Source organism: Enterobacillus tribolii, from assembly GCF_003363015.1.
Classification (GTDB): Bacteria; Pseudomonadota; Gammaproteobacteria; order Enterobacterales; family Enterobacteriaceae; genus Enterobacillus; species Enterobacillus tribolii.
Map to the genome: position 1 here is coordinate 173,015 of NZ_QRAP01000008.1, position 57,671 is coordinate 230,685.

Genomic DNA, 57,671 nt, shown 5'->3' on the forward strand with positions numbered 1-57,671 from the left:
CGCATTCGGCGTTGCCTGAGGCTTGGCTGCCGGCGCTGCGGCAGGCGCGCTGTTGCCGTTAGCCGGCGCGGCAGGAACGTCGCCGGTGGTGCGCATGGCGTTGGCGATCTTCTCTGCAGCGAAGCCGACGATGATCTGCACGCTGGTTTTGCTCAGGCGGATAACCCCTGAAGCGCCCAGACGCTTGGCCAGCGACTCGTTCACCAGCGAAGAGTCTTTTACAGTCAGACGCAGACGGGTGATACAGGCGTCGATACCGGTCAGGTTGGCGGAACCGCCGACCGCGCCGATGTATTGACGCGCCATCAGAGCCGCATCGATGTCTTTACCGTTGCTGGTTGCAACGTTGACGTCCTGACCATCACCTTCTTCACCTGCGCCGCTCAGCTCACGGCCCGGCGTCATCAGGTTGAATTTAGTGATGGTGAAACGGAACACCGTATAGTAGATAACGAAGAACACCAGACCCTGCGGGATCAGCATGTACCAGCTGACCGCCAGCGGGTTGCGTGAGGACAGCACCATATCCACCAGACCGGCGCTGAAGCCGAAACCGGCGATCCAGTGCATGGTAGCCGCGATGAATACGGAGATACCGGTCAGAACGGCGTGGATCACGTACAGCACCGGCGCCACGAACATGAAGGAGAATTCCAGCGGCTCGGTGATACCGGTAAAGAAGGCGGCGAATGCACCGGCCATCATAATACCCAGCACTTTAGCCTTGTTCTCAGGACGCGCGCAGTGGTAAATCGCCAGCGCCGCACCCGGCAGACCGAACATCATGATCGGGAAGAAGCCCGCCTGATACATCCCCGTAATACCTACGGTCGCTTTACCCGCAGCGATAGACTGCGCGCCACCCAGGAAGTTCGGGATATCGTTGATACCGGCTACGTCGAACCAGAACACGGAGTTCAGCGCGTGGTGCAGACCAACCGGAATCAGCAGACGGTTGAAGAACGCATAAACGCCTGCGCCGACGGAACCCAGTTTCTGGATTTGCTCACCGAAGCTGACCAAACCGTCAAAGATCACCGGCCAGATGTACATCAGGATGAACGCCACCAGGATCATCAGGAAGGACGTCAGGATCGGAACCAAACGACGGCCGCTGAAGAAGGAAAGCGCTTTGGGCAGTTCCACGCTGCTGAAACGGTTATACAGCTCAGCAGAAATGATACCGACCAGAATCCCGACGAACTGGTTGTTGATTTTGCCGAACGCGGCCGGAACCTGATCGAGAGGTATTTTTTGAATCATTGACACGGCTGCCGGCGAGCAGAGCGTGGTCAATACCAGGAAACCGACGAAACCCGTCAGGGCCGCGGCGCCGTCTTTATCTTTGGACATACCGTATGCAACGCCGATGGCGAACAGTACGGACATGTTGTCGATGATAGCTGACCCCGATTTAATGAAGAAGGCCGCCAGCGCGCTGTCGCCCCCCCAACCTACCGGGTCAATCCAGTAGCCAACCCCCATGAGGATGGCCGCGGCGGGCAGTGTTGCCACCGGCACCATCAGGGCGCGCCCCACCTTTTGCAGATAACCTAGAATACTCACCTTTTCCCCCTATATGACCATTTTTGGCCGCGGATGCTTTGTGCACCTTTTTTGTAGCCGTCAACCGGACATCTGATACGATCTTAACGCATAGAAACTCACTTCAATCCGGAGTGTAAAAAAATTATTTTTCCTCGCAAATTAAAACCTCCAGTTTTGTGATAAATATCACCAATAGTGCGTTAAAATATGCCTATATGCTAGCCACGACACAAAACTTATTTTAGTATACAAAAAATCAAAACAGAGTCAGGTCTGCGCGCAATCAGGCAACCTGGGTTACGCTTACAACGGACGACAGCGGCTCTGTTGCATGTGAATCATAGAACATTTTATCTTAGCTTATGAGGTGTCCCTGATGAGACTTATCCCACTGAAAGCGTCGGCGGATGTCGGTTTGTGGTCCGCACGCCACATCGTTAACCGCATTAACAAGTTTAAACCCACTGCGGAGCGCCCCTTCGTACTGGGCCTGCCGACCGGCGGCACCCCGCTGCAGACTTACAAACGCCTGATCGAACTGCATCAGGCCGGCGAAGTCAGCTTCAAAAACGTCGTCACTTTCAACATGGACGAGTACGTCGGCCTGCCGGAAGATCATCCGGAAAGCTACCACACCTTCATGTACACCAATTTCTTCAACCACGTGGACATTCCGCGCGAAAACATCAACCTGCTGAATGGTAACGCAGAAGACGTCGACGCCGAGTGCCGCCGCTACGAAGAAAAGATCAAATCCTACGGAAAGATCAATCTGTTTATGGGCGGTGTAGGTAATGACGGGCATATTGCCTTCAACGAACCCGCATCTTCCCTCGCTTCGCGCACCCGTATCAAAACGCTGACCGAAGATACCCGTATCGCCAACTCCCGTTTCTTTAACGGCGACATCAACCAGGTGCCCAAATACGCGCTGACCGTCGGCGTCGGTACGTTGCTGGACGCGGAAGAAGTGATGATTCTGGTGACCGGCCATGCCAAAGCCCAGGCTCTGCAAATGGCGGTAGAAGGCAGCGTCAACCATCTGTGGACCATCACCGCCCTGCAAATTCACCCGAAATCCGTGGTGGTATGCGATGAGCCGTCAACGATGGAGCTGAAAGTTAAAACGGTTAAGTACTTCCGCGAATTAGAAGCGGAAAACATGAAACAACTTTAAGACAACAGGGGGACCTGATGTACGCTTTGACCCATTGTCGGATTTATACCGGCCACGACATTCTTGACGACCATGCAGTGGTGATCGCCAACGGCTTAATTGAACGCGTTTGCCCTGTCGCGGAATTACCGTCGGGTATTGAGCGTCACGATTTGGACGGCGCGATCCTGGCCCCCGGTTTTATCGATGTTCAGCTTAACGGCTGCGGCGGCGTGCAATTTAATGATTCGGAAGCCGCCGTTTCTGAAGAAACGCTGGAAATTATGCAGCACGCCAACGAGAAATCCGGCTGCACCAGCTACCTTCCCACGCTCATCACCTGTGCCGATGACATGATGAAGCACGCGATGGACGTAATGCGTTCCTATCTGAGTAAGCACCAGAATCAGGCGCTGGGCCTGCACATCGAAGGTCCTTACATCAGCCTGGAGAAGAAAGGAACGCACAATCCGAAGTACATCCGCAAGCCCGATCACGAAATGATCGACACCCTGTGCGAGCACGCCGACGCCATTGTTAAAGTGACCATGGCGCCGGAAGTCGCGACCGAAGAATCCATCCGCCAGTTAAAAGCGGCTGGCATCGTGGTTTCCGCCGGTCACTCAAACTCCACCTACGAAGAAGCCCGTAAAGGCTTCGCCGCCGGTATGAGCTTCGCGACTCACCTGTTTAACGCCATGCCGGCTATCTCCGGCCGTTCACCGGGCCTGATCGGCGCGATCTTCGACACTCCCGAAGTGTACACCGGGATTATCGCCGACGGTCATCACGTCGCCTGGGCAAACATCCGTATGGCTAAACGCATGAAGGGCGAGAAGCTGGTGCTGGTCACCGATGCAACCGCACCTGCAGGAGCCAACATCGATCACTTCATTTTTGCGGGGAAAACAGTATATTACCGCAACGGGTTGGTGGTTGATGACAACGGCACCCTGAGCGGTTCCGCGCTGACCATGATCGAAGCGGTGCAAAACAGCGTAGAGCACGTCGGCATTCCCCTGGATGAAACGCTGCGCATGGCGTCGCTTTATCCGGCGCGCGCAATTGGCGTGGACGGGCGTTTGGGCAGCATCGAACCGGGCAAAGTCGCTAACCTGACCGCGTTCACCCGGGACTACCGCGTGATCAAAACCCTCGTTAACGGCGAAACCGTCTACGAGAACATCGTGAAATAATCACACTATACGGGTAAATATATAGATGGCGACCGGCGGCGGACAAGGACAAATCGGCAATGTCGATCTGGTAAAACAGCTTAACAGCGCGGTGGTATATCGGCTGATTGATCAACAAGGCCCTATATCACGCATTCAGATTGCCGAACTGAGCCAGCTTGCGCCAGCCAGCGTCACTAAAATTACCCGTCAGTTGCTGGAGCGCGGGCTGATTAAAGAAGTCGATCAGCAAGCCTCCACCGGCGGACGCCGGGCAATTTCCATCGTGCCCGAAACCCGCCTGTTCAACACCGTGGCGGTGCGTCTGGGCCGCCATGACGCCACGCTGACGCTGTATGACATGAGCGGCAAGTCGCTGGCGGAAGAGCATTATCCCTTGCCTGAGCGTACGCAGGAAACCGTGGAAGCCGCGCTCCTGACCGCCATCGATCACTTCATCCAGGTTAACCAACGCAAAATCCGCGAGCTGATCGCTATTGCCGTGGTGTTGCCGGGCCTGGTCGATCCGGATCTCGGCATCGTGCGTTACATGCCCCATATCAACGTCAATAACTGGCCGCTGGTGGAAGTGATGGAAGCCCGCTTCCGGGTCACCAGCTTTGTCGGGCACGACATCCGCAGCCTGGCGCTGGCGGAGCATTACTTCGGCGCCACGCGCGACTGCGAGGACTCCCTGCTGGTGCGCCTGCACCGGGGAACTGGCGCAGGGATCATCGTGAACGGCAACACCTTCCTCGGCCGAAACGGCAACGTCGGGGAAATCGGCCATATTCAGATCGATCCGCTGGGCGAGCGCTGCCACTGCGGTAACTTCGGCTGCCTGGAAACCATCGCGGCCAACGCGGCCATTGAGCAGCGCGTCCGCCACCTGCTGGAGCAGGGCCATCCCAGCAAGCTGACGCAGGAAGATTGCAGCATCCACGCCATTTGCAAAGCGGCGAACAAAGGCGACGCGCTGGCAAGCGAGGTGATCGATCACGTCGGGCGCAATCTCGGCCGCGCTATCGCCATCACCATCAACCTGTTCAATCCGCAAAAAGTGGTTATCGCAGGAGAAATCACCGAAGCGGAAAAAGTGCTGCTGCCGGCGATTCAGAGCTGCATCAACACCCAGGTGCTGAAGGATTTCCGCAAAAACCTGCCGGTCGTCACCTCCGAGCTGGATCACCGCTCCGCCATCGGCGCTTTTGCCCTGGTCAAACGCGCCATGCTGAACGGCGTACTGCTGCTGCGTTTGCTGGAAAATCATCATTAGTCTTTCACTACACGCCTGAGCTGGCTATAGTTAGGCCAGCTATCTTCGTGAGTGAAAGAAAACGATGACAATTCAAAGCGTAATTTGTGATATTGACGGCGTGCTGATGCATGACAACACGCCGGTTCCCGGTGCTGACGTCTTCCTTAACCGCATTCAGCAGCAGGAAATGCCGCTGGTGATTCTGACCAACTACCCTTCCCAAACCGCCCAGGATCTGGCTAACCGCTTCTCCGCCGCAGGTCTTGAGGTGCCGGAAGAGGCCTTTTACACCTCCGCCATGGCGACCGCAGACTTCCTGCGCCGTCAGGAAGGCAAGAAAGCCTATGTGATCGGCGAAGGCGCTCTGATCCACGAGCTGTACAAAGCCGGTTTCACCATTACCGACATCAACCCCGACTTCGTGATCGTCGGCGAAACCCGCTCCTACAACTGGGAAATGATCCACAAAGCGGCCTATTTCGTCGCCCATGGGGCGCGTTTCATCGCCACCAACCCCGACACCCACGGACGCGGCTTCTTCCCTGCCTGCGGCGCCCTGTGCGCGCCGATTGAGCTGATCGCCGGGCGTTCCCCGTTCTACGTCGGCAAGCCCAGCCCGTGGATTATCCGCGCTGCGCTGAACAAAATGCATGCCCATTCAGAAAGCACCGTCATCATCGGCGATAACCTGAGAACCGACATTCTGGCCGGCTTCCAGGCCGGGCTGGAGACAGTATTGGTGCTGACCGGCGTGTCCACCCTGGAAGACATCGAATCCATGCCCTTCCGCCCCACCTATATCTACCCCTCCGTCTCCGACATCGACGTGTTCTGATCGTCCCGGCGTCTGATGCCACCGTCAGACGCCTCATGAATTCACCTTTCTGCGTTAAAAATTGACGATTATTCAATTTATAAGGTCATATATTGAGAAATCATCAAAGTTCTTCCCTCTTCAACAATCTTTTTCTCATCGAAACACTAAATAACTTGCCTTTTATTCAGCTATTGATGCATTTTCTTAGATAACCCGCTGTCATTACCGATAATGATCGTTGAATCCACAGGTTTTACGGCGATTTATTAACGAATTCACATTTAACATCACACAACTTAAGTCATGCAGGAAGGGAGAAGGCTATGTGTTCCATTTTTGGTGTGCTCGACCTGAAAACCGATCCGGTCGAATTGCGTAAGAAAGCGCTTGAACTGTCACGTCTGATGCGTCACCGCGGGCCGGACTGGTCCGGTATTTACGCCTCGGACAACGCGATCCTGGCGCACGAACGCCTGTCGATCGTGGACGTCAACAACGGCGCTCAGCCGCTGTACAACGCCGCACATACCCATATCCTGGCCGTCAACGGTGAAATCTATAACCATCAGGCCCTGCGCGCGCAGCTCAAAGACCGTTACGCGTTTCAGACCGGCTCCGACTGCGAAGTCATCCTGGCGCTCTACCAGGAAAAAGGCCCGGCGTTTCTTGACGATCTCTATGGCATGTTCGCCTTTGCACTGTACGACGCAGAGCAGGACGCCTATCTGATTGGCCGCGACCACATCGGCATTATTCCGCTGTACACCGGCTACGACGAACATGGCAACTTTTACGTCGCCTCTGAAATGAAAGCGCTGACGCCGGTATGTAAAACCATCAAAGAGTTTCCCGCCGGCAGTTACCTGTGGAGCAAAGACGGCGAAATCCGCCGCTACTACCAGCGCGACTGGTTTGAATACGACGCGGTGAAAGACAACGAAACCGACCCCAACGCCCTGCGCATCGCGCTGGAGGAGTCCGTCAAAAGCCACCTGATGTCGGACGTTCCTTACGGCGTGCTGCTTTCCGGCGGTCTGGACTCTTCCGTGATCTCCGCCATTACTAAAAAATTCGCCGCCCGCCGGGTAGAAGACGATGAGCGCAGCGAAGCCTGGTGGCCACAGTTGCACTCTTTCGCCGTCGGCCTGAAAGGTTCGCCGGACCTGAAAGCGGCGCAGGAAGTCGCCAACCATCTGGGAACGGTACACCATGAGATCCACTTCACCGTGCAGGAAGGCCTCGACGCCATCCGCGACGTGATTTATCACATTGAAACCTACGACGTCACCACCATCCGCGCTTCCACGCCGATGTACCTGATGGCGCGTAAAATCAAGGCAATGGGCATCAAGATGGTACTGTCGGGCGAAGGGTCCGACGAAGTTTTCGGCGGCTATCTCTATTTCCACAAAGCGCCGGACGCCAAAGAGCTGCATGAAGAAACCGTGCGTAAACTGCTGGCGCTGCATATGTACGACTGCGCCCGCGCCAACAAAGCCATGGCCGCCTGGGGCGTGGAAGCGCGCGTACCATTTCTTGACAAGAAATTCCTCGATGTCGCCATGCGCATCAACCCACGCGACAAAATGTGCGGCAACGGCAAAATGGAAAAACACATCCTGCGCGAATGCTTCGAATCTTACCTGCCGGCCAGCGTCGCCTGGCGCCAGAAAGAGCAGTTCTCCGACGGCGTGGGCTACAGCTGGATCGACACCCTGAAAGAGGTTGCCGCGCAGCAGGTCAGCGATCAGTCGCTGGAAAACGCGCACTTCCGCTTCCCGTACAATACGCCGACCTCCAAAGAGGGTTACCTGTACCGCCAGATTTTTGAGGAGTTGTTCCCGGTGCCGAGCGCGGCGGAATGCGTTCCCGGCGGCCCTTCCGTCGCCTGTTCTTCAGCCAAGGCCATCGAGTGGGATGAAGCGTTCAAAACGATGGACGATCCATCAGGACGTGCAGTGGGCGTACACCAGGATGCCTATAAATAACGTCTCTTAGTTTTTCATTATGTCAAAAAGGCTTCTGTCGTCCGGAAGCCTTTTTTATTTCTGTCTCGCCACTAAAAACATTTATTTTTGCCTTCCCTGCCACACCCCAAATTAATATCGCCCTTTCAAGCGAAATAATTATTTTATTTTAATCCCTTAATAAATCGTTAAGATCTATATGTTATGGAACGCAAGAAAAATAAAAACAAGAAACATCTTAATCAAAAATCCTAATGAATTACGCCTTCAAAGAGGCTTAAATAATTCAGAAAACCATTCATCCTTAAAATCCACGGAAGGAAGTCGTAGTTATGCAGACGCCCTATCCGCCGCGACTTGTTTTTTATTCCCATGACACAATGGGATTAGGTCATATACGGCGAAACATGCTATTAGCAAATACAATATTAACGTCCAGACCCGACACTGAAATATTGCTAATTAACGGCGTGCGTGAATCAGGCATATTTTACTTCCCGAAAGGGATGGATTCCGTTACGCTGCCGACCTATATCAAAACCCCCGACGGGGAATATGAGCCTTGCTCGCTGGGAAATGACGTTCATCGCCTGGTAGAACTGCGTGTCAGCATCATCCAGGCCGCACTGAACGCTTTCAATCCGCACGTCATGATCGTAGACAATGTGCCGCGCGGGGCGATGTCCGAGCTGAATACCGTGTTACCTCTGTTAAAGCAGAGAAATACGCATCTGATCCTGGGGCTGAGGGACATTATCGATGAACCGTCTGTGGTACAACGCCAATGGAAAAAGCTGGATAACAGCACCGCAATCCGCGACTACTACTCTGATGTCTGGATCTACGGCGATGCCGGATTTTATGACTTAACCCGCGCCTACAACCTGGACGACGACATCCGTAAAAAAGTGTCGTTCATGGGCTATCTGGATGCCACAAAGCACCCACGACAACCGAAAACGACGGATAACTATCTGGCCGCCATCAACCGCCCCTACATATTGTGCACCGTCGGCGGCGGTCAGGACGGATACCATCTGGCGTCTGTATTCGCCCGGGCGACGTTCCCGCAAGGCATGATGGGCGTATTAATCACAGGCACCATGATGCCTGCCGCCGAATATGAAGCTTTGCAAAAAATCGCCGCACAGCGTAACGACCTCTGCGTTATCCGTTTTATTGCCAACCCGCTGCTGTTATTACACCAGGCGCACAGCGTTGTGGCGATGGGAGGATATAACACCACCATCGAAATATTATCCCTGAACAAACGCGCGTTAATTATTCCGCGTGTTTCCCCCCGGCAGGAACAATGGATAAGAGCTTCTTCGCTGGCAAAGGTTAATCTGGTCGCCTGTATTCACCCAAGCGAATTAAATACACAGACGCTGAATGACTGGATATCAAAAAACTGGCAGCCGGAAAATCCCCGTCATTATCTGAGCCTGGATGGTTTACGTACATTTGCTGAAAAAATAAATATATTGCTGCCCAAGCCTGCGGGCAAAGCACTCACATCTCTGGTCGGGGTATAAAAATGAAAAATAATCATGTGGGTAATCCCTATGTGGGTTACGTAGTAAAGCGCTATCCACGTTTTTCAGAAACGTTCATCGTTAATGAGATTCTTGCCCATGAGCGTGCGGGGCTGAAAGTGGATATTTTCGCACTGGGCAACGTTGATGAAACACATTTCCAGGATGTCATCGCGCAGGTCAACGCGCCCGTCACCCGTTTTGACGATAAACAACGCAACACAGAAAATCTGTGGGCGTTGCTGGATAACGCCCGCCGCACGCTGCCCGATTTTTCCACTAACCTGGCCGGGTTGCAGCACAACAACGTGCATGAGTTCGCTCAGGCGATCCAACTGGCGCTGGCCGTACGCCAGCGTGGTATCCGCCACCTGCACGCGCATTTCGGCACCCGCGCTACCACCGTGGCGCGTTTGGCCGCCAGGCTCAGCGGCATCAGCTACAGCTTCACCGCGCACGCCAAAGACATCTACTACCCTTACCCGGAAGGTACGGGGCTGGCCCAAAAGCTGCGCGACGCCGCGCACGCCGTCACCGTCTCGGATTACAACCTGGCCTACCTGCGGGAGCAGTACGGCAACGATGCGCGCAACGTAACCCGCCTGTACAACGGCATCGACCTGCACAAGTTTGCTTACCAGCCCTGCTCAGACAATGCATCCGCGCACATTTTGGCCGTCGGGCGACTGGTGGAAAAAAAGGGCTTCCCGCTGCTGATTGAAGCGTTGCGTATTCTGAAGCAGCGCAATCTGGATTTCCGTTGCACGCTGATTGGCGATGGCCCGCTGCGCGACGCGCTGCAACAGCAGGTTCAGCAGGCAGGTCTGGAAACACAGGTCGCCATGCCCGGCCTGCGGCCCCAGTCCGCCATTATCAGCGCCATGCGCAGCGCGACTTTGCTCGCCGCCCCCTGCATCATCAGCGAAGAAGGCGATCGCGACGGCCTGCCGACCGTACTGCTGGAAGCAATGGCGCTGGGCACGCCGGTTATCTCCAGCGCCGTTGCCGGTATTCCTGAGCTGGTCATCAACCACGAAACCGGGCTTTGTATCCCGCCGGGGGATGCCTTCGCCCTGGCCGACGCTATCGCGCAATTGCTCGGCGACGCCGCGCTGCGTCAGACACTGTCGCAGCAGGCCAGACAGCTTATCGAACGCGAGTTCGACATTGAGCGCAATGCCGCCGTGCTGCGCAATATTTTCGCCGCCGCCGTAAACCACGCAACGTCATTGCCCTGTGGCGGGGAGGCTTTCGGATGAAAGTCGCCTACATTTGCGCGGACCCCGGAATTCCGGTCTTCGGCCAGAAGGGCGCTTCCATTCACATTCAGGAAGTGCTGCGCATCCTGCTGAAAAAGGGAGCGGAGATCACCTTGTTCGCCCAGCGTCCGGGCGATGATATTCCTGCCGCCTTCCGCCGGATAAAGGTGGTGAAGCTGCCTGCCCTGCCCACTGCCGCACAGGCGGAAGCCAGGGCCAGGGCTGCGCTGGCGGCGAACGCCGATCTGACGGCGATGCTGGATGCCGCCGGCCCGTTCGACCTGGTGTACGAACGCTATTCGCTCTGGAGCCACGCAGGCATGTCCTGGGCCGCCCGTCACGGCACGCCGTCGGTTCTCGAAGTCAACGCCCCCCTGATTGAAGAACAGCGTCAATACCGCACGCTGCCGCTGGAAGACGAAGCCTTCGCCACGCTGGACGCCAACCTACGCGACGCCGGTACGTTGATCGGCGTTTCGCCCGGCGTAAAAACCTGGCTGGAGCGTTTTCCTCCGGCACACGGCAAAACCTACGTGGTGGAAAACGGCGTAGATCCGACGCGTTTCAGCCCGCGGGAAGAAACCGCGCGCACGCCGGTCACGATCTGTTTTCTCGGTACGCTGAAGCCCTGGCACGGGCTGAGCACGCTGATTGACGCCTTCATCCTGCTCCATCAGCGCGGGAGCTCCGCCCTGCTCTCCATCATCGGCAACGGCCCCGAATATGAACCTTTGCGGGCACGGCTGGATCAACACGGCCTGCTGCCGATGACCCGTTTTTCTGGCTCGGTATCGCCCGACCGCGTGCCGGCCCTGCTGGCGGATGCCGACATCGCTGTCGCGCCCTACCCGCGGCTGGATAATTTCTATTTCTCCCCGCTGAAAATTTACGAATACATGGCGGCAGGGCTGCCGGTGGTGACTTCACGAACCGGCCATCTCGGCACGCTGATCAGCGAGGGAGAAACCGGGCTGCTGGTGCCGCCGGAAGATCCTCCGGCGCTGTGTGAAGCGCTCACCGTCCTGATAAACGCCCCGGCCCTGCGCTGGCGGATGGGGCAGGCGGGCCGTCGGCTGGCCGAAAAAAACCACAGCTGGGAACAGGCGGTAAACCGGATTTTACGTTTGGCCAACGCCGGCGAACGCCAGAGAGAATGTAATGAAACCTGAAAGCCAGACCATGCTGCTGCACACATTTCTGCCCTACATCAGCAAACAGCGGAGGTTAATCATCACCTCGTTCGTCGTGCTGCTTACCGCCAGCGGTCTGCGTCTGCTCGAACCCTGGCCGCTGGCGTTCGCCATCGACATTGTCATGGGAGACGTCAAACACAATACCCTGCTCAATGGCTTCAACACTGAATCCCTGACGCAGGAGGATTTATTGTGGCTGTGCGCGGGCGGCATCATCGCCGTCGCAGCGCTGCGCGCCGTCGCCGGCTACGTCAGCACCATCGGCATGGCGCTGGCGGGCAGCCGCGTCATGAGCGAAATCCGCCGTAATCTGTTCGTCCATCTGCTGCGCCTCCCGCTGGCGTTCCACCACCGTTCACGCACCGGCGATCTCACCATGCGACTGATCAACGACATCGGCATGATGCGCGAAGTCACGGTTACCGCGTTCATGCCGATGCTGTCGAACATCGTCATCTTCGCCGGCATGTTCGGCATCATGCTCTATCTGGATTGGAAGCTGACGCTGCTCACCCTGCTCCCGATGCCGGTGCTGGCGCTGACCACCCTGCACAGCAGCCGTAAAATCCGCGATGTCAGCCGTACCCAGCGTAAACGCGAAGGCAACCTGGCGGCAAAGTCGTCGGAGTTCATGACCGGTATCGCCACCATCCAGGCGATGTCGCTGGAAAAAGCCGCTACAGAGGCGTTTAACGGCAACGATGCCCAAAGCCTGAAGCAGAACGTCCAGTCCAAACGGCTGGCGGCGGGCATGGAGCGCCGGGTAGATCTGCTCATCGCCGCGACCACCGCCATGGTGGTATTCCTGGGGGCGAAAAGCGTCCTGAGCGGCCTGATGTCGGCCGGTGAATTGCTGATTTTTATTTCCTACCTGAAAAATGCCTTCCGCCCGGTGCGGGAGTTCGCCAAATACAGCGGCCGTCTGTCAAAGGCAACCACAGCCGGCGAACGCATCGCCGAACTCTTGCATACGCCCGTCGCCACCAGCGAACAAACCGGCGGAAAAACACTGGCGGAAAGCGCGCAGGATATCCGCTTCGAGGCAGTTTCCTTTGGCTACCGGACGGACGATGGCGCAGCCAGCCCGCCCGCGTTGCAAAACATCAGCTTTCTTTTGCCGGCGGGGCGCTCGCTCGCCATTACCGGGCCGTCGGGCGCGGGCAAATCCACCCTGAGTCAGCTGTTGCTGCGCCTGTACGAGCCTTGCTCCGGTCGTATCGTGATCGGCGGGCACGACCTGCGCGAGTACGACACCAGCAGCCTGCGTAAACGCATCGGCTACCTGCCGCAGGAAAGTCTGCTGTTCGGCGTCAGTATCCGGGAGAACATCGCGCTGGGCGCCGACGGCGATGTTACAGAGGAAGCGATCATCGCTGCCGCACGCCTGGCGAATGCCCACGATTTCATCACCGATCTGCCGAATGGTTACGACACCGTGGTCAGCGAGCGCGGCATGTCGCTCTCCGGCGGTCAGCGCCAGCGTATTGCCATCGCCCGTACCGCCATCCGCCGCAACGCATTTTTGCTGCTGGATGAACCCGGCGTCGGCTTAGACAGCAAAAACGAGCGCGAAGTCACCGACGCGCTGATGCAACTGATGCGTGGTAAAACCAGCCTGATCATCACCCATAACCTGGATTTCGCCGCGCGGGCAGATCACATCCTGCTGCTTGACGGCGGACATATTGCCGAACAGGGCGATCACCACAGCCTGCTGAAACAGCAGGGACGTTATTTCGAACTCTGGAATATGCAACATGGCTGACCCGCAACAGACACAGGAAATAAGGAGCGCCATCATGACCGCCCACGACGCCGAACTCGCACTGATTGCCAGAGATCCCGCGCTGCCGGGGCTGGGCCTCCTGTTAAGCAATGAGCGCCTGCTGGCAGCCCTGCATACGCTTCCCGCTTTCGCGCATGCCCGGGCGCTGAAGGGAACGTACCTGCGTTATAAGCCGGGCACCAGTTGCATACTGGCGCTGGAAATCACGCTGGCCGGCGGGGAAAGCCAACGCTGCTTCGCCAAAGCGCTGACCCGGGAACGGTTTGCCGCTTCGCGGGCGCACCCGAAGCGGCAGGCGCTGCTCGCCGCCGGGCATCCGCATGCGCCCCTGTTTTTGGCAGACGACGCTATTTTACTTCAGCATCCCACCGGCGATCGCGGCATTCGTTATCTGGATGTTTTATGGAACGAAAAACAGAGAGCGGCCCTGCTGCGCCGCTGGCTGCCCGATCTGGCGAACGCGCCGGACGTCGAATGGCGTTTTCTGCGCTATAAGCCGGAACGCCGCTGCGTGGTCAGCATAGTGCATGCGGGAAAGCCGCAGGCAGTCATCCGTTGCGCCAGCGAGCACGAGTTCGGCGCAATCCTGCAAGGGTGCGCGACGGGAAGCGCTCTCGGCCACGTTGAACTGCTGGGCGCGCTGGGCGAAAAGCGGTTGGCGGCCACCTGCTGGATTGAAGGCGAAAGTCTTGAGCAACTGCTGCGCGATCCCTGCATGCCCAAGCTGGTAGCCCGCGCCGGTGAAGCGCTGGCTCACGTGCACAACGCGCCTTTTACCTTACCGGCGCGGCGTACTACCGACGACGACCTAAACCAGATGCGGCGCGCCCTGGACACGCTGTACACCCTTTATCCGCAGGCCGTTTCCCGCTTCGAACACTGTGCCGGACGGATCGGGCAACACATCCGGCGGTTTGAGCAACCTGCCGTTATCCTGCACGGCGACTTTTCCGCGGATCAGGTCATCGTTACCGGCCCTGACGCCCCGCTGCGCATCATTGATTGGGATCGCAGCACCAGCGGTCACCCGCTTAACGATATGGCGACGTTTTTGGCCAGGATCGAAATGGACGTTATCGAAGGCAACCTCAGCCGCATACAGGCGGACTCTGCCCGGGCGGCGCTGCTGAGCGGATACAGCGCGCATCGCGCTCTGCCTTGCGAAGGGCTTCCCTGGTACACCGCGCTGGCGCTGCTTGCTCTGGCGGCGGAACCTTTCCGCAAGCGCGACGCGCGCTGGCCGGCAACCATTGACGCCCTGTTGCAACGCGCCGAGCAGCTCACCGCCGACACGACTTCGCCTGGCGATAACGACTGGCAGGAACGCCTGACGCAGCTCTGCCAGGCGCAGCATATGGCGCAGCCTTTACAGCAGGCGCTGGGGCAGCAAATGCTGCAATCCGGTAAAGTCCTGCGCCATAAACCGGGCCGGCGGGCGTTAATCGCTTACCAGCTCGCTGCCGGGAACAGCACGCTCACCCATGCGGTGTTAGGCAAATACCGGGAAAAAGGCACGGATAAGCATGCGTTCGCCTGCCAGCGCGCACTCTGGGAGAACGGGTTTGACGGACAAAACGCCGCCAGCGTTCCCGAGCCTCTGGCGTTGCTGCCTGAGCGGAAAATGTGGCTGCAACGCAAAGCCGATGCTGAGTGCCTGACGCTGCGCCTGTCGCCCCATGCGGATCTCGCCGTAACCGGCGCCGCCGTCGGCACGGCCCTGGCCGCCCTGCAGTCGAATGAAGCACTGCGGACCGCGGTGGCCGGCAAGATCTGGCGAAAAGAGGATGAAATGAACGTACTGGAACGCGGGCTGGCGCAGGTTGCCGCCGCCCGCCCGCACTGGCGCCACCGGCTGCACGCGTTACTGACCGCCGGGGAAAAATTAGCCTGCCGGCTGTTCAGCGCGGCACAAACGCCGGTACACCGGGACTTTTACCCCGATCAGATCCTGACGGATCGCCGCCATCCCGCCCGCCTGGTTTTACTGGATTTTGACCTGTGCAGCCAAAGCGCCGCCGCCCTCGACGCCGGTAATTATCTGGCGCATGTACGCGAACTGGCGCTGCGCCGTTTCGGCAACGCTGACGCGCTGCAGGCGCATGAAACGGCGTTTACCGGCGCCTATCTCGAACACGCGATATGGACCCGCGCAGAGGACGTCCGGGGCTTTCTGGCGCTCTCCCTGCTCAGGCATATCTTCCTTAGCACCCGTTTCCCCGGGCGGGCGCACACCACGGTGCCGCTGCTGGACTATTGCGAACGACTGACAGGATAACCATGACGACAAGGAACGATTCAGTAATGCATTACAGCTCATTTTCTCTCCCGCTTGGCGTCGGTCTTTTTTTGACGTCCTTCTTCTCCGCTGCGGACGGCACGGTACGCGACGAACAACATAACGCCGGGCGCGACAGCAAACCCTCTTTATTAAGTCAGGTTCGGACGCCGGAGGACGATAGCGTACCGGCACTGCTGAAAGTGAATGTGGCGCTAAAAATGGAGGCCTTTTCCCTGCGTAATAAAAAGCTGCGCCACGGCGACAAGCGGGAAAACGAGCTGGAGTTAGAGCCGCTGGCCCGTCTGCGGTTCAGCCTTTTGGAAGGCCATCCGGTTTACGGCGTGGCGGAGGTGGAGCTGAAGGACAAAACCAAGCGGGAAACCGGCAAACCCGGGAGGAATAAAACGCGTCTGGAGTTAACCCAGATCTACCTCGGCCTGGACGCCGATGCTCTGGATACCCATTTCCGCCTCGGACGCTGGCTGTACCGTGACGAGCGCGAGTGGCTGCTCGACGAAAATATTGATGGCGTGCTGGCCCGCTGGAAGTCCGGCAGGTGGCGCGCCGATGTGTTAGGCGGTCGGATCGATTACTGGCAGCGCGACCTTCTTGATCGCACCTCACGCGACGCCGGCAAAACCACCGCGATGGGCGCCATCGTGCGCCGCAAGCTGGGCAGCGACTGGTTAGCCGGCGCTTACGCACTTGCCAGTGAAAACACCCATGACGCCCATTACAGTCAGTTCCACTATGGGCTGCGCTCACACGATGAACGCAGGGAAGGGCTGCGCCACTGGGCTGAAATCGGCCTGATGTCCGGCAATAAATCCGGCAACCGGCACAGCGGCTTTGCGGCCGACGTGGGCGGCACCTATGTTTTCGCCTCCCGGCTGCGCCCGCGTCTGACGCTGGGCTACGCCTACGCCAGCAAAAACTATCGCCAGACAGGATTGCAGTCTAACGAGGCAACGCTCGGCGGCAACACCAAACTGAACATCTACGGCGCCACGCTGGCGCCGGAGCTGACCAACCTGCACGTAATAACAGCCGGCATCGGCGTAGACATTACGCCGGATGCCAGCCTCGACCTGATTTATCACGACTACCGGCAGGCACAGACAGCCGATCTGGAGGCGCACAACGGCGATCTGAAGTCGCGCTATGACAACCGCAGCACCACGCGGTTGGGCAGCGGCATCGATCTTGTCTGGGGCGTACAGGTTAACAAGCGTCTGAAAACCGAGCTGATCATGGGGATGTTCACGCCGTCGAAGCGTTTCCGTTCCGGCGCGTCGGACAACGCGCCGGGCAGCGCCCCTGCTTACTCGATAGGGTTTGAAGCGGAGCTGCGCTTTTGACTTCCACCCTGGATAAGACGGTTTTGCCGGGTGTAAGAACCCCGTTCTGAAGGGGCAGAATACGGGGTTCGTCCTCCCCTTCTTCCTTATACGGAGGCCCGGCAACGCGTTATTTCTTCTCAATATCCGCGAATCTTTGTTGCTTTTATGACCAGCCTGTATAATCCCCAATCAAACGTCGCAGCGAAGCCCTTCGCGGGCAAAAAAGGGGTTGACGCAACTTTCCCATATACGCATAATGCGCCCCGCAACGCCGATGAAGGTCAAGCAAAAAAAGATGGCTACGTAGCTCAGTTGGTTAGAGCACATCACTCATAATGATGGGGTCACAGGTTCGAATCCCGTCGTAGCCACCACTTTTCGTTGCGAGAATTTTCCGTTGTGAAGTTTCCGTCGTGAAAAGCAGTTTGCGGGAGTGGCGAAATTGGTAGACGCACCAGATTTAGGTTCTGGCGCCGCAAGGTGTGCGAGTTCAAGTCTCGCCTCCCGCACCATTTCATTCACGATCGCATCGGATGGGGTATCGCCAAGCGGTAAGGCAGCGGGTTTTGATCCCGCCATCCCCAGGTTCGAATCCTGGTACCCCAGCCATCATTTTCAATGAACGCTGTTTTCATCGCTGGAAATGTTGCAATAAATTGGGGTATCGCCAAGCGGTAAGGCAGCGGGTTTTGATCCCGCCATTCCCAGGTTCGAATCCTGGTACCCCAGCCATTGCAACACAATCAGGCAGTTGCGCTTGAGCAGGAAATTGCTAAAGTATTAAGTTCAGTATTATGGCTACGTAGCTCAGTTGGTTAGAGCACATCACTCATAATGATGGGGTCACAGGTTCGAATCCCGTCGTAGCCACCAACTGGGGTGTCGCCAAGCGGTAAGGCAGCGGATTCTGATTCCGCCATTCCGGGGTTCGAATCCCTGCACCCCAGCCACTTTTCTCAGTACGTCATTGCACGGGCTGAACGTCGGCTGATTCATCACTACGACAAACACAGACACTTGGGGTGTCGCCAAGCGGTAAGGCAGCGGATTCTGATTCCGCCATTCCGGGGTTCGAATCCCTGCTCCCCAGCCATCTCAGCAATGCCCGCTTATGCGGGCATTTTGCTTTTTACTTTCCGGCTTACTCTCCGGCTCAGACGCCCAGCGCGTACTTCAGCGCCTGCTTCTTCAGCACGCCCGCACGCTGTGCGGCCATCAACCCGACGTTACGCAGCAGGCGCAGCGGCGGCAGATTATTGCTGAACGTACCGTAAAACAGATCCATCCCGGCCTGCATCATCAGGTTGTCCGGGCGGCGGCGGTGCTGATAACGGCGCAGAATCTCCTCGCTGTACCACGCCTCGCCCTGATTGCGGGCTTCGGTGACGATCGCCAGCAGCGCCTCGGCATCCCGGTATCCCAGATTCACGCCCTGCCCCGCCAGCGGGTTAATGGTATGGGCGGCATCTCCCACCAGCGCCAGCCCGTCACGCACGTAGCAATCGGCGTGGCGGCGTACCAGCGGGAAACTACCGGCGGCCACTGCCGTAACCCCGCCGACCCGGGACGGGAAGGTTTTGCGGATCTCCTGCGTCAGCGCTGGCGCAGGCATGGCGGCCAGCTGCCGGATACGCTGCGGTTCGTCATACCACACCAGCGACGCCCAGTTATCCCACAGCGGCAGGAAAGCGCGCGGCCCGTGCGGGGTGAACTGCTGCCAGGTGACGTCCTGCGGCGCTTCCTGCGTCTGCACCGTCACCAGCATGCAGGACTGACGGTACTCCCAGCCGCTCAGGCCGATGCCGGCCCACTGACGCACGCGGGAATTCGCACCGTCGGCCCCCACCACCAGCCTGGCGCAGAACGCCTCTCCGCCCTGTAAAGTGATCTGCCAGCCCTCTTGCGCCGGGGAAAGCTGCTCCAACTGCGCCGGCGCATGCAGCCTGACGCCCGGCGCCGTCTGCAAATGTTGCCACAGCGCCAGTTGCAGCACATCGTTTTCCAGCATGAAGCCCAGCTCGCTCAGCCCCAACTCCTCCGCCCGGAAGCTGACCAAAGACTCCGGCCACTCCCAGGTTTCCAGCCCGCGATAAGGCACGCAGCGCATACGCAGCACGTCGCTCCATACCTCCAGCGACTTCAGCACCTTCACGGAAGCGGCGCTGATGGCGGAAATACGCAGGTCGGGCGCGCTGCCCCGCTCAAAGGGACGCGGCTGATGCGGTTCAATCACGGCCACGGAAAACCCCGCCCGCGCAAACCCCAACGCCACGGCCGCGCCCACCATGCCGCCACCGACCACCGCAATATCGCAATCCATCCGGAATACCTCACTGTCCGCAATCTTACATTTTCACCGCCGCGCAGCTTCGGCTAAACTTCACCCAGCCCGCTGATTGGAGATAGTGTACCGGATCTTTCCCCCGGATTCCGAGCGCACCGCACTGGTCAGCGTGGCAGCAAGCGATTACAATGAGCGCCCTCTTGGGGGGAATCCCTGCGCCGATAACCTTTTTCACCTGCACTGAGTAATGGCAAGTCGATGACGAAGAAACTGCATATTAAGACCTGGGGTTGTCAGATGAATGAATACGATTCATCCAAGATGGCTGATTTACTGGGAACCACTCACGGTTTTGAACTGACGGAAAACGCCGAGGAAGCGGACGTCCTGCTGCTCAACACCTGTTCTATCCGTGAGAAAGCTCAGGAAAAGGTATTCCATCAGTTAGGGCGCTGGAAAACCCTGAAAGAAAAAAAACCGGGGCTGATCATCGGCGTCGGCGGCTGCGTGGCCTCGCAGGAAGGCGAGCATATCCGCGAACGCGCCCATTACGTCGATATCATTTTCGGCCCGCAGACCCTGCACCGCCTGCCGGAGATGATTAACCACGTTTCCGGCACCCGCAGCCCGGTGGTAGACATCAGCTTCCCGGAAATCGAGAAATTCGACCGCCTGCCGGAACCGCGCGCTGAAGGGCCGACGGCCTTCGTCTCCATCATGGAAGGCTGCAACAAGTACTGCACCTATTGCGTGGTGCCTTACACCCGCGGGGAAGAAGTCAGCCGCCCGTGCGACGACGTGCTGTTCGAAATCGCCCAATTGGCGGCGCAGGGCGTGCGCGAGGTCAACCTGCTCGGCCAGAACGTTAACGCCTACCGCGGCCCGTCCTTCGACGGCGGCATCTGCTCTTTCGCTGAACTGCTGCGCCTGGTGGCGGCCATCGACGGCATCGACCGCATCCGCTTCACCACCAGTCACCCCATTGAATTCACCGACGATATCATCGCCGTGTATGAAGACACCCCGGAGTTGGTCAGTTTCCTTCACCTGCCGGTGCAGAGTGGTTCCGACCGCATCCTGAACCTGATGAAACGTACCCACACCGTGCTGGAGTACAAATCCATCATCCGCAAACTGCGCAAGGCGCGTCCGGACCTGCAGATCAGCTCTGACTTTATCGTCGGCTTCCCCGGCGAAACCCAGCAGGATTTCGAGCAAACCATGCAGCTCATCGCCGACGTCAATTTCGACATGAGCTTCAGCTTCATTTTCTCCGCACGCCCCGGTACGCCGGCGGCGGACATGGTGGACGACGTACCGGAAGAAGACAAAAAGCAGCGTCTTTACATCCTTCAGGAGCGCATCAGTCAGCAGGCGATGAACTACAGCCGCCGCATGCTGGGCACCGTACAGCGCATCCTGGTGGAAGGCACCTCGCGCAAGAGCGTGATGGAGCTGTCCGGGCGCACGGAGAACAACCGCGTGGTGAACTTCGAAGGCACGCCGGACATGATCGGGAAATTCGTCGATGTGGAAATCACCGAGGTTCTCCCCAACTCCCTGCGCGGCACGGTGATCCGTACCGAAGATGAAATGGATCTGCGCGTCCATGAATCGCCGGCGTCCGTCATCGCCCGCACGCGCAAAGAGGATGAGCTGGGCGTGGGCACCTATCAGCCTTAAGGGGATGCTCCCGGCCAAAGGCGCCCGCGCGGCGCCTTTTGTTTTTTGGCCGCCGTTGAAATTCCCCGCTGCCGCCCTCAGTTAATCTTTCTGAACGTCCCCGTCAGGCATGCGTGAATGAGGAATAATGCCGCAATGCCATGTATGATTAGGGTGACAGGCCCGTAAGGCCAATCAACCGGGAGCCGTCAGCTCCGCCAACCGTCTGATACAGAGGAAGAGTTTGAACGTCACTACTGAAGAACTGGTACTGGAACCCGCTGATAATCAACGTCTGATGAGCCTTTGCGGGCCTTTCGATGACAATATCAAGCAACTGGAACGTCGCCTGGGCATTGAAATCAACCGGCGCGACAACCGTTTCAAACTGGTGGGCAAGTCCGTCTGCGTCAGCGCGGCTGCGGATATCCTGCGTCACCTGTATGTAGACACTGCGCCGCTGCGCGGGCAGATCCCGGACATCGGGCCGGAACAAATTCATCTGGCGATCAAAGAAAGCCGCGTGCTGGAACAGGTGGCCGAAAGCGTCCCGGAATACGGCAAAGCGGTGAACATCAAAACCAAGCGCGGCATGATCAAGCCCCGCACGCCGAATCAGGCGCAGTACATCGCCAACATTCTCGACCATGACATCACCTTCGGCATCGGCCCTGCCGGTACCGGTAAAACCTACCTGGCCGTAGCCGCGGCGGTTGACGCCCTGGAGCGCCAGGAGATCCGCCGCATCTTGCTGACGCGCCCGGCGGTGGAAGCGGGCGAGAAGCTCGGCTTCCTGCCCGGCGACCTGAGCCAGAAGGTTGACCCTTACCTGCGCCCGCTGTACGACGCCCTGTTCGAAATGCTGGGCTTTGAGCGGGTGGAGAAGCTGATGGAGCGCAACGTGATCGAAGTGGCCCCGCTGGCCTACATGCGCGGCCGCACGCTCAACGACGCTTTCATCATCCTCGACGAAAGCCAGAACACCACCATCGAGCAGATGAAGATGTTCCTGACCCGTATCGGCTTCAACTCCAAGGCGGTCATCACCGGCGACGTTACGCAGATCGACCTGCCGCGCAACCAGAAATCCGGCCTGCGCCACGCGGTGGAAGTGCTCTCCTCGGTGGAAGAGATCAGCTTCAACTTCTTCCACAGCGAAGACGTGGTGCGCCATCCGGTGGTTGCCCGCGTGGTCATCGCGTACGAAGCCTGGGAAGCGGCGGAGCAGAAACGCAAAGACGAGCTGGCCGAACAGCGTAAACGCGAGGCGCAGCTTGCCGCCGCGGCACAGGAACCCCAATGAGCAACGTCATTCTTGATTTGCAGATCGCCTGCGAGAACACCGGCGGCCTGCCGCAGGAAGCCGACTTCCTGCGCTGGCTGAACGCCGTGCTGCCCAAATTCCAGGAAGAGGCGGAAGTCACCGTTCGTCTGGTGGATGAAGCGGAAAGCCACGATCTCAACCTGACCTACCGCGGGAAAGACAAGCCGACCAACGTGCTCTCTTTCCCGTTCGAAGCGCCGCCGGGCATCGAGCTGCCGCTGCTGGGCGACATGATTATCTGCCGCCAGGTGGTGGAGCGCGAAGCACAGGAACAGAATATTACCCTGCTCTCACATTGGGCGCATATGGTTGTCCACGGAAGTCTTCATCTGCTAGGGTATGACCATATCATTGATGAAGAAGCCGAAGAGATGGAGTCTCTGGAAGCAGAAATCATGCAGGAATTGGGCTTTCCCGATCCCTATGCAGCCGAAAAAGAGTGATATAACAAGGACTGGCGGCCACCCGGCCGCCGTAATTAGAAACCGGATCCGGCATTCCCCGGCGGTTTCTTAACCATGACTATGAGTGATAACACACAAACGCCATGAGCGACGACCATTCACAGAACAATGACGGCCCCAGTCACAAGAAGGGGTTCTTTTCTCTTATTCTCAACCAACTGTTTCACGGGGAACCCAAAAACCGTGGCGATCTGGTTGAGCTGATCCGTGATTCCGAGCAAAACGATCTGATCGACCAGGATACCCGCGACATGCTTGAGGGGGTAATGGACATCGCCGAGCAGCGCGTACGCGACATCATGATCCCGCGCAGCCAGATGATCACGCTCAAGCGCAACCAGACGCTGGAGGAGTGCCTGGACGTCATTATCGACTCCGCCCACTCACGTTTCCCGGTGATCAGCGAAGATAAAGATCACATTGAAGGTATTCTGATGGCGAAAGATTTGCTGCCGTTTATGCGCAGTGAGTCCGAGCCGTTCAGCATTGATAAAGTTCTGCGTCCCGCCGTGGTGGTTCCTGAAAGCAAGCGCGTTGACCGCATGCTTAAGGAATTCCGCTCCCAGCGTTACCACATGGCTATCGTCATCGACGAGTTCGGCGGCGTCTCCGGCCTGGTGACCATTGAAGACATACTTGAGCTGATCGTCGGGGAAATCGACGACGAGTACGATGACGTGGAAGACCGCGACGTGCGTCAGCTGAGCCGCCATATGTACACCGTGCGCGCCTTAACGCCGATCGAAGACTTCAATGAGGTTTTCGGCACCCACTTCAGCGATGAAGAGGTGGACACCGTCGGCGGCCTGGTAATGCAGGCATTCGGCCACCTGCCGGCGCGCAGCGAAACCATCGAGCTGGACGGCTATCAGTTTAAGGTCGCGATGGCCGACAGCCGGCGGATTATCCAGGTACACGTTAAAATCCCGGATGAGTCACCCCAACCTCAATTAGACCAGGAAAGCTGAACTTAACATGGTCAATGCTTCACTACTGAAACGCCAGCGGGTGAGAACCCTGCTGGCGTTACTGTCAGGCGCCTGCGGCACCCTGGCGTTTTCCCCGTATGATTTCTGGCCGGCCGCGCTGGTTTCCCTGGCCGGGTTGCTGGCTCTGACGCTGGAGAGAACCACCCGTCAATCGCTGTGGCTCGGGTTCTGCTGGGGCATGGGGCTGTTCGGCGCCGGCGTCAACTGGGTTTACGTCAGCATCGATCAGTTCGGCGGCATGCCCAAACCGGTCAGCATGTTTTTGGTGGTGTTGCTCGCCGCTTATCTGGCGCTTTATCCGATGCTGTTCGCCGGGTTACTCAACCGCTTTTGGCCGAAAACCGGCGTATGGCGGCTGGTTATCGCCGCGCCGGCGCTGTGGCAGGCGACCGAGTTCCTGCGCGGTTGGGTACTGACCGGCTTTCCCTGGCTGCAGTTCGGCTACAGCCAGATCAACGGCCCGCTGAAAGGCATCGCGCCGATCGCCGGCGTGGAAACCATCACCTATCTGCTGATGATCATCTGCGGACTGCTGGTGCTGGCCGCCTGCCAACGGCGCATTGCGCCCGCCGTCGTTGCCGTATTACTGCTGGCCGCGCCCTGGCCGCTGCGCTATGTGCAGTGGTATCAGAACCAGCCGGATAAAGCAGTTAACGTCGCGCTGGTGCAGGGCAACATCCCGCAGTTCATGAAGTGGGACCCGAACCAGCTCATCTCTACGCTGCAAACCTACGCGGATATGTCGCGCCCCTATATGGGCAAAGCGCCGGTGATCATCTGGCCGGAATCAGCGATTCCCGACACCGAGCGTAATGAACAAAACTTCCTCACCCTGCTGGACGAGCTGCTGCGCACCAAGGGCAGCAGCCTGATCACCGGCATCGTCGATGAGCGTTCCGGGGAATACGGCTCCCGCTATTACAACTCGATTATCGTCCTGGGCGAACAGCAGCCTTACGCCTATCCGGGTAAGGATCGTTACGATAAACACCATTTGGTGCCGTTCGGCGAATTTGTGCCGCTGGAAGAGCTGTTGCGCCCGTTGGCGCCGTTCTTCAACTTGCCAATGTCGGCTTTCAGCCGCGGGAATTACACCCAGCCGCAGCTGAGCGTACGCGGCTATAACCTGACGGCGGCGATCTGCTACGAGATCGTGCTGGGCGAGCAGGTGCGCGCTAACTTCAGGCCGGACACCAACTTTTTGCTGACGATCTCCAATGATGCCTGGTTCGGGAATTCCATCGGCCCCTGGCAGCATTTCCAGATGGCGCGCATGCGTGCGCTGGAGCTGGGCCGCCCGCTGCTGCGCGGAACCAATAACGGCGTCACGGCGGCGGTAGATGCCACCGGCAACGTGATCGCCGAGATCCCGCAGTTTACCCGTCAGGTGCTGGAGGTGAAGGTTGCGCCGACCACCGGGGAAACACCGTATGCCAGCGCCGGCAGATGGCCGGTCTGGATGCTGACGCTGGTGATGGGCGCCGCTGCGCTGATCGCCGGGCGCAAAAAGCAAGCGCGTTAAGCATTGCAAGGTTCCGTATGCCCGCCTGTGGCTGCGGAACCCTCCTCCCTGCGGATATCCCCCTCCCGACAGAAACCTTGGCACTCCCCTTGCATCATTTCCCTCAGCCGGGAAGCAAACTCATGTATTCGCTCCGCACGCACAATAAGAGTGCATATTCTGCCTCATATTTGTGCATGCGCACTTTTTTGCAGCGAAATGGTGCGCTTCATGTCTCAAAAAACAAACATTAATACATCATTTAATTTACATTAAACTACTTTTCTAACAACAATAAGAAACATCGGCCCGACAAATCCCGGTCCGGACACGCTGTATAACAATATGAGTTTTATGGGTAAATGTACGGCGAAGTGGCCCTCGTTCCGGCCGCTGCGCAGACAATTGACAGAGAGCAATGTCAGGCTGGTGCGGTAAACGCACCGGTTTCAGGCATCACAACCACCGTAAAGGAGCAGGCAAATGCATATGCGTAAACTGGTGTTATCGCTGTTACTCGCCGGGATGGCCGGCAGCGTGGCACATGCCGCTGATGAACTCACCGGCACGCTGAAGAAGATCAAAGACGGCGGCGTGATCGTCGTTGGTCACCGTGAGTCCTCCGTTCCGTTCTCATACTACGACAACACCCAGAAAGTCGTGGGATACTCACAGGATTACTCCAATCAGATCGTCGAAGCGGTGAAGAAAGAACTGAACCTGCCTAACCTTCAGGTAAAACTGTTGCCGATCACTTCACAAAACCGTATTCCGCTGCTGCAAAACGGCACCTACGACTTTGAGTGCGGTTCTACCACCAACAACCTTGAGCGTCAGAAACAAGCCGCCTTCTCCGACACCATTTTCATCATCGGCACCCGCCTGCTGGTGAAAAAAGGCTCCGACGTTAAAGACTTTAAAGATCTGGCCGGCAAGACAGTGGTCGTCACCTCCGGGACCACGTCGGAAATCCTGCTGAACCAGATGAACGACAAAGACAAAATGAACATGCGCATCATCAGCGCGAAAGATCACGGCGACTCGTTCCGCACGCTGGAAAGCGGCCGCGCCGTCGCCTTTATGATGGATGATGCCCTGCTGGCCGGCGAACGCGCCAAGGCGAAGAAGCCGGATCAATGGGAAATCGTCGGCACGCCGCAGTCGAAAGAAGCATACGGCTGCATGCTGCGTAAAGACGACGCCGCCTTCAAGAAACTGGTCGACGGCGCCATTGCCGGCGTTCAGACCTCCGGCGAAGCGGAAAAGTGGTTCGATCGCTGGTTTAAGAACCCGATCCCGCCCAAAAACCTGAACCTGAACTTCTCGCTGTCGGAAGACATGCAGCAGTTGTTTAAAGCGCCAAACGATAAGGCATTGAACTAGTCCCGTTTTCTATCACAACAATGACGGGGGGCACACCCCCTGCCGATTGCTGACAAGCGGCCCGGACAGGCAGGAAGCGCGGGGAGATCGTTCCCTCCCCCGTTTCTTTTTCCGGAGCGGCTGTCGTCAACGAGACTGTCATCAATCACTCGGATTATTGGACGCCCGCACGCCGGTTATTTTCCGGCATATCGGCGCGCCTGACGGAGTTTTCTATGTCTATCGATTGGAACTGGGGCATTTTCCTGCAGCAGGCCCCGTTTGGTAATACCACCTATCTCGGATGGCTGATCGCGGGCTTCGAGGTTACGGTCGCCCTGTCGATCTGCGCCTGGATCATCGCCTTCTTCATCGGCTCCCTGTTCGGCATACTGCGTACCGTTCCCAACCGTTTCATTGCCAGTATCGGCATGTGTTACGTCGAACTGTTCCGCAACGTGCCGCTGATCGTACAGTTCTTCACCTGGTATCTGGTGGTGCCGGAATTACTGCCCGTCAGCATCGGCGACTGGTTCAAACAGGAACTGGACCCGAACGTGCAGTTTTTTGTCTCCTCCATGATATGCCTCGGCCTGTTCACTGCCGCGCGCGTCTGTGAGCAGGTGCGCGCCGCGATTCAGTCGCTGCCGCGCGGCCAGCAGAACGCCGGGCTGGCGCTCGGTCTGACGCTGCCCCAGACCTACCGTTATGTGCTGCTGCCCAACGCTTACCGCGTCATCGTGCCGCCCATGACTTCCGAAATGCTGAACATGGTGAAAAACTCGGCCATCGCCTCAACCATCGGTCTGGTGGATATGGCGTCTCAGGCCGGCAAGCTGCTGGACTACTCCGCGCATGCCTATGAGTCGTTCACCGCCATTACCCTGGCGTATATCGGCATCAACGCCGTCATCATGCTGGTAATGCATTTCGTTGAGCGTAAGGTTCAGTTGCCGGGCAACCTGGGGAGCAAATAAATGTACGAATTTGACTGGAGCACCGTCATCCCCAGCCTGCCCTTTTTGCTTAACGGCATGGCGATTACGGTAAAAATTACCATTACCGCCGTGGTGTTCGGCATTATCTGGGGCACGCTGCTGGCTGTAATGCGCATGTCCACCTTCAAACCGCTGAGCTGGTTCGCCACCCTGTACGTCAACCTGTTCCGCTCCGTTCCGCTGGTCATGGTGCTGCTGTGGTTCTACCTGGTCGTGCCGAGCCTGCTGCAAAAACTGCTGAACATCTCGCCGGCGACCGATATCCGGCTGATATCGGCGATGGTCGCGTTCTCGTTGTTCGAAGCCGCGTACTATTCGGAAATCATCCGCGCCGGGATAAAAAGCGTGTCCAAAGGGCAAAGCTATGCTTCGCTGGCGTTAGGCATGACGCACTGGCAATCGATGCGTTTGATCATTCTGCCCCAGGCCTTCCGCGCCATGGTGCCGCTGCTGCTGACGCAGGGCATCGTGCTGTTTCAGGACACCTCGCTGGTCTACGTCATCGGCCTGGCGGACTTCTTCCGCACCGCGGACACCATCGGCGTTAACAGCGGTACGGAAGTTGAAATGGTATTGTTTGCCGGCCTGATCTATTTTGTTATCAGCCTGCTGGCCTCCGGGCTGGTCAACTATTTGAAGAAAAGGACTGTTTGATGATTTCCCTGAAGCATGTTTCTAAGTGGTACGGTCACTTTCAGGTGCTGGCAGACTGCTCCACAGAGGTGAAAAAAGGTGAGGTGGTGGTAGTTTGCGGCCCTTCTGGCTCCGGCAAATCCACGCTGATCAAAACGGTAAACGGACTGGAACCGATCCAGCAGGGCGAGATCGTCGTTGACGGCATTGCGGTTAACGACAAGCGCACCAATCTGGCGAAGCTGCGTTCCAAGGTCGGCATGGTATTCCAGCACTTTGAGCTGTTTCCCCATCTCTCCATCGTTGAAAACCTGACGCTGGCGCAGGTGAAGGTGCTGGGGCGCGATAAAACCGCCGCCAAAGCCAAAGGGCTGAAGCTGCTGGAGCGCGTCGGCCTTTCCGCCCACGCGGATAAATTCCCCGGCCAGCTTTCCGGCGGCCAGCAGCAGCGCGTCGCCATTGCACGCGCCCTGTGCATGGACCCGGTCGCCATGCTGTTCGACGAACCGACCTCGGCGCTGGACCCGGAGATGATCAACGAAGTGCTGGACGTTATGGTTGAGCTGGCTAAAGAAGGCATGACCATGATGGTCGTCACCCACGAGATGGGCTTCGCACGCAAAGTCGCCAACCGGGTGATCTTTATGGACGAAGGGAAGATTGTCGAAGACCGCAATAAGGACGATTTCTTCGATAACCCGCAGTCTGACCGCGCCCGGGATTTCCTGGCGAAGATTATTCACTGACACTCATCAGGCCGCCGCCTTCTCCGGAAGGGGCGGCTTTTAACTGTGTCGTCCTTCAGTCACTCATATCAAAAGTCATCCATCCCAAAAACGCGCCCCAACTCCTCCGCGACCAGCGCCTCCTCTCTTGAACACGCATAGTTATTCTTCCCTTTCGGGCTGATGCTTTTGGCAAGATCCATATATGCCCTGAACTCAACCTGGCTATGCCCGCCTTCGTTCATTTCCAGGGGATGAATGATGATTTGATAGCAACCAAAAAACTTTCTGATGATAAACGGCCGGCGATCGACCTCTTTCACCAGCCGGGCAAGCAGTTTCATTGCCGGGATCATCTGCCCCAGAACCAGGCGCGATGTGGTAAACGGCTCATCGGGCACGCCTTCCGCTTCCTTTCCCGTAGAGTAATTAAGTACTCGCATACGGTTGCGATAAATCCGGACATAAATATCAGGCACAACTCACCATTCCGCTATCAAAACAACCCGATTCCCCGGCTCAGGGCATCATCAAATTTCCCCCGGCGGATAAAACCGCCGCGAAAGCCTGCCGCCCTGCCGCCGTCTTCCAGGCGCTCAACCACCCAACCCGCGCTAAGCAAGGCTTGCAGGCACAAACATGAACGAGACAAACCATAAAGCATCAATCCGCCTGCCGCAGCCAGCGCCAGCCAGATGCCCCAATGCTGCACTCCGGCGCCCTGCGCCGCCAGCATCACGCAGGCAATCACCTGCAACACGATACGCACGGAAAACAACACGATAAAATAACGCCGCAGCGCTGCCTGCGACATAAATGCAGGGTTAGCCAGCGTATTCCGGGTTTCCCTCACCGGAATGCCGTTCACATAGACCATCCATTCTTCACGGTTATCCGGCACCCGGATTTTCCCGCTCTCTTTTTTCCGGTGCAGATCCATAGAAACGACCACCGGGAAAACCAGCCCAACGGCAAAAAGATAAAACAGCAACGCGGATACGCCGAAAAACGACAGCCCCAACGCCAGCAGAACGGCCAGAAACAGCCTGCCGCTGTAGATAAACGATCCCGTCGTTTGATAATTCATTGCCATGTCCTGCTTACCCCGGCAATAGCCCGCTAACGCACTCCTTCAGCATTCCGACGATGCATTCCGTGACGCGGGCTTTGTTGATAAAAATATCCACCAGAAATAAAAAAATGACGCCGTTCCAGGCAAGGCAGGCATAGCCCACATAGTGGTTGTACAGCAGCGTATGCAGCCAGTTTTGCCCGAACAGATAGAAGTAACCGGTGAGCGCCACCGTCGGCAGCATTAAGAACGCCGGCACCAGCAACGCTTTGACCTTGTCGCGCCGTACGCCCATCATTACGCTGAAAACGATAAAGATCGCGGCATTCATGCCGGTAAAGATACGGAATTCCCGCAGTAGTTTCCCGGTAACAGAGACATATTTCTCATAAACCAACGCGCGCAGTTTATTCGTCATGCGCGTCAGCACGGAAAAATGCCCGTCCGCCGCTTCAGGCTCTGCGGCGGGCATCGTTCCCGACTGAACCTGCGCGACGACGGTATCGATCTGCGCTGAAAGGTTGTCGCTCAGATAACGCTTTGCCGCCGCAATCTCCCCGCCATACGCCTCCAGCAGGCGCTGCGCTTTTCCTGCCAGAAACGCGTCGTCATACGCAGCCGCCCGTTCCCTGACCTCGGTTTCAACCTGAGCGCGAACGAACGTCACGGCACTCTTCGTCACCCACAGCGGATTCATCCATGACAGCAGCCACAGCGCGGAAAAAAACAAGGCAAACACCGCGCCGACCGGCAACAGAATCCTGCGTAACATAAACATCGCGCACTGACATCCCTGTATTTATTAGCGTGTCCCCGCAACGGCGGGGAGAACACCGTTAAGGCTGAAACGGCTTGCGCTGGAACTGATCATGCCCGCACTTCGGGCACAGCGGCAGCACTTCCGGCGTGTAGAAATCCAGATTGTAATGGCACTTCTCACACACCAGATGCCCCAGCCCCACCATCTCGCCGCTGTGATACACCCCGTGATGGCTGATGTCCTTAAACACCTCGCGCCACTCCAGCTGGGTTTTATCCGTGATATCCGCCAGTTCCTGCCACAGGCTTTCTTTAATCACGCGCATGAACACGCCGTCGCCCAGCTCTTCCTTATTTTCCTCATAGCTGCGGGCGAACTCTTCCAGATCGCGGCGCACCGACTGCTTGACCTGCTCGATCTCTTGCGCGCTCAGGTCGCCCGCCGCACGCAAACGCTCCTCTGCGCTTTCAATCAATGCGTCAATGTCGCGCTCCCCGTTCTTCAGACGTTCGGACAGCGCGGCAACCCACTCGCGGTAGTACTGAGCAACCTTGTTCATACTTTACCTCCGGCGATGAAAGCGTAATTTGTTATCTGATTCAGACTACTATAATTTTAGCCTCAGATCCCAGCCCGCTTCGCCCATATAGGCCAACGGCGCCTTTTTATTTCTTCCCGCTGACGGCACGGAGAAAGAAATACCATTCCGGCGGCGCTTCCTGTTGTTGCCCGGCGGGCATATCGGCTATTCTATGCGGATCACAACATTCGGTTTATTTATCCAAAACAGACCCTGCTACAGGCGTAGCTGTTTTCACTTACAGGACCACCAGCTGCCATGCAAGAGCAATACCGTCCAGAGGACATAGAATCCGACGTTCAGCGTCATTGGGATGAGCACAAAACCTTTCAGGTCACCGAGCAACCGGGCAAAGAAAAGTATTATTGCCTCTCCATGCTGCCGTACCCGTCAGGGCGCCTGCACATGGGCCACGTGCGCAACTACACCATCGGCGATGTGATCTCCCGCTATCAGCGCATGCAAGGCAAAAACGTGCTACAGCCCATCGGCTGGGATGCGTTCGGCCTGCCGGCGGAAGGCGCCGCGGTAAAAAACAACACCGCGCCGGCCCCCTGGACCTATGACAATATTGCCTACATGAAAAACCAGCTCAAACTGCTGGGCTTCGGCTATGACTGGAGCCGTGAGCTGGCGACCTGCGATCCGGATTACTATCGCTGGGAGCAGTGGTTCTTCACCAAGCTGTATGAAAAAGGCATGGTCTACAAGAAAACGTCGGCGGTGAACTGGTGCCCCAACGATCAGACCGTACTGGCTAACGAACAGGTGATCGACGGCTGCTGCTGGCGCTGCGACACCAAGGTCGAACGTAAAGAAATTCCGCAGTGGTTCATTAAAATCACCGACTACGCCGATCAACTGCTCAACGATCTCGACACGCTGGAAAGCTGGCCGGAACAGGTCAAAACCATGCAGCGCAACTGGATCGGCCGTTCCGAAGGGGTGGAAATCGAGTTTTCCGTCGCCGACAGCGACGAAAAGCTGTCCGTATACACCACCCGCCCGGACACCTTCATGGGCGTGACCTACCTGGCTATCGCCGCCGCTCACCCGCTGGCGCAGCAGGCCGCGCGCAATAACCCGGCGCTGGGCGATTTCATCGAAGAGTGCCGCAATACCAAAGTTGCCGAAGCCGACATGGCGACGATGGAGAAAAAAGGCGTGCCGACCGGCTTCTACGCCATCCATCCGCTGAACGGCGAAAAAATCGAAATCTGGGCCGCCAACTTCGTATTGATGGACTACGGCACCGGCGCCGTGATGGCCGTTCCGGGCCATGACCAGCGCGACCACGAATTCGCCAGCAAATATTCGCTGCCGATCAAGCCGGTGATCCTCAACGCCGACGGCCAGGCGCCGGATCTCTCCCGGGAAGCCTACACGGAAAAAGGCGTGCTGTTTAACTCCGGCGAATTCGACGGCCTCGCTTTCGACGCCGCCTTCAATGCCATCGCCGACAAGCTGATCGGCCTGGGCATCGGCGAGCGCAAGATCAACTACCGCCTGCGCGACTGGGGCGTATCGCGCCAGCGCTACTGGGGCGCGCCGATCCCGATGGTCACGCTGGAAGACGGCACCGTAATGCCGACGCCGGAAGATCAACTGCCGGTCATTCTGCCGGAAGACGTCGTGATGGACGGCATCACCAGCCCAATCAAAGCCGATCCGAACTGGGCGAAAACCACGGTAAACGGCCAGCCGGCGCTGCGTGAAACCGACACCTTCGACACCTTCATGGAGTCATCCTGGTACTACGCGCGCTATACCTGCCCGCAGTACGACAAAGGCATGCTGGACCCGGCCGCCGCCAACTACTGGCTGCCGGTCGATCAGTATGTCGGCGGTATCGAACACGCCATCATGCACCTGATGTACTTCCGCTTCTTCCACAAGCTGATGCGCGACGCCGGGCTGGTCACCTCCGACGAGCCGGCCAAGCGCCTGCTGTGTCAGGGTATGGTGCTGGCCGACGCGTTTTACTACACCGGCAGCAACGGCGAGCGCAACTGGGTTTCCCCGGTTGACGTTACCGTCGAACGCGACGACAAGGGCCGCATCGTTAAGGCGCGTGATCCGGAAGGGCGCGAGCTGGTGTATGCCGGCATGAGCAAGATGTCCAAGTCGAAGAACAACGGCATCGACCCGCAGGTCATGGTAGAACGTTACGGCGCCGACACCGTGCGCCTGTTCATGATGTTCGCCTCCCCGGCCGAAATGACGCTGGAGTGGCAGGAGTCCGGCGTAGAAGGCGCCAACCGCTTCCTCAAGCGCGTATGGAAACTGGTGTACGAACACTGCCAGCGCGGCATAACCTCCGCACTGGACGTCGCTGCGCTGAACGACGATCAAAAAGCGCTGCGCCGCGATCTGCACAAGACCATCGCCAAAGTCAGCGATGACATCGGCCGCCGTCAGACCTTCAACACCGCCATCGCGGCGATTATGGAGCTGATGAACAAACTGGCGCGCGCGCCGCAGGAAGGCGAGCAGGATCGCGCCCTGATGCAGGAAGCCCTGCTGGCCGTGGTACGTATGCTTTATCCGTTCACCCCGCACGCCTGCTTTGAAATGTGGCGTTCGCTGGGCGGCCAGGGCGATATCGACGTCGCGCCGTGGCCGGTGGCGGACGACGAAGCCATGGTCGAAGACTCCAAGCTGGTGGTGGTGCAGGTTAACGGCAAAGTGCGCGGAAGAATCACCGTCGCCGCCGACGCCACCGAAGAGCAGGTGCGCGAGCGCGCCGCGCAAGAGCACCTGGTCGCCAAATATCTGGACGGCGTCACCGTTCGTAAGGTGATTTACGTCCCGGGCAAACTGCTTAACCTGGTTGTGGGTTGAGACAAGGAGGAAGTGTGCGACACCGCATTATGACGTTGTTGCTGGGCCTGGCGGTGCTGGTCACCGCCGGCTGCGGATTTCATCTGCGCGGCAACACCCAGGTTCCGACAGAGTTCCAGAAAATCACGCTGACCAGCGGTGACCCGTATGGTCCGCTGACCCGTTCAATCCGCGAACAGCTGCGCCTGAGCGATGTCACCATCGTCGAGGACAATAAAGATGCGAAAGACGGCCAGGCCGCCGAAATTCCGTCGTTGCGCGTTCTGGGCGAGACCATCGGCAAAGACACCGTTTCTATCTTTAAAGACGGTAAAACCGCCGAGTACCAGATGGTGATGATCGTCAACGCGCAGGTTCTGGTGCGCGGCCACGACCTGTATCCGCTGACCGTGCGCGTTTACCGCTCGTTCTTCGATAACCCGCTGACCGCGCTGGCCAAGGACTCCGAGCAGGACATGATCATGCAGGAAATGCGTCAGCAGGCCGCCCAGCAACTGGTGCGTAAACTGCTGTCGGTCCATGCCGCCGAGTTGCAAAACAACGACGCGCGCGTACAGGGTCAGGACGTCGTGATGCCCAAGGTGCAGAGCGCCAACGACTTTGCGCCGGCCGCCGGAAATAAAGACGCCGCCGCACAATGACGCGCCTTTATCCTGAACAACTTGCCGCGCAGCTCCGTGAGGGGCTGCGCGCCTGTTATTTAGTGATGGGTAACGACCCTCTGCTGTTGCAGGAAAGCCAGGATTTAATCCGCCATCAGGCACAGCAGCAACACTTTTCCGAGCATTTCAGCTTTGCGCTGGATGCCCATACCGACTGGGATGCGATTTTCAGCCTGTCCCAATCCATGAGTCTGTTCGCCAGCCGGCAAACGCTCACCCTGCACCTGCCGGAGAACGGCGCCAATGCGGCAATGGGCGAGCAATTGCTCAAGCTGAGCACCCTGCTGCATGACGATCTCCTGCTGATCGTCCGGGGCGGAAAACCGACCCGTGCGCAGGAAAACGCCGCCTGGTTCAAGGCCTTCAACGCCAACAGCATCTATATCACCTGCCAGACGCCGGAACAGGCGCAACTGCCGCGCTGGGTCGCCGCACGCGCCAAGTCCATGAACCTCCAGTTGGACAACGCCGCCGCGCAGTTATTGTGTTATTGCTACGAAGGAAACCTGCTGGCGCTGGCGCAGGCGCTGGAGCGTCTTTCCCTGCTCTATCCGGATCACAGCCTGACGCTGCCGCGCGTAGAGCAGGCGGTAAGCGATGCCGCCCACTTTTCGCCGTTCCACTGGATCGACGCCCTGCTGGGCGGTAAAAACAAACGCGCCTGGCATATTCTGCAACAGCTGCGTCAGGAAGACTGCGAGCCGGTGATCCTGCTGCGCACCCTGCAACGTGAGCTGATGCTGTTGCTGACGCTGCAACAACAGATGAGTTCAACGCCGCTGCGGACTTTGTTCGATCAGCACAAGGTCTGGCAAAACCGCCGCCCGTTGTTCACTAACGCGCTGCAACAGCTTTCCGCACACCAACTGCATCAGGCCGTCCATCAGCTGGCCCGGCTTGAAGTGACCGTGAAGCAGGATTACGGCCAGTCCGTCTGGAGCGGCCTGGAAACGCTGACCATGATATTGTGCGGTAAACCCTTACCCGAGAGTATGCTGAATGCCGAATGACAAGCCCGACACGCTGCCGCTGACGGCATTTTTTGGCGGAACCTTCGACCCCATTCATTATGGTCATCTGAAGCCGGTGACCGCGCTGGCGCAAGAAACCGGCCTGGAGCATGTGACGCTGCTGCCTAACCACGTTCCGCCGCATCGTCCGCAGCCCGAGGCCAACGCGCAGCAACGGCTGAAAATGGTGGAACTGGCGATCGGCGGCAACCCGCTATTCTCCGTGGACGACCGCGAGCTGCACCGCACTACGCCGTCCTACACCATCGACACGCTGGAGGAATTGCGCCGCGAACGGGGCGCCGGCGCGCCGCTGGCGTTCATCATCGGCCAGGACTCCCTGCTGACCCTGCACAAATGGCACCGCTGGGAAGAGATCATCCACTTTTGCCACCTGCTGGTCTGCGCCCGCCCCGGCTATTCCGACACGCTCGACACGCCGGCGCTGCAGCAATGGCTGGAACGCCACCGGATTACCGATCCGCAGCAACTGCGCCGGCAACCCCATGGCTTCATCTACCTGGCCGATACGCCGCTGCTGGCGATCTCCGCCACCGACATCCGCCAGCGCCGCCATCAGGGCATCAGTTGCGACGATCTGCTGCCCCGTCCGGTACAACGTTATATCGAGTTACAGGGCTTATACCGTTAGCACCAGCCGCGTGTTATACTGCGCGGCCTGTTTTGCCAGACAGCCCCACCCCTGGTGAATGCCGCCGTTTGGCACGCAAAATCTCCGTATATTCCGATTATGAAAACAGATACAACCCGAGGGGGAACCTTTGCAGGGTAAAATACTCCAAGATTTCGTTATTGATAAAATCGACGACATGAAAGGCCAGGACATTATTTCTCTGGACGTAACAGGGAAATCCAGCATCACGGATTGCATGGTGATCTGCACCGGCACCTCCAGCCGTCACGTTATGTCCATCGCCGACCACGTAGCGCAGGAATCCCGCGCCGCCGGGCTTATGCCGTTGGGAATGGAAGGACAGAACGGCGCAGAGTGGATCGTCGTAGATCTGGGCGACGTGATTGTGCATGTGATGCAGGAAGAAAGCCGTCGTTTGTACGAGCTGGAAAAGCTCTGGAGTTAACGCACGGTGAAGCTGCAACTGGTTGCCGTCGGTACCAAAATGCCGGACTGGGTACAAACGGGGTTTGACGACTATCTCAAACGTTTCCCCAAAGACATGCCGTTTGAATTAACGGAGGTTCCGGCCGGGAAACGGGGCAAAAATGCCGACATCAAGCGCATTCTGGACAAAGAAGGGGAGCTGATGCTGGCCGCCGCGGGAAAAGGCAACCGCATCGTCACTCTGGATATTCCCGGCAAACCGTGGGATACCCCGGAGCTGGCCCGGCAGCTTGAGCGCTGGAAGCAGGACGGCCGCGACGTCAGCCTGCTGATCGGCGGGCCGGAAGGGCTGGCGCCCGCCTGCAAGGCGGCGGCGGAGCAAAGCTGGTCGCTGTCAGCGCTGACGTTGCCGCATCCGCTGGTGCGGGTTCTGGTAGCGGAAAGCCTGTACCGTGCCTGGAGCATCACGACGAACCATCCCTATCACAGGGAGTGATTCAGGCGCGGCGCATCAGCCCGCCTGGTTGTACCGATTATTACTGAATCGGTTATTACATTATCGGTTACTGCAACCGAAGATTTACGCCTTAAGCATGAACATGACGGAACGGAATGAAAATAGACGGTAAACCTTTTCGTGATTACTCAGCAGAATCCGCCCTGTTCATCCGGCGCGCCCTGGTGGCGCTGTTTGTCATCTTTATCCTGACCGGGATTCTTATCTTCAACCTGTACAGCATACAGGTCATGCGCTTCGAAGATTACCGCACCCGTTCTAACGAAAACCGCATCAAGCTGGTGCCGATCGCCCCCAGCCGCGGCATGATTTACGACCGCAACGGCATCCCGCTTGCCCTTAACCGCACCATCTATCAGTTGGAAGTGATGCCCGAGAAGGTCGAGAACCTGAAGGCAACGCTCGACGCCCTGCGCCCCATTGTCGATCTGACCGACGACGATATCGCCAACTTTGAGAAAGAACGCAAGCGTTCGCGGCGGTTCACCTCTATTCCGGTCAAAATCGCGCTCAATGAAGTACAGGTGGCGCGTTTCGCCGTGAACCAGTTCAGCTTTCCCGGTTTTGAGGTCAAAGGCTACCAGCGGCGTTTTTACCCCTACAGCTCCGCCCTCACCCACGTGATAGGCTATGTTTCCAAGATTAACGAACGCGACGTCGAACGCCTGAATAAAGACGGCAAGCTGGCGAACTACGCCGCGACCCACGACATCGGCAAGCTGGGCATTGAACGCTATTACGAAGATATTCTGCACGGCAAAACCGGCTACGAGGAGGTCGAAGTCAACAACCGCGGCCGCGTTATTCGTCAGTTGCATGAACAGCCTCCCCAGGCCGGTAAAGATATCTACCTGACCCTTGATCTGAACCTGCAACGCTATATCGAAAAACTGCTGGTCGGCAGCCGCGCCGCGGTGGTGGTCAGCGATCCGCGCAGCGGCGGAATTCTGGCGATGGTTTCAACGCCCAGCTATGACCCCAACCTGTTCGTGGACGGCATTTCCACCAAGGATTATCAGGGCCTGCTCAACGATCCCAACCGACCGCTGATCAACCGCGCCACACAGGGCGTCTATCCGCCGGCCTCCACGGTTAAGCCTTATATCGCCGTATCCGCACTCAGCGCCGGCGTGATCACCCGTAACACCACGATTTTCGATCCCGGCTGGTGGCAGTTGCCCGGTTCGGAAAAACGCTACCGTGACTGGAAAAAGTGGGGTCACGGGCGGCTGAACGTTACCAAATCCATCGAAGAATCCGCGGATACTTTCTTCTATCAGGTCGCCTACGACATGGGGATCGACCGCCTCTCCGAATGGCTGAGCAAATTCGGCTACGGCGAATACACCGGCATCGATCTGGCGGAAGAACGCTCCGGCCTGATGCCGACGCGCGAATGGAAAATGAAGCGCTACAAAAAACCCTGGTATCAGGGCGACACCATCCCGGTCGGTATCGGTCAGGGATACTGGACCGCCACGCCGATCCAGATGTCCAAAGCGCTCAACACCCTGATCAACGACGGCAATATGAAGGTGCCGCACCTGTTGCTCAGCACCCGCATCGACGGCAAACTGGTGCCGTATCAGCAGAAAGAGGCGGTGCAGATCGGCGACATTCATTCCGGCTACTGGGAAATCGCCAAAGACGGCATGTACGGCGTCGCCAACCGCCCCAACGGTACCGCGCGCAAATACTTCTCCGGCGCGCCTTACAAAATTGCGGCCAAATCCGGTACTGCGCAGGTTTTCGGTTACGAAACCTATAACGCGCATACGCTGGCGGAACACCTGCGCGACCATAAACTGATGACGGCCTTCGCCCCGTACAGCGATCCGAAAATCTCCGTTGCCATCATTCTGGAAAACGGCGGCGCCGGGCCGGCGGTGGGCACCATCGTCCGCCAAATCCTCGACCACATCATGCTGGGCGATAATAACACTGACCTGCCGCCGGAAACGCCGCAGCCTCCGGGTACTCAGGGAGACTGACCCATCATGAACAGGTTTATAATTTACTATGACCATGACTGATAACCCGCAAAAACGCTCAATCTGGGCGAAAATGCACATCGACCTGCCTTTCCTGCTGTGCGTTCTGGCCGTGCTGGCTTACAGCGCCTTCGTGATGTGGAGCGCCAGCGGCCAGGATATCGACATGATGGAGCGTAAGGTCGGACAGATCTTCATGGGGCTGACGATCATGCTGGTCATGGCGCAAATCCCGCCGCGGGTCTATGAGAGCTGGGCGCCCTATCTGTACGTTTTCTGCGTACTGCTGCTGATTGCGGTAGATGCCTTCGGGCAAATCAGTAAAGGCGCGCAGCGCTGGCTCGATCTCGGCGTGGTGCGCTTCCAGCCGTCGGAAATCGCCAAAATCGCCGTGCCGCTGATGGTCGCGCGTTTTATCAACCGCGACGTTTGCCCGCCTTCGCTGAAAAACACCGCCATCGCCCTGATCCTGATCTTCATGCCGACGCTGCTGGTGGCGGCACAGCCGGATCTCGGCACGTCTATTCTGGTCGCCGCTTCCGGCCTGTTCATTCTGTTCCTGGCAGGCATGAGCTGGCGTCTGATCCTGATCGCCGCCGTTCTGGTGGCGGCCTTTATCCCGGTGCTGTGGTTCTTCCTGATGCATGACTATCAGCGGGATCGCGTCATGATGCTGCTCGACCCGGAAAGCGATCCGCTCGGCGCGGGCTACCACATCATCCAGTCTAAAATTGCCATCGGCTCCGGCGGCCTGTTCGGCAAAGGCTGGCTGCACGGTACGCAGTCACAGCTTGAATTCCTGCCGGAACGCCACACCGACTTCATTTTCGCCGTTCTGGCAGAAGAACTGGGGTTAATCGGCGTGCTGGTATTACTCGGCCTTTACCTGCTGTTGATCATCCGCGGGCTGATGATCGCCGCGCGCGCGCAGACCACCTTCGGGCGCGTTATGGTCGGCGGCCTGATGCTGATTCTCTTCGTTTATGTATTCGTAAATATCGGTATGGTAAGTGGAATTTTACCCGTGGTTGGCGTACCTTTGCCCCTGGTCAGCTACGGCGGCTCGGCGCTGATCGTATTAATGGCCGGGTTCGGCATCGTGATGTCGATACACACCCACAGAAAAATGTTATCCAAGAGCGTATAGAGGTGACGATGCGGACTGCGTATAAATCATGGCTGGGCGCCGGGCTGATCGGCCTGCTGTTAAGCGCCTGTACCACCACCGAAGAAACCACTCAGGCGCCGGTACAGCAACCGCAGTACAATGGCCCGGTCGTGGAAATCGGCGGCGCGGAGCCACGCTATGAACCCTATAATCCGGGCACCAGCCAGGATTACCGCGTTAAAGGGCAGACGTACAAAATCGTCAAGAATCCGCAGAATTTCAGCCAGGTCGGTCTTGCCACCTGGTACGGCGAGGAAGTGGGCGGCAACACCACCGCCACCGGTGAAACGTTTGATCCCAACGCCCTGACCGCCGCCCATCCGACGTTGCCGCTGCCCAGTTACGTGCGTGTCACCAACCTGGCTAACGGACGTCAGATCGTCGTACGCTTGAACGATCGCGGCCCTTACACCTCCGGCCGCATCATCGATCTCTCCAAGGCCGCCGCCGAGCGTCTGAATATCTCCAACAACACCAAGGTGCGCGTAGACTTCATCAATGTCGCTCCCGACGGCTCGCTCTCCGGGCCGGGAACCGTCGGCACCACGGTCGCCAAGCAGAGCTTCGCCCTTCCCGAACGCCCCGCAATCGGCCAGGGCAGTACGCAGGTCACCATGGAACCGTCGGCTTCCGGCAGCAGCAACGTCGCAATCCGTCCGGTCGTCAACTCAGCGCCGGTCAGCGCAGACAACGATATGCCCGTGACTTCTCCGGGCTCGCGCAGCAGCGGTTTTCTGGGCGCGCCCCAGCCGCTGCCCAGCGGCGTGCTGGAAGGCAGCGAGCCGGCCGCGGTTCCCGACAACGGCACCGTGCAGCAGTTAGCCGCCATCTCCGCCGGCACGGCCGCGGTCAGCGGCGGATATCTGGTGCAGGTCGGCGCACTGAGCGACGGCACGCGCGCCGCGAGCTGGCAGCAAACGCTGAGCCAGCAATTCGGCGTGCCCGGCAAAGTCGCCGCCAACGGCGCGGTATACCGGGTACAGCTCGGTCCGTTCGCCAGTCGCCAGCAGGCGGCGGAAGTCCAGCAGCGCCTGCAAAACGAAGCTCAGCAGCAGTCGTTCATCGTAGCGGCGCAGTAATTGCTTTCGCGCCGCCACATCCGGTGCGGCGGCGCAATATCCGAATACCCAAACGCCCTGAATATGCCGGGTTGCCGGAAGGCGGCAAGCAAGGGCAGTCAACGCCCCTGCGAATGAAAGTATGACGAGTATAAATATGTTATTAGCGGCCAAATCCGATATACCGCCAGAATTATCATCTGCTATAGTGTGGCCGGCTTTCCCATTCCATTCACTCACGGATGTTTTAGTCCTGACATGAAATACAATTTAGCGTCCCGTTCCGTAAAGCACCTGGTGCTCAGTACTCTTTTTGTCGTTGCCACAGCCAACTCCGCGCTGGCTGATGACGTTAACCTGCAAACCATGATTCCGGGCGTTCCGCAGATTGATGCGGAGGCCTACATCCTGATTGATTACAACTCGGGCAAGGTCCTGGCGGAATATAACGCCGATGCCCGCCGCAACCCGGCCAGCCTGACCAAAATGATGACCAGCTACGTCATCGGTCAGGCCATGAAGGCGGGCAAGTTCGGTGAGAACGATCTGGTCACCATCGGGCAAGATGCCTGGGCCACCGGCAACCCGGTCTTTAAAGGCTCTTCGCTGATGTTCCTGAAACCCGGCGAACAGGTGCCGGTGTCCAAACTGATCCGCGGCATTAACCTGCAATCAGGCAACGACGCCTGCGTCGCGATGGCGGACTTTGTCGCCGGCAGTCAGGACGCCTTTGTCGGCCTGATGAACAACTACGTTAAGGTGCTCGGCCTGCAAAATTCCCACTTCATGACCGTGCATGGACTGGACGCCGAGGGGCAGTACAGCTCAGCGCGCGACATGGCGCTGATCGGCCAGGCGCTGATCCGCGACGTGCCCAACGAATACGCCATTTACAAAGAGAAAGAGTTCACCTACAACAACATCCGCCAGATGAACCGTAACGGCCTGTTGTGGGATAAGAGCCTGAACGTGGACGGCATCAAAACCGGCCATACCGAAGCTGCGGGCTACAACCTGGTCGCCTCGGCCACCGAAGGTCAGATGCGCCTGATTTCCGCCGTCATGGGCGGACGCACGTTTAAAGGCCGCGAAGCCGAAAGCAAGAAGCTGCTGACCTGGGGCTTCCGCTTCTTCGAAACCGTCTCTCCGCTGAAGGCGGGCCGCGAATTCGCCTCCGAGCCGGTCTGGTTCGGCGATACCGACCGCGCCCAGCTCGGCGTGGACAAAGACATCTACCTGACCATCCCACGTGGCCGCATGAAAGACCTGAAAGCCAGCTATGTCCTCAGCGCTTCCGAGCTGGACGCGCCGCTGGCCAAGAATCAGGTGGTAGGCACCATCAACTTCCAGCTGGACGGTAAAACCATCGAGCAACGCCCGCTGGTGGTGCTCAACGAAGTGCCGGAAGGCGGTTTCTTCAGCCGTATGATCGACCACATCAAGCTGATGTTCCACCGCTGGTTCGGCTGAGCCTCTTGAAAAGGGGCGATTCGCCCCCATCTATTAAACAACCCAAACTCCCGCCCTTTCGGCGGGAGTTTAATTTAGCGTTTCTGCCGCGGGCTATCCTGCCCGGTGACCTGGCGCTATAATAGACAATTATTGATGTAATACTACGCTGGAGCCAACATGAAAACCCAACTGAACGAACTGCTCGAATTTCCTTGCTCCTTTACCTATAAGGTAATGGGCCAGGCCAAACCTGAGCTGGTGGATCAGGTGGTTGAAGTGGTACAGCGCCATGCGCCGGGAGATTACACCCCGCAGGTAAAACCGAGCAGCAAAGGCAACTACCACTCCGTATCCATCACCATCAATGCGACGCATATTGATCAGGTGGAGACGCTGTACGAAGAACTGGGCAACATCGAAATCGTCCGTATGGTTCTGTAACCACAGAGTTTTAACATTCCTTCCCGGCCCGGCCTGGTATAATACCTCGCCGGGCCGCGGTTTTTTAGTACATCGGTACTGGTTCCCGCCCCCTCGTCCCGGTATAATGGCTTTACCAATTCCGTAACCGGATGATGACCCGTTTGCAACAAGATAAGATCATACTGCGTCAGCTGGGGTTACAGCCCTACGTTCCCGTATCCGAAGCCATGCATACCTTCACCAATCGCCGCAACGCCGACACGCCGGACGAACTGTGGCTGGTGCAGCATTACCCTGTGTTCACCCAGGGGCAGGCCGGTAAAGCGGAGCACGTACTGGCCCCCGGCGACATCCCGGTGGTACAGAGCGACCGGGGCGGGCAGGTCACTTATCACGGCCCCGGCCAGCAGGTGCTGTATGTTCTTATCGATCTCAAACGTAACCGGCTCGGCGTACGCCAGTTAGTTACCGCCCTGGAAGAAAGCGTGGTGCAAACGCTGGCCGCTTTCGGCGTGAACGCCCGGGCGCGCCCGGATGCCCCCGGCGTTTACGTGGGCGAACAAAAAATCTGCTCTTTGGGGCTTCGTATCCGCAAAGGCTGCTCATTCCACGGACTGGCGCTGAACATCGCCATGGATCTTGAGCCTTTCCACCGCATTAATCCCTGTGGCTACGCCGGTATGCAGATGACGCAACTGCGCGATCTGCGCCCGGACATCACTTTTGACGATGTCCACCCGGTTCTGGTCCAGAAATTCTTACACATCCTCGGCCTCCCCTGCGCCGAATCAAACAGCTGGAATCCGCACGACTATGAGTAAACCGATTCTGATGGAACGCGGCGTTAAGTACCGCGATGCAGACAAAATGGCGCTAATCCCGGTGAAAACCGTCGCTACAGAGCGGCAGGAGATTTTGCGGAAACCAGAATGGATGAAAATCAGACTGCCGGCGGACTCCAGCCGCATTCAGGGCATCAAGGCCGCCATGCGCAAAAACGGCCTGCACTCAGTGTGTGAGGAGGCCTCCTGCCCTAACCTGGCGGAATGTTTCAACCACGGCACGGCCACCTTTATGATCCTCGGCGCCATCTGCACCCGCCGCTGCCCGTTCTGCGACGTGGCCCACGGCCGCCCGGTGGCGCCGGATGCCAACGAACCGGAAAAACTGGCGCAGACCATCGCCGACATGGGGCTGCGCTACGTGGTTATCACCTCCGTTGACCGCGACGACCTGCGCGACGGCGGCGCTCAGCACTTCGCCGACTGCATCAGCGCCATCCGCGCGAAAAACCCCGACATCCGCATCGAAACGCTGGTGCCTGACTTCCGCGGCAGAATGGATCGCGCGCTCGATATCCTGACCGCCACCCCGCCGGACGTCTTCAACCATAACCTGGAAAACATTCCCCGCCTGTACCGCCAGGTACGTCCGGGGGCGGATTACCAATGGTCACTGAAACTGCTGGAGCGTTTTAAGGAAGCCCATCCGGAAATCCCGACCAAATCGGGCCTGATGGTCGGCCTGGGGGAAACCAACGAAGAAATTATCGATGTGATGCGCGATCTGCGCGCTCACGGCGTAACGATGCTGACGCTGGGGCAATATTTACAGCCCAGCCGCCACCACCTGCCGGTGCAGCGCTACGTCAGCCCGGACGAATTTGACGCCATGAAAGCGGAAGCCATGGCGATGGGGTTCACCCATGCGGCATGCGGGCCTTTTGTGCGTTCCTCTTACCACGCCGACCTGCAGGCCAAAGGGGTCGAGGTGAAATAACCGCCGGACGCTGCCACGCACGGCAACAGTCTGTTACAACTCCGGCGCTGCAAACGACAACGGATGGCTTTCGCCACCCGTTTTCGTATTCAGCCGGGGAACCCCGCGCTTAACTCAGTCTTTGTGATCCACACGCGGCGCGGTATTGTCCGCCGTCGTGTTGTCCGGCTTAGCCGCCGGCGCATCATCGTTCATCGCTTTCTTGAAGCCCTTGAGCGCGGCGCCCAGGTCGCCCCCCAGCGTACGCAGCTTGTTGGTGCCAAACAGCAGGATGATCAATACGGCAATAACCAGAAGTTTGGTAATACTAATACCTTCCATAACACACCTTCTTATCATAAAACTCGCTCCGGCAATGCCGGAACCGGAAGAATCGGCCAAAGCCAGGTTCTATTCTGAGCATAGTCGCTGATGAGACAAACGGAATGTGTAACAGAGTAAAACCGTCCGCGTTCACTCCGGCGGGCCAAAACGTCGCCGGTAAGCCGACGGGGTTATTCCGGTGCTTTGCCGGAAAAGCTGACGAAACCCCTCAGTTGTCTGGAAACCACACGCCAGCGCCACATCGTCAATCCGTCGGCCCGACTCCAGCCACTCACAGGCACGGGCGATACGTGCCTGACTCAGCCACTGCTTCGGCGTTTGCCCGGTCGCACGGGAGAAATGGCGCAAAAACGTCCGTTCACTCATATGCATTTCCGCCGCCAGTTGCGCTACGTTCCAGTGCTGATCCAGGCTGCCCTGCACCTTATCCAGCAGTCCGGCCAGCATATCCCGCCCGCCCGGCGTCACCGGTTGGGGAATGAACTGCCGCTGGCCGCCGCTGCGGTGCGGCGCCATCACCAGACGCCGCGCCACACGGTTTGCCACGCCCGCACCGTAATCGCGGCTGACCAGATGCAGACAGGCATCGATACCGGCGGCGCTGCCCGCCGAAGTAATAATTTGCCCGTTGTCCACGTAAAGCACGTCTTCATCAACCTGAATCGCCGGATAACGGCGGCGCAGCACATCGCAATAACGCCAGTGAGTAGTCGCTCGCTTTCCCGCCAGCAGCCCCGTCGCGGCCAGCACGAACGCCCCGGAACAAATCGACAGCAAACGCGCCCCGCGCTCATGCGCTGCCCGTAACGCATCGAGCAACGCCTCCGGAGGCGCAACGTCAATTCCCTTCCAGCCGGGAATGATGATGGTCGTGGCCTGCGCCAGAATCTCTGTACCGGCATCTGCCGAAAACGTCAGGCCGCCCGCACTTCGCATCGGCCCGCCATCCACGCCGGCAATGCGGTGCTGATACCAGGGAAAATCGAATTCAGGCCGGGAAAGCCCGAAAATCTCCTGTGAAATGCCGAATTCAAAACTGCACAGGCCATCGTAAGCGAGGGTGACAACCAGAGAGGACACAGAGCGCATTGGCGGTTCCGTTGGTATAAATGTCATTTCCGCCACTGTAGCGCAACCGCATCCCGCCATAAAGTAAAGATTCACTCACCAGCAGGAGACAACGATGACCAGCCCCGTAAGCCATATCCCCGCCGCTACCGCCGAAGACGCTATCGCTCACTTCAGCCGTAGTTTTCGTTTTGAAACCGATTGTTCGGATGTTTATCACAGCTATCAGGTGGGAAACGCGGATTTCGTTCTGGCCGACGCCCGCGGCCCGGCGCTCTACCGGCGCGGCCATCTGCCGCAGGCAATCAGCCTGCCGCATGCCACTATTGATGAGAAACTGCTGGCCCGCTTTCCGCCTGACACGCTGTTCGTCGTTTACTGCGCCGGCCCGCACTGCAACGGCGCACGCCACGCCGCGCTGGCGCTAAGCCACCTGGGTTATGCGGTAAAAGAAATGACCGGCGGCATCACCGGCTGGCTGGATGAAGGCTTTGCGCTGGAAGGAGAAACGACCGCTGCACACAGTTGCGGCTGCTGACGACCGCACACGGCGCTCAGCGCCGCGTCGGGTCCAATGAATCAAGATACTGGTTGAAAGCGCTGGCGTCCTGCGCCAGCGAGTCCAGATGCGCGCCAACCATTTTGAACTGGCGCAGCAGGGAATTGTTCTCAGGCAATGAACCTAAATCGACCAGTTTGCGCGTCAGTTGCTCATTCTTGCGCAACATCGCCTCTTCACGCATTCTGGCCTGCTCCAGTTGCGCGCGTAACCCTTCACACTCCTGCTGCCAGACCATCCGCTGTTGATCAAAGCTCTCTTTCAATTCATCCAGCGCAGCCAGTGAATTACGCAGTTGTTGTTCCAAATCAGACATCGCGTTTGTTATCCCTCGGCAAGTTTGCGGCCTCCGTCTCCCCGTCGGCTGAGGCTAGCGCCCCAGTATACCCGACCCCGACCGTACGTTGAAAATTAACTTACCCTGGTCATCGGGAAGTAATCATAAAGGCCCCGACCGGTAAAAGCTAACGGAACCTGATCGCGCTCCCCGGATACGCCAATCCTCGATTCTGTGATCGCCATCGTTCTCAACCTGCCAATTTTGCCATCCCCACCCTTTACACGGCAGTCAGCCAAAGGTTGGATAATCGCTTGTTATTTAAACTCCTTCACAATCGCTGCCTTCCCGTACCCGGGCAGTCATAACCTCATAAAGAAGGACAACGAAATGAGCAACGCTATTGTGTTGGGAATTTTTTGGCATCTGGTCGGCGCCGCCAGCGCCGCCTGCTTTTACGCACCATTTAAACAGGTCAAGAAGTGGTCGTGGGAAACCATGTGGTCCATTGGCGGCATCGTCTCCTGGATAATCCTGCCCTGGACGATCAGTTACATCTTGCTGCCCGACTTCTGGGCCTACTTCAGCTCCTTCAGCGCCTCAACCCTGTTGCCCGTTTTCCTGTTCGGCGCAATGTGGGGGATCGGTAACGTCAACTACGGCCTGACCATGCGCTATCTCGGTATGTCGATGGGGATCGGTATCGCCATCGGCATCACGCTGATCATCGGCACCCTGATGACGCCCATTCTTCAGGGGCGGTTTATCACGTTGTTCGGTACGCCGGGCGGGCAAATGACGCTGCTGGGCGTGCTGGTAGCGCTGATCGGCGTCGGCATCGTCAGCTACGCCGGCCTGCTGAAAGAGCGCGCGATGGGCATTCGCGCCGAAGAGTTCAACCTGAAGAAAGGGCTGATGCTGGCCGTGATGTGCGGGATTTTCTCCGCCGGCATGTCATTTGCCATGGATGCCGCCAAACCGATGCATGAAGCCTCGGCGGCGCTGGGTATCGATCCGCTGTACGTCGCCCTGCCCAGCTATGTGGTGATCATGGGCGGCGGCGCGCTCGTCAACCTGGCGTATTGCTTCATCCGCCTGGCTACCGTGAAAGGGCTGTCGGTCAAAGCCGATTTCTCTCTCGCCAAAAACCTGCTGATCGCCAACGTTCTGCTGTCGATGCTCGGCGGCCTGATGTGGTATCTGCAATTTTTCTTCTATGCCTGGGGCCACGCCAACATTCCGCCGCAGTACGACTACATGAGCTGGATGCTGCATATGAGCTTCTACGTTCTGTGCGGCGGTATTGTCGGGCTGTTGCTGAAAGAGTGGAAATGCGGCACCAGGAAACCCGTCAGCGTGCTGTGCCTCGGCTGCCTGACCATCATTCTGGCCGCCAACATTGTTGGCCTGGGAATGGCGTCCTGAGGAAGCTGTTTCAGAGCGCTTTATGATATAAACGGACGGGCTGGTCAGGATACTCCAGCCCGTCGCCAATATAGTCCCAGCCAAAACGCTCGTAGTAGCCCTCAAACAACGCATACAAATACAGGTGGTCGAAGCCGGCCTGGCGCGCATACGCCACGGCATGCTGTTGCAGCCGCTCCCCTAACCCCTTGCCGCGTTGGGATTCATCAATATACAACGCGGCCAGCCAGGGCCAGAGATCCTGACGGCTGATCAGATCGCAGCGCCACACGCCCACCGTTCCCACCAAACGCTCCCCGTCCAGCGCCACAAAGGTAATCGGCAGCCCTTCCGGACGCAGGCTGCTGGCGACGATGCTGGCGAAAAACGCCCGGCTGTTGGTGGAGCCGAACGCCTGATACAGCCAGTCCGTCACGGCCTCGCTGCACTGCGGCACCTCATAAAGCGGAAGAATACGAATCATAGCTCTCCTGTGGTTCAAATGACGCCGGGGCGCATCAATCGCCCCGGCGTAAATCATAACGGAGAAAAATCAGGGCAGCTCATTGCCCGCGGCGCGGAAGATTTCATACCACTCTTCCCGGCTGAGCGTCAGCGTCGCTGCCTGCGCAATCTGTTGCAGGCGCGGCAGGCTCATCGTGCCGGACACCACCTGCATGTTGGCCGGATGGCGCAGGATCCAGGCGGCGGCGATGGTCGTGTTGCTGACCCCATAGCGCACGGCGATATCGTCGATGGTTTTATTCAGCGCCGGAAACCTGGCGTTCCCCAAAAAGACGCCCTCAAACATGCCATACTGGAACGGCGACCAGGCCTGAATGGTCACGTCGTTCAGGCGGCAATAACTCAGCACTTCGCCGTCGTGATCGACGCTGGCGGCATTTTCCATATTGACGTTAAAGCCGCTGCGGATCATCCCGCAGTTGGTAATGCTGAGCTGAAGCTGGTTCACCAGGATTTTCTGGCTCATCGACTTCTGCAACAGCGCCATCTGCAGCGGGCTCTGGTTGGAAACGCCGAAGCGACGCACCTTGCCGCTGTTATGCAGGATGTCGAAGGCTTCCGCCACTTCGTCCGGCTCCATCAGGGTATCCGGACGGTGCAGCAGCAGCATGTCGAGATACTCGGTGCCCAGGCGCTGTAAAATGCCGTCGACCGAGCTGAGAATGTGGGATTTGGAAAAATCGAACAGCCCCTTGCGGATGCCGCATTTGGATTGCAGGAACACCTTTTCGCGCCGATCGTCATTGAGGTGCGCGGCGCGGGCGAAAATACGCTCGCACTCCCCGCCGCCGTAAATATCGGCATGATCGAAAAACGTCAGCCCCATATCCATCGCGCCGTGCACGAACTTCTCGGCTTCTGCCACGCTGAGCTGATCCAGACGCATGCACCCTACGGCGACGGCCGGAACCCGCAGCGCCGAGCCACCCAAACGAACTTGTTTCATGATATCGTCCTGTCGGTTACGTATTTTGCCTTACGGTACTGTAATGCACTCAACGCACCGCCGCCACAAAACGCTGACGATAATCACGCGGCGTCATTCCCGCCTCACGGGTAAAGACCACGGAAAAGTAGTTGCTGTCCTCAAAGCCGCAGCGCGTCGCGATTTCACTGATGCGATATTCGCTGCGCCGCAGCAAACTTTTGGCGCGGCACAGCCGGATTTGCCGCAGATAGTGGGTGACGCTCATGCCGGTTTGCTGGCGGAACAGCTGTTTCAGCGAGCGCTCGCTCAGCTGATGCTCATGGCAAAACGCCCCCAGATCAAAATGCTTTTCTATCGCCCCCTGCAACGCCGCCATCAGCAGGTCCAACTGCTCGCCATCGGGCAGCAAAGCGGCGCCATCCGCACGATAACGGTGACGGCACAGCACGATAGCCAGCTGAAGCAGCAGGGCTTCCGTCAGTTGCAGGGATAACACGTCATTTTTGCGGCTCTCCTGCGCCAGTTGGGCGATGATCGGCCGCGCCTGCGCCATACCTGCGGTCGTCAGACGCCAGTGGTGCCCCGCCGGCTGCGGATCGAAAGGCGGCAGCAGGTTTTCCCAGCTGGCATGCAGGCTCAGGCGTTCCGGGCAGTAAATGATGTTATCCAGCACCAGATCGTTAACCGACTCATAGCCGTGGCGATCGCTGGCGCGAATGTAGAACAGATCACCGCAGGTAATGCGGTAGGGGCGATCGTTAAGGATATGCAGCCCGTTGCCGCGCCAGACCACCACCAGCTCATAAAACTCGTGGGTATGTTCGGAAAACACTTCCTGAGGATAGCGATCGGCAACCGCTACCGGCATCTGCGCGGACGGCAGGTAATCACGGGTTTCCAGCAGCAGCGGGGTTAAAGCCAAGACGTCATCCTATGCAAAACGGGCTCAAAGGCAGATTATCGCCGTTTGACGCAAAAAATGGATTGACCCATACCGCGAAAATCATTTCTGCCGCAATCAGTGCCGCCGGCGCTGACGGATTTCCCGCGGAGAAATGGAGAACTCCCGCCGGAACAGCGTGGAAAAGTGATTACTGTCGCCAAAGCCGCAACGGTAGGCGATATCAGTTACGCTGTCGTCGCTGTGGCACAACTGATGACGCGCCTGCAATAACCTCAGCCGGGTCAGGTAACGCTGCGGCGTCATGCCGGTACGGCTTTTCAGCTGACGGTGCAGCGTACGCAGCGGCAGGTTGAAACGCCCGGCCAGCTCTTCCCATTCCACCTCGCCGGCGAAATGTTCCTGCAGCCACTCCATTAACTGATACAGGCGCCCCTCCGGATCATCGCCGGCGCGGGCCATGCACCCCATGCGCAGCGTCACCAGCAGTTGCATAAACACGCTTTCATACAGCGCCGTCTCTTCCGCCGTTTGCCGGGAAGGCATGGCTGCCAGGCGCGCAATCAGCGCGGTGGCCTGCTGCATCACCTGGTGGCCGACCCGCCAGTGCGCGGGATACACGCCGTCCTGCTCGCACGGCAGCAGACGCTCGACGCCAGAAAGAAAGCGGAACGCATCCGGCGCGCGAAACAGCACGTTGGTCAGGTACAGCCCGTCGGTTTGCTCGAACTGATGGCGGTCATGATCGCGCACGAAGCAAACGCAGCCGCCGCTCAGGGTATACGGATTGCCGTTGAACACATGGATGCCCGCCCCCTGTTCCACCAGCACGATCTCATAGAAATCATGATGATGTTCAGGGAATTCCGGCTGCGGCGCCCGCGGCTCAATCGCGATCGGCACCTGACCGGAAGGGAAAAAATCAGCACAGTGCAGAACCGTCATGCTTCACCTCCTCAGTACCAGACAGTGCAATAGCCCAGTTCCTTAACGTCCTGTTCCGATAGTAAAAGAGGGGCTGCCGGCTCACCTTAAACTTTTGACGGCAAACCTCACTTAACCGCCCGTTTTTTCAAGAAACCCCGGGGAAAATACGGAAATGCGGACAGCATCACATCCCGCTCCTGACGAACGAAAAGCCAAAAGTGTGAGTTCCTTCACTTTCACCTTTGCCATTTTGCCAATCGCAATTTTGTGCTGGCAGCCACGGGAAGGTCGCTTTTTCCCCAACTTCCTACACTGGCGCTCATTGGGACACCACGGGACGTAACTACCATGACCATTCGCAACATTGTCGCCATCGACCTCGGCGCTTCCAGCGGGCGCGTGATGCTGGCCACTTTCCATAATGACGCGCGTCATCAGAACGATAAGCGGCTGACGCTGCGGGAAGTACGGCGCTTTACCAATCAGTTGCTGCGCCGCAACGGGACGGACACCTGGGATCTGGATGCTATCGAAGGCGAAATCCGCGCGGCGCTGCATCAGCTCGACGCCGAGGGCATCGTACCCGACAGCATCGGTATCGACACCTGGGGCGTGGACTTCGTGCTGCTGAATCAGCAGGGCGAACGCGTCGGCTACCCTGTTTCCTACCGCGATGCGCGCACCTACGGCGTGATGGCGCGGGCGCAGCATCAGTTGGGCACCGCGTCGATCTACCGCCGCACCGGCATCCAGTTTCTGCCGTTCAACACGCTCTACCAACTGCGGGCGCTGAGCGAACAGCACCCGGAGTGGGTGCAGCAAACCGCACGCCTGCTGATGATCCCCGACTACCTGCACTACCGGCTGACCGGTTGCTACAACTGGGAATACACCAACGCCAGCACCACGCAGTTGCTCAATATCGACAGCGGCAACTGGGATACGGAGCTGTTGGCCTGGGCCGGCGTTCCCGCCGGTTGGTTCGGCCGCCCGAGCGCTCCCGGCAATACCGTGGGCTACTGGCGCACCGCCGGCGGCCATGACGTACCTGTCGTCGCCGTCGCCACCCACGACACCGCCAGCGCGGTAGTCGCCGCGCCGCTGCATGACGCCGATGCGGCCTACCTCAGTTCCGGCACCTGGTCGCTGATGGGCATCGAAAGCCGCACGCCCTTTACCCACGCAGGCGCGCTGGCCGCCAACATCACCAATGAAGGCGGCGCGGAAGGCCGTTACCGGGTGTTGAAAAACATCATGGGGCTGTGGCTGCTGCAACGCATGGTTCAGGAACGGTCGATCGACGATCTGCCGGGGCTGATCGCCCAGGCCGCGCAGCAACCCGCCTGCCGCTTCCTGATCAACCCGAATCACGACCGCTTCATCAACCCGCAGCATATGTGCCGGGAAATTCAGAACGACTGCCGGGAACGCGGCGCCCCCGTGCCGGAAACCGACGCACAGTTGGCGCGCTGCATCTTCGACAGCTTAGCCATGCTCTACCGCCAGGTCGCCGGCGAACTGGCCGATCTGCACGGTAAACCGCTCAGCCGGCTGCACATCGTCGGCGGTGGCAGCCAGAACCACTTTCTTAATCAACTGTGCGCCAACGCCTGCGGACTGCCCGTCAGCACCGGCCCGGTGGAAGCCTCCACGCTGGGCAACGTCGGCTGCCAGCTCATGGCGCTGGGCGACGTCGCGGACGTCAGCGCGTTCCGCGCCGTCGTGACGCACAACTTTCCCCTGCAACATTTCATGCCTCAGGACAACGCTGACTTTGCCGCGCACTGGGCGCAATTTCAGTCACTGAGCTTACACTCTAAGGAACTTTGCGTATGACTATCTCGATTGAACAGGCCTGGGAACTGGCGAAACAACGCTTTGCCGCGGTTGGCGTCGATGCGGAAGCCGCGCTGCGTCAAATGGATCGTCTGCCGATCTCCATGCACTGCTGGCAGGGCGACGATGTCGCCGGTTTTGAACAGGCGCAGGGGGAACTGACCGGCGGCATTCAGGCCACCGGCAACTACCCGGGCAAAGCGCGCAACGCCACCGAACTGCGCGCCGACCTGGATCAGGCGCTGGCGCTGATCCCCGGCCCGAAACGCCTCAACCTGCATGCCATCTACCTGGAATCCGACACGCCGGTAGAACGCAACCGCATCGAGCCGCGCCACTTCAGCAACTGGGTTGAGTGGGCCAAAAATCACCAGATGGGGCTGGACTTTAACCCCACCTGTTTCTCCCATCCGCTGAGCGCCGACGGCTTCACGCTGACGCATCACGATGAAAAAATCCGCCGCTTCTGGATCGAACATTGCCAGGCCAGCCGCCGCATCTCCGCCTATTTCGGCGAACAGCTGGGCACGCCATCGGTGATGAATATCTGGATCCCGGACGGCATGAAAGACACGCCGGTGGATCGCCTCGGCCCGCGCCGCCGCCTGCTGGAAGCGCTGGACGAAGTGATTGCCGAGAAGCTGAACCCCGCGCACCACATTGATGCGGTGGAAAGCAAACTGTTCGGCATCGGCGCGGAAAGCTACACCGCCGGCTCCAATGAATTCTATCTGGGCTACGCCACCAGCCGTCAGACCGCGCTGTGCCTGGACGCCGGTCACTTCCATCCTACCGAAGTGATTTCCGACAAGATCTCCAGCGCCATGCTGTACGTACCGCGCCTGCTGCTGCACGTCAGCCGCCCGGTGCGCTGGGACAGCGACCACGTCGTGCTGCTGGATGACGAAACGCAGGCCATCGCCAGCGAAATTATCCGCCATGACCTGTTCGACCGCGTACACATCGGCCTGGACTTCTTCGATGCCTCCATCAACCGCATCGCCGCCTGGGTCATCGGCACACGCAACATGAAGAAAGCCCTGCTGCGCGCCCTGCTCGAACCGACCGACAAACTGCGCCAGCTGGAGCTGGACGGCGACTACACCGCGCGCCTGGCGCTGCTGGAAGAGCAGAAATCCCTGCCCTGGCAGGCAGTGTGGGAAATGTATTGCCTGCGCAACGACGTGCCCGCCGATGCCGGCTGGCTGAAAACCGTGCGCGCTTATGAACAACAGATCCTCAGCCAACGTTAAGGAATACCCGACTATGCAAGCGATTCTCTCTTCCTGGTTCATCCGGGACATGATCAAAGCCACCGGCGACATGTGGCGCAAGGGCTGGGATGAACGTAACGGCGGCAACATCAGCCTGCGTTTGCTGGCGGAAGATGTCGCCCCCTTCCGCGCCGATTTTTACGAGCAACCGCGCTGCGTGGAACTGACGCAGGCGGCGCCGGATCTGGCGAACTGCTGGTTCCTGGTTACCGGCTCCGGCAAGTTCTTCCGCAACGTGGAGCTGGCCCCGGCGGAAAACCTGGTGCTGCTGCAACTCAACGACCGCGGCACCGCCTACCACATTCACTGGGGGCTGACCGGCGGCGGGCTGCCGACTTCCGAACTGGCGGCACATTTTCAGTCGCACGCGGTGAGAATACAGGTCAGCGCCGGACGCGACCGGGTCATCATGCACTGCCACGCGACCAACCTGATCGCCCTGAGCTACGTGCATGAGCTGGACAATGCGCGCTTCACCCGCCTGCTGTGGGAAGGCAGCACCGAATGCCTGGTGGTGTTCCCGGACGGCATCGGCATTGTGCCCTGGATGGTGCCGGGCACTGACGGCATCGGCACCCAGACCGCAGAGCAGATGCGGGCGCACAGCCTGGTGCTGTGGCCGTTCCACGGCATCTTCGGCAGCGGCCCGACGCTCGACGACGCCTTCGGGCTGATTGATACCGCGGAAAAATCGGCGGAAATCATGGTTAAAGTGCTGTCGATGGGCGGCAAGCGGCAAACCATCTCCAGCGAAGAGCTGGTGGCGCTGGGCAAACGCTTCGGCGTTACCCCGCTGCCCGCCGCGCTGAAAGACTAAGACGCCAGGTTTTTGCGCCTTCGGGAAACCGAAGGCGTAACGGCACGGTTTCTTTAATTTCAGGAGCGACATCATGAGTTTTATGCTGGCTTTACCCAAAATCAGCCTGCACGGCAGCGGCGCCATTCCCGACATGGTCGGTTTGCTGGCCGGTAAGCAGTGGGGCAAAGCGCTGATCGTCACCGACGGCCAGTTGGTGGAGCTGGGGCTGCTCGACAGCCTGTTCAACGCGCTGAAAACGCATCAGTTACCCTACGCGCTGTTCAGCGACGTGTTTCCGAACCCAACCGAAGAGCTGGTGCAGCAGGGGTTGGCCACCTTCCACCAGCATAGCTGCGACTACCTGATCGCCTTCGGCGGCGGCAGCCCCATCGACACCGCCAAGGCAATCAAAATCCTGACCGCCAACCCGGCGCCCTCCACCGCCTATTCCGGCGTCGGCAAAGTGAAGCAGCCCGGCGTACCGCTGGTGGCGATCAACACTACCGCCGGCACCGCAGCCGAGCTGACCAGCAACGCGGTTATCATCGACAGCCAGCGCCAGGTGAAGGAAGTCATCATCGACAGCCAAATCATCCCGGATATCGCCGTTGACGATCCGGATGTGATGCTGGACATCCCCGCGTCCGTTACTGCCGCTACCGGCATGGATGCCCTGACCCACGCCATTGAGGCTTACGTTTCCCTCGGCGCGCATCCGCTGACCGACCATTCAGCGCTGGAGTCGATCCGTCTCATTACCGAGTGGCTGCCGCAGGCGGTGGAAAACGGCAAAAACCTGAAGGCGCGCGAAATGATGGCCTATGGTCAGTACCTGGCCGGCATGGCGTTCAACAGCGCCGGGCTGGGGCTGGTGCATTCGCTGGCGCATCAGCCTGGCGCTACCCACAACCTGCCGCACGGGGTGTGCAACGCCATCCTGTTGCCGGTGGTGGAAGAGTTTAACCGCCCGCAGGCCATTGCCCGCTTTGCCCGCATCGCGCAGGCGATGGGCAAAGATACCCGCAACATGGACGACGACGAGGCCAGCCGTCTGGCTATCACCGCGATTCGCGAACTGTCTCAACGGGTGGGCATTCCCGCCGGTTTCTCGGCGCTCGGCATTAAGGAACAGGATATCGAAGGCTGGCTGGACAAAGCGCTGGCCGATCCCTGCGCGCCCTGCAACCCGCGTCCCGCCGAC

52 protein-coding genes and 7 tRNA genes (2 of these 59 running past the window's edge) are annotated in these 57,671 nt (G+C 58.5%); 46 read left to right on the plus strand and 13 right to left on the minus strand.

Annotated elements, in window-relative coordinates:
- A protein-coding gene (gene nagE / locus C8D90_RS16935) for an N-acetylglucosamine-specific PTS transporter subunit IIBC (RefSeq protein ID WP_115459648.1) crosses the window boundary here: on the minus strand, positions 1 to 1,566 show its 5' portion. It extends 471 nt beyond the left edge of the window; only the first 1,566 of its 2,037 coding nucleotides appear in the window; its start codon is at positions 1,564 to 1,566; its stop codon lies off the left edge, out of view.
- A gap of 358 nt (positions 1,567 to 1,924) precedes the next feature.
- On the opposite strand from nagE, the gene nagB reads away from it, so the two are divergent.
- The 18 genes from nagB (at position 1,925) to C8D90_RS17025 (ending at position 18,405) form a co-directional block, all read left to right on the plus strand.
- Entirely contained in the window at positions 1,925 to 2,725 is an 801-nt protein-coding gene (gene nagB, locus C8D90_RS16940) for a glucosamine-6-phosphate deaminase (RefSeq protein WP_115459649.1), read from the plus strand.
- 17 nt (positions 2,726 to 2,742) lie between these two features.
- Positions 2,743 to 3,900, plus strand: coding sequence for an N-acetylglucosamine-6-phosphate deacetylase (nagA, locus tag C8D90_RS16945; protein WP_115459650.1), 1,158 nt, complete (start codon positions 2,743 to 2,745; stop codon positions 3,898 to 3,900).
- A gap of 25 nt (positions 3,901 to 3,925) precedes the next feature.
- On the plus strand, positions 3,926 to 5,155 hold the full coding sequence (gene nagC, locus C8D90_RS16950; protein ID WP_115459651.1) for a DNA-binding transcriptional regulator NagC: 1,230 nt from the start codon (positions 3,926 to 3,928) through the stop codon (positions 5,153 to 5,155).
- A gap of 64 nt (positions 5,156 to 5,219) precedes the next feature.
- Positions 5,220 to 5,972 (plus strand): HAD-IIA family hydrolase, encoded by a 753-nt coding sequence (locus C8D90_RS16955; RefSeq protein ID WP_115459652.1) that lies wholly within the window; start codon positions 5,220 to 5,222, stop codon positions 5,970 to 5,972.
- Positions 5,973 to 6,277: 305 nt separating this feature from the next.
- Positions 6,278 to 7,942, plus strand: coding sequence for an asparagine synthase B (gene asnB / locus C8D90_RS16960; protein ID WP_115459653.1), 1,665 nt, complete (start codon positions 6,278 to 6,280; stop codon positions 7,940 to 7,942).
- Positions 7,943 to 8,427: 485 nt separating this feature from the next.
- Positions 8,428 to 9,456 carry a glycosyltransferase family protein gene (locus C8D90_RS16965; protein WP_230473036.1) on the plus strand — a complete coding sequence of 343 codons (1,029 nt, stop codon included), beginning with the start codon at positions 8,428 to 8,430 and terminating at the stop codon, positions 9,454 to 9,456.
- Between the two features lie 2 nt (positions 9,457 to 9,458).
- Positions 9,459 to 10,715, plus strand: coding sequence for a glycosyltransferase family 4 protein (locus tag C8D90_RS16970; RefSeq protein WP_115459655.1), 1,257 nt, complete (start codon positions 9,459 to 9,461; stop codon positions 10,713 to 10,715).
- Complete coding sequence (locus C8D90_RS16975) at positions 10,712 to 11,884, plus strand: glycosyltransferase family 4 protein (RefSeq protein WP_115459656.1); 1,173 nt, start codon at positions 10,712 to 10,714, stop codon at positions 11,882 to 11,884. The genes C8D90_RS16970 and C8D90_RS16975 overlap by 4 nt, the downstream gene beginning before the upstream one ends.
- Positions 11,874 to 13,673: an ABC transporter ATP-binding protein gene (locus C8D90_RS16980; protein ID WP_115459657.1), complete on the plus strand. Its 1,800-nt coding sequence runs from the start codon at positions 11,874 to 11,876 to the stop codon at positions 13,671 to 13,673. Before C8D90_RS16975 ends, C8D90_RS16980 begins: the two co-directional genes overlap by 11 nt.
- A complete protein-coding gene (locus tag C8D90_RS16985; RefSeq protein ID WP_115459658.1) occupies positions 13,666 to 15,969 on the plus strand; it encodes an aminoglycoside phosphotransferase family protein in 2,304 nt (767 codons plus the stop codon). The genes C8D90_RS16980 and C8D90_RS16985 overlap by 8 nt, the downstream gene beginning before the upstream one ends.
- 26 nt (positions 15,970 to 15,995) lie before the next feature.
- Positions 15,996 to 17,330: an alginate export family protein gene (locus tag C8D90_RS16990; protein WP_115459659.1), complete on the plus strand. Its 1,335-nt coding sequence runs from the start codon at positions 15,996 to 15,998 to the stop codon at positions 17,328 to 17,330.
- A 279-nt stretch (positions 17,331 to 17,609) separates the two neighbouring features.
- Positions 17,610 to 17,686, plus strand: a tRNA-Met gene (locus tag C8D90_RS16995).
- A gap of 53 nt (positions 17,687 to 17,739) precedes the next feature.
- Positions 17,740 to 17,824: transfer RNA gene (locus C8D90_RS17000), tRNA-Leu, on the plus strand.
- 22 nt (positions 17,825 to 17,846) lie between these two features.
- Positions 17,847 to 17,921, plus strand: a tRNA-Gln gene (locus tag C8D90_RS17005).
- A gap of 48 nt (positions 17,922 to 17,969) precedes the next feature.
- A tRNA-Gln gene (locus C8D90_RS17010) sits at positions 17,970 to 18,044 on the plus strand.
- A 64-nt stretch (positions 18,045 to 18,108) separates the two neighbouring features.
- Positions 18,109 to 18,185, plus strand: a tRNA-Met gene (locus C8D90_RS17015).
- A 2-nt stretch (positions 18,186 to 18,187) separates the two neighbouring features.
- A tRNA-Gln gene (locus C8D90_RS17020) sits at positions 18,188 to 18,262 on the plus strand.
- A gap of 68 nt (positions 18,263 to 18,330) precedes the next feature.
- Positions 18,331 to 18,405, plus strand: a tRNA-Gln gene (locus tag C8D90_RS17025).
- A 60-nt stretch (positions 18,406 to 18,465) separates the two neighbouring features.
- Here the strand turns inward: C8D90_RS17025 and ubiF are convergent.
- The gene (ubiF, locus tag C8D90_RS17030) at positions 18,466 to 19,632 is read right to left on the minus strand and encodes a 3-demethoxyubiquinol 3-hydroxylase (protein ID WP_115459660.1); all 1,167 of its coding nucleotides are present in this window, start codon (positions 19,630 to 19,632) and stop codon (positions 18,466 to 18,468) included.
- Positions 19,633 to 19,854: 222 nt separating this feature from the next.
- Between ubiF and miaB the strand changes: the two genes are divergently transcribed.
- The 9 genes from miaB to C8D90_RS17075 all read left to right on the plus strand — a co-directional run bounded on the left by miaB (position 19,855) and on the right by C8D90_RS17075 (position 29,275).
- The gene (gene miaB, locus C8D90_RS17035; protein ID WP_115459661.1) at positions 19,855 to 21,279 is read left to right on the plus strand and encodes a tRNA (N6-isopentenyl adenosine(37)-C2)-methylthiotransferase MiaB; all 1,425 of its coding nucleotides are present in this window, start codon (positions 19,855 to 19,857) and stop codon (positions 21,277 to 21,279) included.
- Between the two features lie 205 nt (positions 21,280 to 21,484).
- Entirely contained in the window at positions 21,485 to 22,561 is a 1,077-nt protein-coding gene (locus C8D90_RS17040; RefSeq protein WP_230473041.1) for a PhoH family protein, read from the plus strand.
- The gene (ybeY, locus tag C8D90_RS17045) at positions 22,558 to 23,025 is read left to right on the plus strand and encodes an rRNA maturation RNase YbeY (RefSeq protein WP_115459663.1); all 468 of its coding nucleotides are present in this window, start codon (positions 22,558 to 22,560) and stop codon (positions 23,023 to 23,025) included. Before C8D90_RS17040 ends, ybeY begins: the two co-directional genes overlap by 4 nt.
- A gap of 104 nt (positions 23,026 to 23,129) precedes the next feature.
- Positions 23,130 to 24,014, plus strand: coding sequence for a CNNM family magnesium/cobalt transport protein CorC (gene corC, locus C8D90_RS17050; protein WP_115459664.1), 885 nt, complete (start codon positions 23,130 to 23,132; stop codon positions 24,012 to 24,014).
- Between the two features lie 7 nt (positions 24,015 to 24,021).
- Entirely contained in the window at positions 24,022 to 25,557 is a 1,536-nt protein-coding gene (gene lnt, locus C8D90_RS17055) for an apolipoprotein N-acyltransferase (RefSeq protein ID WP_115459665.1), read from the plus strand.
- A gap of 462 nt (positions 25,558 to 26,019) precedes the next feature.
- Positions 26,020 to 26,919 (plus strand): amino acid ABC transporter substrate-binding protein, encoded by a 900-nt coding sequence (locus tag C8D90_RS17060; RefSeq protein WP_115459666.1) that lies wholly within the window; start codon positions 26,020 to 26,022, stop codon positions 26,917 to 26,919.
- Between the two features lie 215 nt (positions 26,920 to 27,134).
- Positions 27,135 to 27,875, plus strand: coding sequence for an amino acid ABC transporter permease (locus tag C8D90_RS17065; protein ID WP_115459667.1), 741 nt, complete (start codon positions 27,135 to 27,137; stop codon positions 27,873 to 27,875).
- Complete coding sequence (gene gltK / locus C8D90_RS17070) at positions 27,876 to 28,550, plus strand: glutamate/aspartate ABC transporter permease GltK (RefSeq protein ID WP_115459668.1); 675 nt, start codon at positions 27,876 to 27,878, stop codon at positions 28,548 to 28,550.
- Positions 28,550 to 29,275, plus strand: coding sequence for an amino acid ABC transporter ATP-binding protein (locus C8D90_RS17075; protein WP_115459669.1), 726 nt, complete (start codon positions 28,550 to 28,552; stop codon positions 29,273 to 29,275). Before gltK ends, C8D90_RS17075 begins: the two co-directional genes overlap by 1 nt.
- Positions 29,276 to 29,343: 68 nt before the next feature.
- Here the strand turns inward: C8D90_RS17075 and C8D90_RS17080 are convergent, their stop codons facing one another.
- The 4 genes from C8D90_RS17080 to C8D90_RS17095 are packed head-to-tail and all read right to left on the minus strand — an operon-like array spanning position 29,344 to position 31,645.
- A complete protein-coding gene (locus C8D90_RS17080) occupies positions 29,344 to 29,697 on the minus strand; it encodes a hypothetical protein (protein WP_230473037.1) in 354 nt (117 codons plus the stop codon).
- Positions 29,698 to 29,750: 53 nt separating this feature from the next.
- Complete coding sequence (locus tag C8D90_RS17085) at positions 29,751 to 30,341, minus strand: hypothetical protein (protein WP_147291380.1); 591 nt, start codon at positions 30,339 to 30,341, stop codon at positions 29,751 to 29,753.
- Positions 30,342 to 30,354: 13 nt separating this feature from the next.
- Positions 30,355 to 31,104, minus strand: coding sequence for a hypothetical protein (locus tag C8D90_RS17090; protein ID WP_115459672.1), 750 nt, complete (start codon positions 31,102 to 31,104; stop codon positions 30,355 to 30,357).
- 58 nt (positions 31,105 to 31,162) lie between these two features.
- The gene (locus tag C8D90_RS17095) at positions 31,163 to 31,645 is read right to left on the minus strand and encodes a zinc ribbon-containing protein (RefSeq protein WP_115459673.1); all 483 of its coding nucleotides are present in this window, start codon (positions 31,643 to 31,645) and stop codon (positions 31,163 to 31,165) included.
- 279 nt (positions 31,646 to 31,924) lie between these two features.
- Between C8D90_RS17095 and leuS the strand changes: the two genes are divergently transcribed.
- From leuS to lipA, 13 genes are all read left to right on the plus strand, one after another.
- Positions 31,925 to 34,507, plus strand: a complete 2,583-nt coding sequence (gene leuS, locus C8D90_RS17100) for a leucine--tRNA ligase (protein ID WP_115459674.1) — start codon at positions 31,925 to 31,927, stop codon at positions 34,505 to 34,507.
- 14 nt (positions 34,508 to 34,521) lie between these two features.
- Positions 34,522 to 35,148, plus strand: a complete 627-nt coding sequence (lptE, locus tag C8D90_RS17105) for an LPS assembly lipoprotein LptE (protein ID WP_115459675.1) — start codon at positions 34,522 to 34,524, stop codon at positions 35,146 to 35,148.
- A complete protein-coding gene (gene holA, locus C8D90_RS17110) occupies positions 35,145 to 36,179 on the plus strand; it encodes a DNA polymerase III subunit delta (RefSeq protein WP_115459676.1) in 1,035 nt (344 codons plus the stop codon). The genes lptE and holA overlap by 4 nt, the downstream gene beginning before the upstream one ends.
- Entirely contained in the window at positions 36,169 to 36,831 is a 663-nt protein-coding gene (nadD, locus tag C8D90_RS17115; RefSeq protein WP_115459677.1) for a nicotinate-nucleotide adenylyltransferase, read from the plus strand. Before holA ends, nadD begins: the two co-directional genes overlap by 11 nt.
- 130 nt (positions 36,832 to 36,961) lie before the next feature.
- Complete coding sequence (gene rsfS, locus C8D90_RS17120) at positions 36,962 to 37,279, plus strand: ribosome silencing factor (protein WP_115459678.1); 318 nt, start codon at positions 36,962 to 36,964, stop codon at positions 37,277 to 37,279.
- Positions 37,280 to 37,285: 6 nt separating this feature from the next.
- Complete coding sequence (rlmH, locus tag C8D90_RS17125; protein ID WP_115459679.1) at positions 37,286 to 37,756, plus strand: 23S rRNA (pseudouridine(1915)-N(3))-methyltransferase RlmH; 471 nt, start codon at positions 37,286 to 37,288, stop codon at positions 37,754 to 37,756.
- Positions 37,757 to 37,872: 116 nt separating this feature from the next.
- Entirely contained in the window at positions 37,873 to 39,768 is a 1,896-nt protein-coding gene (gene mrdA / locus C8D90_RS17130; protein ID WP_115459680.1) for a peptidoglycan DD-transpeptidase MrdA, read from the plus strand.
- A gap of 34 nt (positions 39,769 to 39,802) precedes the next feature.
- Complete coding sequence (mrdB, locus tag C8D90_RS17135; RefSeq protein ID WP_115459719.1) at positions 39,803 to 40,915, plus strand: peptidoglycan glycosyltransferase MrdB; 1,113 nt, start codon at positions 39,803 to 39,805, stop codon at positions 40,913 to 40,915.
- A gap of 8 nt (positions 40,916 to 40,923) precedes the next feature.
- Positions 40,924 to 42,015 (plus strand): endolytic peptidoglycan transglycosylase RlpA, encoded by a 1,092-nt coding sequence (gene rlpA, locus C8D90_RS17140; protein WP_115459720.1) that lies wholly within the window; start codon positions 40,924 to 40,926, stop codon positions 42,013 to 42,015.
- A 237-nt stretch (positions 42,016 to 42,252) separates the two neighbouring features.
- A complete protein-coding gene (dacA, locus tag C8D90_RS17145) occupies positions 42,253 to 43,464 on the plus strand; it encodes a D-alanyl-D-alanine carboxypeptidase DacA (protein WP_115459681.1) in 1,212 nt (403 codons plus the stop codon).
- Between the two features lie 159 nt (positions 43,465 to 43,623).
- Entirely contained in the window at positions 43,624 to 43,887 is a 264-nt protein-coding gene (gene ybeD / locus C8D90_RS17150; protein WP_115459682.1) for a DUF493 family protein YbeD, read from the plus strand.
- A 131-nt stretch (positions 43,888 to 44,018) separates the two neighbouring features.
- Complete coding sequence (gene lipB, locus C8D90_RS17155; protein ID WP_115459683.1) at positions 44,019 to 44,690, plus strand: lipoyl(octanoyl) transferase LipB; 672 nt, start codon at positions 44,019 to 44,021, stop codon at positions 44,688 to 44,690.
- Positions 44,683 to 45,648 (plus strand): lipoyl synthase, encoded by a 966-nt coding sequence (gene lipA / locus C8D90_RS17160; RefSeq protein WP_230473038.1) that lies wholly within the window; start codon positions 44,683 to 44,685, stop codon positions 45,646 to 45,648. Before lipB ends, lipA begins: the two co-directional genes overlap by 8 nt.
- A 114-nt stretch (positions 45,649 to 45,762) precedes the next feature.
- Here lipA and tatE read toward each other — a convergent pair whose 3' ends face one another.
- Positions 45,763 to 45,969 (minus strand): twin-arginine translocase subunit TatE, encoded by a 207-nt coding sequence (tatE, locus tag C8D90_RS17165; RefSeq protein WP_115459684.1) that lies wholly within the window; start codon positions 45,967 to 45,969, stop codon positions 45,763 to 45,765.
- Positions 45,970 to 46,101: 132 nt separating this feature from the next.
- On the minus strand, positions 46,102 to 47,061 hold the full coding sequence (gene ftrA / locus C8D90_RS17170; RefSeq protein WP_115459685.1) for a transcriptional regulator FtrA: 960 nt from the start codon (positions 47,059 to 47,061) through the stop codon (positions 46,102 to 46,104).
- 94 nt (positions 47,062 to 47,155) lie between these two features.
- On the opposite strand from ftrA, the gene C8D90_RS17175 reads away from it, so the two are divergent.
- A complete protein-coding gene (locus C8D90_RS17175) occupies positions 47,156 to 47,578 on the plus strand; it encodes a rhodanese-like domain-containing protein (RefSeq protein WP_115459686.1) in 423 nt (140 codons plus the stop codon).
- 16 nt (positions 47,579 to 47,594) lie between these two features.
- Here C8D90_RS17175 and C8D90_RS17180 read toward each other — a convergent pair whose 3' ends face one another.
- Positions 47,595 to 47,915 carry a hypothetical protein gene (locus C8D90_RS17180; RefSeq protein ID WP_115459687.1) on the minus strand — a complete coding sequence of 107 codons (321 nt, stop codon included), beginning with the start codon at positions 47,913 to 47,915 and terminating at the stop codon, positions 47,595 to 47,597.
- Positions 47,916 to 48,266: 351 nt separating this feature from the next.
- Between C8D90_RS17180 and rhaT the strand changes: the two genes are divergently transcribed.
- Complete coding sequence (gene rhaT, locus C8D90_RS17185) at positions 48,267 to 49,301, plus strand: L-rhamnose/proton symporter RhaT (protein WP_115459688.1); 1,035 nt, start codon at positions 48,267 to 48,269, stop codon at positions 49,299 to 49,301.
- Positions 49,302 to 49,311: 10 nt separating this feature from the next.
- Here the strand turns inward: rhaT and C8D90_RS17190 are convergent, their stop codons facing one another.
- The 4 genes from C8D90_RS17190 to rhaS form a co-directional block, all read right to left on the minus strand.
- The gene (locus C8D90_RS17190) at positions 49,312 to 49,764 is read right to left on the minus strand and encodes a GNAT family N-acetyltransferase (protein ID WP_115459689.1); all 453 of its coding nucleotides are present in this window, start codon (positions 49,762 to 49,764) and stop codon (positions 49,312 to 49,314) included.
- Between the two features lie 69 nt (positions 49,765 to 49,833).
- The gene (locus C8D90_RS17195; RefSeq protein WP_115459690.1) at positions 49,834 to 50,751 is read right to left on the minus strand and encodes an aldo/keto reductase; all 918 of its coding nucleotides are present in this window, start codon (positions 50,749 to 50,751) and stop codon (positions 49,834 to 49,836) included.
- Between the two features lie 49 nt (positions 50,752 to 50,800).
- Positions 50,801 to 51,655 carry an HTH-type transcriptional activator RhaR gene (gene rhaR / locus C8D90_RS17200; protein ID WP_260503075.1) on the minus strand — a complete coding sequence of 285 codons (855 nt, stop codon included), beginning with the start codon at positions 51,653 to 51,655 and terminating at the stop codon, positions 50,801 to 50,803.
- Positions 51,656 to 51,751: 96 nt separating this feature from the next.
- Positions 51,752 to 52,579 (minus strand): HTH-type transcriptional activator RhaS, encoded by an 828-nt coding sequence (gene rhaS / locus C8D90_RS17205; protein ID WP_115459691.1) that lies wholly within the window; start codon positions 52,577 to 52,579, stop codon positions 51,752 to 51,754.
- A 345-nt stretch (positions 52,580 to 52,924) separates the two neighbouring features.
- Between rhaS and rhaB the strand changes: the two genes are divergently transcribed.
- The 4 genes from rhaB to fucO form a co-directional block, all read left to right on the plus strand.
- Entirely contained in the window at positions 52,925 to 54,397 is a 1,473-nt protein-coding gene (rhaB, locus tag C8D90_RS17210; RefSeq protein WP_376744975.1) for a rhamnulokinase, read from the plus strand.
- Positions 54,394 to 55,650 carry an L-rhamnose isomerase gene (locus C8D90_RS17215; protein WP_115459693.1) on the plus strand — a complete coding sequence of 419 codons (1,257 nt, stop codon included), beginning with the start codon at positions 54,394 to 54,396 and terminating at the stop codon, positions 55,648 to 55,650. Before rhaB ends, C8D90_RS17215 begins: the two co-directional genes overlap by 4 nt.
- Before the next feature lie 13 nt (positions 55,651 to 55,663).
- Complete coding sequence (rhaD, locus tag C8D90_RS17220) at positions 55,664 to 56,488, plus strand: rhamnulose-1-phosphate aldolase (protein WP_115459694.1); 825 nt, start codon at positions 55,664 to 55,666, stop codon at positions 56,486 to 56,488.
- Positions 56,489 to 56,561: 73 nt separating this feature from the next.
- A protein-coding gene (gene fucO, locus C8D90_RS17225; RefSeq protein ID WP_115459695.1) for a lactaldehyde reductase crosses the window boundary here: on the plus strand, positions 56,562 to 57,671 show its 5' portion. The gene runs 39 nt beyond the window's last position; the window shows 1,110 of its 1,149 coding nt (coding positions 1-1,110); its start codon is at positions 56,562 to 56,564; the stop codon falls past the right edge of the window.

Bases quoted from the DNA above. Each gene is read 5' to 3' on its own strand.
- C8D90_RS17180 (WP_115459687.1), bottom strand. From the start codon at position 47,915: ATGTCTGATTTGGAACAACAACTGCGTAATTCACTGGCTGCGCTGGAT.
- tatE (WP_115459684.1), bottom strand. From the start codon at position 45,969: ATGGAAGGTATTAGTATTACCAAACTTCTGGTTATTGCCGTATTGATC.
- C8D90_RS17175 (WP_115459686.1), top strand. From the start codon at position 47,156: ATGACCAGCCCCGTAAGCCATATCCCCGCCGCTACCGCCGAAGACGCT.
- C8D90_RS16955 (WP_115459652.1), top strand. From the start codon at position 5,220: ATGACAATTCAAAGCGTAATTTGTGATATTGACGGCGTGCTGATGCAT.
- nadD (WP_115459677.1), top strand. From the start codon at position 36,169: ATGCCGAATGACAAGCCCGACACGCTGCCGCTGACGGCATTTTTTGGC.
- C8D90_RS17085 (WP_147291380.1), bottom strand. From the start codon at position 30,341: ATGAATTATCAAACGACGGGATCGTTTATCTACAGCGGCAGGCTGTTT.
- mrdB (WP_115459719.1), top strand. From the start codon at position 39,803: ATGACTGATAACCCGCAAAAACGCTCAATCTGGGCGAAAATGCACATC.
- rlpA (WP_115459720.1), top strand. From the start codon at position 40,924: ATGCGGACTGCGTATAAATCATGGCTGGGCGCCGGGCTGATCGGCCTG.
- C8D90_RS16970 (WP_115459655.1), top strand. From the start codon at position 9,459: ATGAAAAATAATCATGTGGGTAATCCCTATGTGGGTTACGTAGTAAAG.
- C8D90_RS17095 (WP_115459673.1), bottom strand. From the start codon at position 31,645: ATGAACAAGGTTGCTCAGTACTACCGCGAGTGGGTTGCCGCGCTGTCC.
- C8D90_RS17065 (WP_115459667.1), top strand. From the start codon at position 27,135: ATGTCTATCGATTGGAACTGGGGCATTTTCCTGCAGCAGGCCCCGTTT.
- C8D90_RS16985 (WP_115459658.1), top strand. From the start codon at position 13,666: ATGGCTGACCCGCAACAGACACAGGAAATAAGGAGCGCCATCATGACC.
- C8D90_RS17195 (WP_115459690.1), bottom strand. From the start codon at position 50,751: ATGAAACAAGTTCGTTTGGGTGGCTCGGCGCTGCGGGTTCCGGCCGTC.
- C8D90_RS17075 (WP_115459669.1), top strand. From the start codon at position 28,550: ATGATTTCCCTGAAGCATGTTTCTAAGTGGTACGGTCACTTTCAGGTG.
- lipB (WP_115459683.1), top strand. From the start codon at position 44,019: ATGATGACCCGTTTGCAACAAGATAAGATCATACTGCGTCAGCTGGGG.
- C8D90_RS16975 (WP_115459656.1), top strand. From the start codon at position 10,712: ATGAAAGTCGCCTACATTTGCGCGGACCCCGGAATTCCGGTCTTCGGC.
- mrdA (WP_115459680.1), top strand. From the start codon at position 37,873: ATGAAAATAGACGGTAAACCTTTTCGTGATTACTCAGCAGAATCCGCC.
- nagB (WP_115459649.1), top strand. From the start codon at position 1,925: ATGAGACTTATCCCACTGAAAGCGTCGGCGGATGTCGGTTTGTGGTCC.
- ubiF (WP_115459660.1), bottom strand. From the start codon at position 19,632: ATGGATTGCGATATTGCGGTGGTCGGTGGCGGCATGGTGGGCGCGGCC.
- C8D90_RS16965 (WP_230473036.1), top strand. From the start codon at position 8,428: ATGGATTCCGTTACGCTGCCGACCTATATCAAAACCCCCGACGGGGAA.
- nagA (WP_115459650.1), top strand. From the start codon at position 2,743: ATGTACGCTTTGACCCATTGTCGGATTTATACCGGCCACGACATTCTT.
- lnt (WP_115459665.1), top strand. From the start codon at position 24,022: ATGGTCAATGCTTCACTACTGAAACGCCAGCGGGTGAGAACCCTGCTG.
- rhaS (WP_115459691.1), bottom strand. From the start codon at position 52,579: ATGACGGTTCTGCACTGTGCTGATTTTTTCCCTTCCGGTCAGGTGCCG.
- gltK (WP_115459668.1), top strand. From the start codon at position 27,876: ATGTACGAATTTGACTGGAGCACCGTCATCCCCAGCCTGCCCTTTTTG.
- C8D90_RS17190 (WP_115459689.1), bottom strand. From the start codon at position 49,764: ATGATTCGTATTCTTCCGCTTTATGAGGTGCCGCAGTGCAGCGAGGCC.
- corC (WP_115459664.1), top strand. From the start codon at position 23,130: ATGAGCGACGACCATTCACAGAACAATGACGGCCCCAGTCACAAGAAG.
- C8D90_RS17090 (WP_115459672.1), bottom strand. From the start codon at position 31,104: ATGTTTATGTTACGCAGGATTCTGTTGCCGGTCGGCGCGGTGTTTGCC.
- ybeD (WP_115459682.1), top strand. From the start codon at position 43,624: ATGAAAACCCAACTGAACGAACTGCTCGAATTTCCTTGCTCCTTTACC.
- rhaD (WP_115459694.1), top strand. From the start codon at position 55,664: ATGCAAGCGATTCTCTCTTCCTGGTTCATCCGGGACATGATCAAAGCC.
- miaB (WP_115459661.1), top strand. From the start codon at position 19,855: ATGACGAAGAAACTGCATATTAAGACCTGGGGTTGTCAGATGAATGAA.
- lipA (WP_230473038.1), top strand. From the start codon at position 44,683: ATGAGTAAACCGATTCTGATGGAACGCGGCGTTAAGTACCGCGATGCA.
- C8D90_RS16990 (WP_115459659.1), top strand. From the start codon at position 15,996: ATGCATTACAGCTCATTTTCTCTCCCGCTTGGCGTCGGTCTTTTTTTG.
- C8D90_RS17215 (WP_115459693.1), top strand. From the start codon at position 54,394: ATGACTATCTCGATTGAACAGGCCTGGGAACTGGCGAAACAACGCTTT.
- ybeY (WP_115459663.1), top strand. From the start codon at position 22,558: ATGAGCAACGTCATTCTTGATTTGCAGATCGCCTGCGAGAACACCGGC.
- nagC (WP_115459651.1), top strand. From the start codon at position 3,926: ATGGCGACCGGCGGCGGACAAGGACAAATCGGCAATGTCGATCTGGTA.
- dacA (WP_115459681.1), top strand. From the start codon at position 42,253: ATGAAATACAATTTAGCGTCCCGTTCCGTAAAGCACCTGGTGCTCAGT.
- rhaT (WP_115459688.1), top strand. From the start codon at position 48,267: ATGAGCAACGCTATTGTGTTGGGAATTTTTTGGCATCTGGTCGGCGCC.
- leuS (WP_115459674.1), top strand. From the start codon at position 31,925: ATGCAAGAGCAATACCGTCCAGAGGACATAGAATCCGACGTTCAGCGT.
- C8D90_RS16980 (WP_115459657.1), top strand. From the start codon at position 11,874: ATGAAACCTGAAAGCCAGACCATGCTGCTGCACACATTTCTGCCCTAC.
- asnB (WP_115459653.1), top strand. From the start codon at position 6,278: ATGTGTTCCATTTTTGGTGTGCTCGACCTGAAAACCGATCCGGTCGAA.
- ftrA (WP_115459685.1), bottom strand. From the start codon at position 47,061: ATGCGCTCTGTGTCCTCTCTGGTTGTCACCCTCGCTTACGATGGCCTG.
- holA (WP_115459676.1), top strand. From the start codon at position 35,145: ATGACGCGCCTTTATCCTGAACAACTTGCCGCGCAGCTCCGTGAGGGG.
- C8D90_RS17080 (WP_230473037.1), bottom strand. From the start codon at position 29,697: ATGCGAGTACTTAATTACTCTACGGGAAAGGAAGCGGAAGGCGTGCCC.
- C8D90_RS17060 (WP_115459666.1), top strand. From the start codon at position 26,020: ATGCATATGCGTAAACTGGTGTTATCGCTGTTACTCGCCGGGATGGCC.